General features: G+C 73.6%; 41 protein-coding genes. 29 read left to right on the top strand and 12 right to left on the bottom strand.

Translation table 11 applies throughout. The annotated features are described in order from the left end of the window. Positions 1-136: 136 nt before the first annotated feature. Complete coding sequence (locus ACFIF2_RS30565; RefSeq protein WP_395576496.1) at positions 137-868, bottom strand: PepSY domain-containing protein; 732 nt, start codon at positions 866-868, stop codon at positions 137-139. A gap of 149 nt (positions 869-1,017) precedes the next feature. Here ACFIF2_RS30565 and ACFIF2_RS30560 point away from each other — a divergent pair, with 149 nt between their 5' ends. Next, positions 1,018-1,278 carry a hypothetical protein gene (locus tag ACFIF2_RS30560; protein WP_395576495.1) on the top strand — a complete coding sequence of 87 codons (261 nt, stop codon included), beginning with the start codon at positions 1,018-1,020 and terminating at the stop codon, positions 1,276-1,278. A gap of 12 nt (positions 1,279-1,290) precedes the next feature. Here ACFIF2_RS30560 and ACFIF2_RS30555 read toward each other — a convergent pair whose 3' ends face one another. Further along, positions 1,291-1,974 carry an adenosylcobinamide amidohydrolase gene (locus ACFIF2_RS30555; RefSeq protein ID WP_395576494.1) on the bottom strand — a complete coding sequence of 228 codons (684 nt, stop codon included), beginning with the start codon at positions 1,972-1,974 and terminating at the stop codon, positions 1,291-1,293. A 204-nt stretch (positions 1,975-2,178) separates the two neighbouring features. Here ACFIF2_RS30555 and ACFIF2_RS30550 point away from each other — a divergent pair, with 204 nt between their 5' ends. Continuing rightward, positions 2,179-2,529, top strand: a complete 351-nt coding sequence (locus tag ACFIF2_RS30550; RefSeq protein ID WP_395576493.1) for a hypothetical protein — start codon at positions 2,179-2,181, stop codon at positions 2,527-2,529. Between the two features lie 32 nt (positions 2,530-2,561). Here the strand turns inward: ACFIF2_RS30550 and ACFIF2_RS30545 are convergent, their stop codons facing one another. Together ACFIF2_RS30545 and nsrR are read right to left on the bottom strand one after the other, a co-directional pair. After that, complete coding sequence (locus ACFIF2_RS30545) at positions 2,562-3,758, bottom strand: globin domain-containing protein (RefSeq protein ID WP_395576492.1); 1,197 nt, start codon at positions 3,756-3,758, stop codon at positions 2,562-2,564. Positions 3,759-3,831: 73 nt separating this feature from the next. Beyond that, positions 3,832-4,278 carry a nitric oxide-sensing transcriptional repressor NsrR gene (gene nsrR / locus ACFIF2_RS30540; protein ID WP_395576491.1) on the bottom strand — a complete coding sequence of 149 codons (447 nt, stop codon included), beginning with the start codon at positions 4,276-4,278 and terminating at the stop codon, positions 3,832-3,834. Between the two features lie 99 nt (positions 4,279-4,377). On the opposite strand from nsrR, the gene ACFIF2_RS30535 reads away from it, so the two are divergent. The 11 genes from ACFIF2_RS30535 to ACFIF2_RS30485 all read left to right on the top strand — a co-directional run bounded on the left by ACFIF2_RS30535 (position 4,378) and on the right by ACFIF2_RS30485 (position 14,538). Next, positions 4,378-4,809, top strand: a complete 432-nt coding sequence (locus ACFIF2_RS30535; protein WP_395576490.1) for a hypothetical protein — start codon at positions 4,378-4,380, stop codon at positions 4,807-4,809. A 221-nt stretch (positions 4,810-5,030) separates the two neighbouring features. Then, entirely contained in the window at positions 5,031-5,723 is a 693-nt protein-coding gene (locus ACFIF2_RS30530; RefSeq protein ID WP_395576489.1) for a GAF and ANTAR domain-containing protein, read from the top strand. A 90-nt stretch (positions 5,724-5,813) separates the two neighbouring features. Continuing rightward, positions 5,814-7,127 carry a cation:proton antiporter gene (locus ACFIF2_RS30525; RefSeq protein WP_395576488.1) on the top strand — a complete coding sequence of 438 codons (1,314 nt, stop codon included), beginning with the start codon at positions 5,814-5,816 and terminating at the stop codon, positions 7,125-7,127. 183 nt (positions 7,128-7,310) lie between these two features. Further along, positions 7,311-9,194, top strand: coding sequence for an ATP-binding protein (locus tag ACFIF2_RS30520; protein ID WP_395576487.1), 1,884 nt, complete (start codon positions 7,311-7,313; stop codon positions 9,192-9,194). Continuing rightward, positions 9,191-9,598 (top strand): roadblock/LC7 domain-containing protein, encoded by a 408-nt coding sequence (locus ACFIF2_RS30515; RefSeq protein WP_395576486.1) that lies wholly within the window; start codon positions 9,191-9,193, stop codon positions 9,596-9,598. The genes ACFIF2_RS30520 and ACFIF2_RS30515 overlap by 4 nt, the downstream gene beginning before the upstream one ends. Then, positions 9,595-9,942 (top strand): DUF742 domain-containing protein, encoded by a 348-nt coding sequence (locus ACFIF2_RS30510; RefSeq protein WP_395576485.1) that lies wholly within the window; start codon positions 9,595-9,597, stop codon positions 9,940-9,942. Before ACFIF2_RS30515 ends, ACFIF2_RS30510 begins: the two co-directional genes overlap by 4 nt. Further along, the gene (locus ACFIF2_RS30505; protein ID WP_395576484.1) at positions 9,923-10,543 is read left to right on the top strand and encodes a GTP-binding protein; all 621 of its coding nucleotides are present in this window, start codon (positions 9,923-9,925) and stop codon (positions 10,541-10,543) included. Before ACFIF2_RS30510 ends, ACFIF2_RS30505 begins: the two co-directional genes overlap by 20 nt. Then, positions 10,540-11,772 carry a cytochrome P450 gene (locus ACFIF2_RS30500; protein ID WP_395576483.1) on the top strand — a complete coding sequence of 411 codons (1,233 nt, stop codon included), beginning with the start codon at positions 10,540-10,542 and terminating at the stop codon, positions 11,770-11,772. The genes ACFIF2_RS30505 and ACFIF2_RS30500 overlap by 4 nt, the downstream gene beginning before the upstream one ends. Then, a complete protein-coding gene (locus tag ACFIF2_RS30495; protein WP_395576482.1) occupies positions 11,769-12,989 on the top strand; it encodes a cytochrome P450 in 1,221 nt (406 codons plus the stop codon). Before ACFIF2_RS30500 ends, ACFIF2_RS30495 begins: the two co-directional genes overlap by 4 nt. Positions 12,990-13,182: 193 nt before the next feature. Beyond that, on the top strand, positions 13,183-13,584 hold the full coding sequence (locus tag ACFIF2_RS30490; RefSeq protein WP_395576481.1) for a hypothetical protein: 402 nt from the start codon (positions 13,183-13,185) through the stop codon (positions 13,582-13,584). A gap of 147 nt (positions 13,585-13,731) precedes the next feature. Then, positions 13,732-14,538, top strand: a complete 807-nt coding sequence (locus tag ACFIF2_RS30485) for a ribonuclease BN (protein ID WP_395576480.1) — start codon at positions 13,732-13,734, stop codon at positions 14,536-14,538. Positions 14,539-14,611: 73 nt separating this feature from the next. On the opposite strand, the gene ACFIF2_RS30480 is transcribed toward ACFIF2_RS30485, so the two are convergent. After that, the gene (locus tag ACFIF2_RS30480) at positions 14,612-15,598 is read right to left on the bottom strand and encodes a LacI family DNA-binding transcriptional regulator (RefSeq protein WP_395576502.1); all 987 of its coding nucleotides are present in this window, start codon (positions 15,596-15,598) and stop codon (positions 14,612-14,614) included. A 313-nt stretch (positions 15,599-15,911) separates the two neighbouring features. On the opposite strand from ACFIF2_RS30480, the gene ACFIF2_RS30475 reads away from it, so the two are divergent. From ACFIF2_RS30475 to ACFIF2_RS30445, 7 genes are all read left to right on the top strand, one after another. Next, complete coding sequence (locus tag ACFIF2_RS30475; RefSeq protein ID WP_395576479.1) at positions 15,912-16,835, top strand: carbohydrate ABC transporter permease; 924 nt, start codon at positions 15,912-15,914, stop codon at positions 16,833-16,835. A gap of 6 nt (positions 16,836-16,841) precedes the next feature. After that, positions 16,842-17,792 (top strand): carbohydrate ABC transporter permease, encoded by a 951-nt coding sequence (locus tag ACFIF2_RS30470; protein WP_395576478.1) that lies wholly within the window; start codon positions 16,842-16,844, stop codon positions 17,790-17,792. A gap of 42 nt (positions 17,793-17,834) precedes the next feature. Next, on the top strand, positions 17,835-19,178 hold the full coding sequence (locus tag ACFIF2_RS30465) for an ABC transporter substrate-binding protein (RefSeq protein WP_395576477.1): 1,344 nt from the start codon (positions 17,835-17,837) through the stop codon (positions 19,176-19,178). Between the two features lie 95 nt (positions 19,179-19,273). Continuing rightward, positions 19,274-21,316 carry a beta-galactosidase gene (locus tag ACFIF2_RS30460; protein ID WP_395576476.1) on the top strand — a complete coding sequence of 681 codons (2,043 nt, stop codon included), beginning with the start codon at positions 19,274-19,276 and terminating at the stop codon, positions 21,314-21,316. A gap of 175 nt (positions 21,317-21,491) precedes the next feature. Further along, positions 21,492-23,528, top strand: a complete 2,037-nt coding sequence (locus ACFIF2_RS30455; protein ID WP_395576475.1) for a glycoside hydrolase — start codon at positions 21,492-21,494, stop codon at positions 23,526-23,528. 88 nt (positions 23,529-23,616) lie between these two features. Then, a complete protein-coding gene (locus ACFIF2_RS30450; RefSeq protein WP_395576474.1) occupies positions 23,617-24,258 on the top strand; it encodes a sugar O-acetyltransferase in 642 nt (213 codons plus the stop codon). Positions 24,259-24,306: 48 nt separating this feature from the next. Continuing rightward, on the top strand, positions 24,307-24,528 hold the full coding sequence (locus tag ACFIF2_RS30445) for an SAM-dependent methyltransferase (protein WP_395576501.1): 222 nt from the start codon (positions 24,307-24,309) through the stop codon (positions 24,526-24,528). A 22-nt stretch (positions 24,529-24,550) separates the two neighbouring features. On the opposite strand, the gene ACFIF2_RS30440 is transcribed toward ACFIF2_RS30445, so the two are convergent. Then, the gene (locus tag ACFIF2_RS30440) at positions 24,551-24,736 is read right to left on the bottom strand and encodes a hypothetical protein (protein WP_053126814.1); all 186 of its coding nucleotides are present in this window, start codon (positions 24,734-24,736) and stop codon (positions 24,551-24,553) included. 168 nt (positions 24,737-24,904) lie between these two features. Between ACFIF2_RS30440 and ACFIF2_RS30435 the strand changes: the two genes are divergently transcribed. From ACFIF2_RS30435 to ACFIF2_RS30410, 6 genes are all read left to right on the top strand, one after another. Then, positions 24,905-26,086 carry a spore photoproduct lyase family protein gene (locus ACFIF2_RS30435; protein ID WP_395576473.1) on the top strand — a complete coding sequence of 394 codons (1,182 nt, stop codon included), beginning with the start codon at positions 24,905-24,907 and terminating at the stop codon, positions 26,084-26,086. Between the two features lie 132 nt (positions 26,087-26,218). Further along, positions 26,219-26,782, top strand: coding sequence for an MSMEG_1061 family FMN-dependent PPOX-type flavoprotein (locus ACFIF2_RS30430; protein WP_395576472.1), 564 nt, complete (start codon positions 26,219-26,221; stop codon positions 26,780-26,782). Positions 26,783-26,885: 103 nt separating this feature from the next. Then, positions 26,886-27,749, top strand: coding sequence for an ABC transporter ATP-binding protein (locus ACFIF2_RS30425; protein ID WP_395576471.1), 864 nt, complete (start codon positions 26,886-26,888; stop codon positions 27,747-27,749). Then, positions 27,746-28,729, top strand: a complete 984-nt coding sequence (locus ACFIF2_RS30420) for an ABC transporter substrate-binding protein (RefSeq protein WP_395576470.1) — start codon at positions 27,746-27,748, stop codon at positions 28,727-28,729. The genes ACFIF2_RS30425 and ACFIF2_RS30420 overlap by 4 nt, the downstream gene beginning before the upstream one ends. A 7-nt stretch (positions 28,730-28,736) precedes the next feature. Continuing rightward, a complete protein-coding gene (locus ACFIF2_RS30415) occupies positions 28,737-30,806 on the top strand; it encodes an iron ABC transporter permease (RefSeq protein ID WP_395576469.1) in 2,070 nt (689 codons plus the stop codon). A 200-nt stretch (positions 30,807-31,006) separates the two neighbouring features. Beyond that, positions 31,007-32,341 (top strand): lipase family protein, encoded by a 1,335-nt coding sequence (locus ACFIF2_RS30410; protein WP_395576468.1) that lies wholly within the window; start codon positions 31,007-31,009, stop codon positions 32,339-32,341. Between the two features lie 42 nt (positions 32,342-32,383). Here ACFIF2_RS30410 and ACFIF2_RS30405 read toward each other — a convergent pair whose 3' ends face one another. After that, a complete protein-coding gene (locus ACFIF2_RS30405; protein ID WP_395576467.1) occupies positions 32,384-34,114 on the bottom strand; it encodes a hypothetical protein in 1,731 nt (576 codons plus the stop codon). A 470-nt stretch (positions 34,115-34,584) separates the two neighbouring features. Between ACFIF2_RS30405 and proP the strand changes: the two genes are divergently transcribed. Next, positions 34,585-36,072: a glycine betaine/L-proline transporter ProP gene (proP, locus tag ACFIF2_RS30400; RefSeq protein WP_395576500.1), complete on the top strand. Its 1,488-nt coding sequence runs from the start codon at positions 34,585-34,587 to the stop codon at positions 36,070-36,072. Here proP and ACFIF2_RS30395 read toward each other — a convergent pair. Then, positions 36,036-36,968: an EamA family transporter gene (locus ACFIF2_RS30395; protein WP_395576466.1), complete on the bottom strand. Its 933-nt coding sequence runs from the start codon at positions 36,966-36,968 to the stop codon at positions 36,036-36,038. The two genes, proP and ACFIF2_RS30395, sit on opposite strands and share 37 nt — an antisense overlap. A 232-nt stretch (positions 36,969-37,200) precedes the next feature. On the opposite strand from ACFIF2_RS30395, the gene ACFIF2_RS30390 reads away from it, so the two are divergent. After that, on the top strand, positions 37,201-37,950 hold the full coding sequence (locus ACFIF2_RS30390) for a hypothetical protein (protein ID WP_395576465.1): 750 nt from the start codon (positions 37,201-37,203) through the stop codon (positions 37,948-37,950). Between the two features lie 7 nt (positions 37,951-37,957). Here the strand turns inward: ACFIF2_RS30390 and ACFIF2_RS30385 are convergent, their stop codons facing one another. From ACFIF2_RS30385 to crtI, 4 genes are read right to left on the bottom strand one after another with little or no spacing between them, the layout of a single operon-like run. After that, a complete protein-coding gene (locus ACFIF2_RS30385; protein ID WP_395576464.1) occupies positions 37,958-38,449 on the bottom strand; it encodes an MSMEG_6728 family protein in 492 nt (163 codons plus the stop codon). 16 nt (positions 38,450-38,465) lie between these two features. Continuing rightward, on the bottom strand, positions 38,466-39,488 hold the full coding sequence (locus tag ACFIF2_RS30380; RefSeq protein ID WP_395576463.1) for a DUF5914 domain-containing protein: 1,023 nt from the start codon (positions 39,486-39,488) through the stop codon (positions 38,466-38,468). Next, entirely contained in the window at positions 39,485-40,513 is a 1,029-nt protein-coding gene (locus tag ACFIF2_RS30375; protein WP_395576462.1) for a phytoene/squalene synthase family protein, read from the bottom strand. The genes ACFIF2_RS30380 and ACFIF2_RS30375 overlap by 4 nt, the downstream gene beginning before the upstream one ends. Further along, a complete protein-coding gene (gene crtI / locus ACFIF2_RS30370) occupies positions 40,510-42,027 on the bottom strand; it encodes a phytoene desaturase family protein (RefSeq protein WP_395576461.1) in 1,518 nt (505 codons plus the stop codon). Before crtI ends, ACFIF2_RS30375 begins: the two co-directional genes overlap by 4 nt. A gap of 439 nt (positions 42,028-42,466) precedes the next feature. Between crtI and ACFIF2_RS30365 the strand changes: the two genes are divergently transcribed. Beyond that, on the top strand, positions 42,467-43,660 hold the full coding sequence (locus tag ACFIF2_RS30365; protein WP_395576499.1) for a lycopene cyclase family protein: 1,194 nt from the start codon (positions 42,467-42,469) through the stop codon (positions 43,658-43,660). Positions 43,661-43,684: the final 24 nt, after the last annotated feature.

The raw sequence follows: 43,684 nt of genomic DNA, 5'->3' as shown, positions 1-43,684 counted from the left end.
CGACTGAACGCGGCTCTCACGTACCGCGTGACGCCCCGGGCACGCGCGACGGGAGCGGAACGGGTGACGTCACCCGTTCCGCTCCCGTCGCGCCTGCGTGCTCACCGGCACGTCACGCGGTACGTGAGAGCCGCGTTCAGTCGGTGTCCACGTCCTGGCGCAGCACCTTGCCGTTGGTGGCGTCCACGTCCACGGTGGCCTTGTCCCAGTTGTCGGTCGACACGACGTCCACGGACCACATGACCTTCTGGTCGTCGCTCTCGTCGAGCTCGACGTGGGTCACGGTGCCCTTGGCCTTGCCGGTGGCCGCCTTGACGGCCTGCTCCGGCGTCTGGGTCGCCTTGCTCAGCCGGTCGGCGACCTGCTGCTTGTCGTCCGCGTCCTGGTCCTCGGCCTGAGTGCGGAAGACCTTCCCGGAGACCGCGTCGACGTCGATCCGGTGCACGGTGCCGTCGGGGGCGGCGACCTTGGCCTCCCACTCCGGGGCGCCCTGGCTGGGGGCCGGGTTGGGCATGCTCGGGCTGGGCGAGCCGGTCGACGCGGTGGCCTCGGCGGAGGTGCGCTTGAGTTCGAGGTCGACGAGCTTGCCCTCGGGGACCTCCTTGACGGCGGTGTCGGCCGCCTTGTCCCAGGTGACCTTCGCCATCGGGACCAGGGCCTTGCGCTCGGCCTGGTCCTCGTTCAGGGAGGGGGAGGGGGATGCGGTGTTGGTGGGGGATCCGGTGGGGGAAGTGGTCTGAGCCGCCTCGGCGACACTGGAGCGTGTCGTGTCGGCGTTCGTGCAGCCGGTCATCAGGAGGACGGAACTGCCCAGGGCGCAGATGGCGGCCATCGAACGAAGAGGCGGGAGACGTCGCACAGAGCTCATGCTGCTGTCCGTAACCGTATGACCTGCTTGTCATACGGGTTTGGGTGGAAAACCACCGCAATGGCGGACACGGTCGGCGCCCCGCTTGAACAACCTCCGCGCGGGTATCCGCAGTTCACTGTTCAGCGATCTTCCGGAAGGAGTCCGACGTGGACGAGCGGCAGGCGCCCGACGGGGGCGGTCCCGGTGACCTCGAACCGGGCACTCGGCAGCGCGCGCAGTTGCGCACCCGCCTTTCCGACATCGCGTGGACGGCGTTGTGCGTCGTGCTCGCCCTTTGGGCCGTGTGGGCCCTCGTCGGTGTCGCGCGGGGCGCGACCGCGTGGGCGTACTGCGTCGTGGCCTGGGTGCTCCTCGCCGCGGCCCTGGCGCTGCGGACGCTCGCGGCGCGGCGCAGGGTGTCCTTGTAGCGGACCCGCGGCTCACGCGCGGGCGGGGAGCGCCGCCCCCACGGCCCGGTGCACGGCCCGGGCCAGCCGGGCGCCCCACTCGGAGCGGGGACCGGCGAAGGAGTGGACCTCGGTGCCGGCCCGCGGGGCGCGGGCGGCGACGCACACGGCGTCCGTGGGGGTGCCGGAGCAGTCCAGGCCCGCTTCCAGCAGCGCCTGGACCTTGGCCTCGGTCGCCGTCGTCACGGCGTTGACCAGCGCGGCGTCGCTCAGCGCGACGGGCAGCGCCGCGACGATGTTGATCGTGCCCACGGCGGCGGCCCCGGCGGCGCCCTCCCCGGGCGAGGCCGCCCAGCCGCGCACCGAGACGCCCGCGGTGACGACGGCCTCCACGCCACCGTCCCGCGCGTGGCCGGCGGCCGAGACGTCGGCCGCGGTCATCAGACCCACCCCCGGCCCGCCGGCGCCGGCGGCGCGGGCCAGACCGGCCAGGTGCCGGGCCGGGTCGGTGCGCCGGTAGCCGTGCGACACCTGGGCGTTGAGCACCCATGCCCGCTCCGCGATCCCACCGCCCAGCACCGCGCTGCTGACCATCCGCCAGCCCGGTCCCGGCCGCCACAGCAGGGCGTGCAGCCGCTCACCGTCCTCCTCACGCGTCAGACGCTCCGGGTTCAGCAGCGGGGACCCGGTACGGGGCGGGGGCAGGAGGGCGGGCACGGGTCGGGACTCCTTGCGGCGACGAGGGAGGGGGAAACGGGAGCGCGGGGCGAGGACGGGGCGGGGAGCGGACCGGGCGATCGTACTCAGCGCGGGAGCGCACCGGACGGGCCGGCCGCCTCGGTCACGGGCGCGTTGCGGACCCGGGGCCGGGCACTTTCACTGAACACAACCTCGCCGCCAGGCGACCGATCGGAGGCCGCGATGCTGTCCCACACACTGGAGCGTGGGGTTTTGGTCATCACGGTGGACCAGGACCCGGGAATCGACGGGCGGGCCGCGCTGACCACGCACATCACCAACCTGGTGGACGCCCATCAGCCGACGCCGGTCGTCATCGTCCTCGCCGATCAGGCCGCCGGTCACGCCGCGGTCAGCGCCGTGCTCCGCGCCCACCAGTGGTGCGGCCGGCTGGGCGTCCTGATGTGCGTCGTCACGCACAGCGCGCCCGTCCGGCGACTGCTGGAGAACAACGCCGACAGCTCCGGTCCGCGCCTGGTCGTGCACGCCCGCGTCGACACCGCCATCACCACCGCGTTCACCGCAGCGGCCTAACGCCCGCGCGGATCTCGGCGGCCGCCCGCCCGCTAGAGCCGGGCGAGCCAGAGGTCCGGGCCGAAGACCTCGTAGTGGACGGCCTCGGCGGGCACCGAGCGGCGCAGCAGGTCGCCGCGGACGGCGCGCATGAAGGGCAGCGGTCCGCACAGGTAGGCGGTGAGCCCGGCGGGCAGGTCGAGGCCGGTGAGATCGGCGCGCCCGGCCGATGCGTGAGGCGCCTGGTCACCGGGCTCCTCGTACCAGAGGTGGAGCCGGGCGCCCGGCAGCGCGCGCACCAGGTCGAGGTGCTCCTGCCGGTGGGCGTGGTCGGCGGGGCTGCGGTCGGCGTGGACGACGGTCACCGGGCGGCTGTCGCCGGTGGTGGCCAGGTGGTCCAGCACGGACAGCATCGGGGTGACGCCGATCCCGGCTGAGGCCAGCAGCAGCGGGGAGTCGCCCCGCTCCAGGGCCAGGTCGCCGAACGGCTCGGACACGGTGAGCACGTCGCCCTCGCGTGCGTGCGCGTGCAGCCAGGAGGAGACCTCGCCGTCGGGCCGGCCGTCGCCCTGGACGCGTTTGACGGTGATGCGCCGGTCGGGCCGCCCGGGCGCGGCGGACAGGCTGTACTGGCGGATCTGCCGGGCGCCGTCCGGGAGTTCGCACCGGACGCCGACGTACTGGCCGGGACGGAAGGGCGTCACGGGACGGCCGTCGGCCGGCCGGAGCACGAAGGAGACCGCGTCGGTGCTCTGCCGGCGCCGCTCGACGATCTCCATGCGCCGCCAGACCGCACCCTCGGCGACCCCGGCCCGCTGGTAGAGGCGGGTCTCGATGGCCACGAGGGCGTTGGCCATCAGCCAGTAGACCTCGTCCCAGGCCGCGACGACCTCGGGGGTGACGGCGTCACCGAGGACCTCGGCGATCGCGGCGAACAGATGGCGGTGGACGACCTCGTACTGGTCCGAGGTGACGCCCAGCGAGGCGTGCTTGTGCGCGATCCGGGACAGGAGCACGTCCGGACGGGCCTCGGGGCGCTCCAACAGCAGGCCGGCGAACGCGGCTATGGAACCCGCCAGGGCCCGCTGCTGCTCGCCGCCGGCCTGGTTCCCGCGGTTGAACAGGTCCCGCAGCAGCTCGGGGTGGGCGTCGAACAGCTTCCGGTAGAACAGCGTGGTGATGTCACCGATGGCCGCGCCCACCGCCGGGAGGGTGGCCCGGACCACGGGGACTGACTGTTCGGAGAGCACAGCGACTCCTTAATCGGTGAGTGATATTCGCGTTTTGGGTCGCGGGTCGGCGCCTGGCAGACCGCCCCACCGGCTATCCGGTGGGGCGGTCTGTCAGGCCGAGCAGGACCGGACCGGTCGGCGAGGCCACCAGGTCCGCCACGGTCAGTGGATCGAGCGCGCCGTAGAACGCCTCCTGGGCGTCCCGGAGCGCACCGCGCAGCCGGCAGGCCGCCCGCAGCGGGCACGGCGCATCGCCGTCGCAGGCGACCACTTCCCCGTCGCCCTCCAGCTCGCGCACCAGCCAGCCGATCGAGGCGTGACGCCCCAGACCGGTGAGCACCAACCCGCCGCCGCGGCCGCGCCGCGCCTCCACGACGCCCAGGTGCTGGAGGCGGGTGACCGCCTTCGCCGCGTGCGTGTACGGCACGCTCATGACCTCGGCCACCTCGCGGGTGGTCAGCGGGTCGTCGCCGTCTCTCACGACCGCCAGGCGCATGACGGAACGCAGCGCCAGGTCGGTGAACTTCGTCAGCCGCACAGCCGGGACGCTATCAAATACGCATAATGGAGTCGTGTTTACTTACGGCGATGGCCCTGTGGAGTGCGTCACGCGACGCGGGACGGACGGTGACACCTGATGGCAGCGGAAGACGACGGCTCCCCCGCGCAGACGCCGCGCCCGCCCCACCCGCGCGTGCTGTGCGACACCGCGCGGCTCCCGTCCCCGGACGGCGGCGCCCGGGCGGGCGCGCTGTGGAAGCTCGCCGAACCGGGCCGGCAGCTGGACGCCAACGTCGTCCGTCTCCCGGCGGAGGGACGGGTCGGCACGCACACCGAACCGGACCTCGACGTCCTGCTGCTCGTCCTCGACGGCGAGGCTCTCCTCGTCGGCACCGACGGGGAGAGCCCCCTGCGCGCGGGCGTCCTGACCTGGCTGCCGCACGGCTCGACCCGGGCCGTCGTCGCCGGCCCGGACGGGGTGACGTACCTGACGGTGCACCGGCGGCGTCCGGGGATGCGGATCCGGCCGCCGGGCGACGCGGACCGCCTGCGGCCCGGCGGCGCCTGAGCCGGGGCGGCCGGACGGCCGGACGGGCGCGGTCCCGGCCGGCCGGGGAAGCCGTCGGGGCCGACCACGGGCGCCGTCGAGTCGCACCCGGCCCGTGTCCGCACCAAGCTGGACGTGGGCTTGCGCACCACCTCGGTCGACGCCGTCCTGGTCTCCTTGGGCGCCGGTCCGGTGCGCCCGCCGCCCTCGGGGCACTCGTGCCGGGAACGAGAGGAAACGGTATGGAGGACTGGCGCGGGTTCGCGCAGCAGATGGCGTCGCTGGCACGGGATCTGCTCGCCCAGGAATCGGTGAACGCGACGCTGGAGCGGATCACCGCTTCGGCCACGGAACTGGTGGAGGACTGCGACGCCGCCGGCATCCTCGTCCTGCGCGACAAGCAGGTGCGGTCGCTCGCGCCGACCCACCAGGTGGTCGTCGACAGCGACGAGCTCCAGGGACGTGTCGGCGAGGGCCCGTGCTTCGACGCGGCGCGCACCGCAGCGGGGCAGCGGCACTTCCGGATCGCCGACTTCACCCACGAGGCGCGGCGGTGGCCCAAGTACGTACCCGAGGCCCGCAAGCTGAACCTGGGCAGCATGATGGGCTTCCTGCTCTTCACCGAGGACGAGAACCTCGGGGCGCTGAACCTCTACTCCTTCCGGCCCGGCGCGTTCACCGAGTCCGACGAGACGGCGGGCTGGCTGCTCGCCTCGCACGCCGCGGTCGCCTTCTCCAGCGCCCGTACGCACGCCCAGTTGCAGGAGGCCATCGGCACCCGGCACACCATCGGCGAGGCCATGGGCATCCTCATGGGCCGGCACCGCCTCACCGAGGACCAGGCCTTCGCCACGCTCCGCCGGTACTCGCAGGACCGCAACGTGAAACTCCGCGAGGTCGCCCGCCGGGTCTGCGAGGAGGGCGGCCTCACCTGAACACCCCGCGGTGGCGGCCCCTCGGCCGGACGACCGGGCCCCGGCGGGGACTCGGGGCATGCGGCCGGGGGCAGCGGGCAGACGTCAGCGATGACCTTGGCCGACTTCCTCTTCGCCGTGCTCGGGGCGGGTGCGCTCGCCGCGGCCGTGCTGCCCCGGCTGGTGGCCGGGCGGCCGTTGTCCATGCCGCTGGTCTTCCTGGCCGGCGGGGTAGCGCTGCACCTGATGGCGGCGCCGCTGCCGGAGATCGACCTCGTACGCGACCGGGTGTGGGTGGAGCACCTCGCCGAGATCTGCGTGATCATCTCCCTGATGGGCGCCGGGCTCGCGCTGAACCGTCCCTTCGGGGCGCGCCGCTGGCAGGCCACCTGGCGGCTGATCGGCATCACCATGCCGCTGACCGTCGCCGTCACCGGGCTGCTGGCCTGGTGGCTGCTGGACTGGCCGCCCGCCGCCGCGCTGCTGCTCGCGGCCGTCCTCGCCCCCACCGACCCGGTGCTCGCCTCCGAGGTGCGGGTGGGCGCGCCCACCGACTCCGAGCACGACGAGGACGAGGCACGGTTCGCGCTCACCAGCGAGGCGGGGCTCAACGACGGCCTCGCCTTCCCCGTCGTCATGGCGGCGACCGCGCTGGCCGCGGCGGCGGGCACGGGCGTGTCCGGCGACTGGGTCGGGCACTGGCTGCTGGTCGACGTGCTGTACGGATGCGTGGTCGGCGTGCTGGCGGGCCTGGCGGTCGGCAAGCTGCTCGGCTGGCTGTTCTTCCGCGCCGGCCGGCGGTCGGTACGCCTGTCCGAGCACCGGGAGGGATTCGTCGCCCTCGGCGCCACCTTCCTCTCCTACGGCATCACCGAACTCGCCCACGGCTACGGCTTCCTGGCCGTCTTCGTCACCGCCTGCCGCATCCGTGCCGCCGAACGCGACCACGGCTACCACGCCGTGCTGCACGACTTCGTCGAGCAGATCGAACGGCTGCTGACCGCCGGGATCCTCTTCCTCCTCGGCGTGTGTGTCGCGCAGGGCGCCCTGTCCGACCTGACCTGGCGGGGCGCGGCCGTCGGTCTGCTGCTCCTGCTCGTCACCCGGCCGCTGACCGGCTGGGCCGCGCAGTTCGGTACGGCGGCAGGCCCCCGGGAGCGCCTCGTGACCGCCTTCTTCGGCATCCGTGGCATCGGCTCGCTGTTCTACCTCGCCCACGCGCTCGGCACGGAGGGCTTCCACGTGCCCGCCGGGGAGTTGTGGGCCGTGGTGGCCTTCACCGTGGTCACCTCCGTCGTCCTGCACGGCGTGACCGCCTCCCCGGCGATCTCCCGACTGGACCGGCTGCGGCTGCTGCGGGCCCGGGGCCGCGGGGATGCCGGGCGGGCGCCTGACGGGGCCGAGGTGGCCGGCGAGCGCCTGTGACGCCCCGCGCGGACAGAACTGACGCGAGTGGCTGGGGAATGGTCGCCAATTGAGCGCCAACCCCTCTCGTTTCGATCACGAACTCTCGTATAGTGATCGCCAGTTGTGTGCCGTGCGACAGCGCACACGCGCCCCCATGGACGACACGAGGGCCGCCCCGGTGGCCTGGCGAGGACCCGATTGATGACCGCGCCCGCCCGCCCCGGCGACCGATCCGCTTCCCGTGCTCTCGCCTCCGTGGCCCTGCCCTGCCTGGTGGTCTCGGCACTCGCCGTCGGCGGGGCCGTCGCCGCCGCGCCCGCCTCGGTACGGCTTCCGCTCGGCCTCGGCGGCAGTGCCGCGGCGATCCTGCTCTGCGTCGCCGTGACGGTGGCCGTGCACGCCGTGCGGCGGGAGCGGGCCACACGCCGTCTGCTCGACGCCGCCCGTGCGGATGCCGCCGGGCTCGCCCAGGACCGGGCACGGCTGGCCGAGGAGGCGAGGCGGGAACAGGACCGCCTGCGCGCGGAGGCGGAGCGCCAACGGGAGCGTCTGCGGGCCGAGGCGGCCGGCGAACGGGAGCGTCTGGCGGCGGAGTTCGGCCGGGAGCGCGAAGGGCTCACCGCCGGCTTCGAGCAGGAGCGGGCGCGACTCGCCGACCTGCGGGACCAGGAGGTCGCCCGGCTCACCGAGGACACCGCGCGGCTGCGGGCCCGGCTGGACCGGGCGACCGGTGAGCGCGCCGCCGCCGTCGCCGCGACCGCCAACGCGGCCGCCCGGATGCAGGCGCTGGCCACCGGCATGCTCGCCGACCTGCGCGCCATGGAGGAACGGCACGGCGACGAGGACGTCCTGGCGGACCTGCTGCACCTCGACCACCGCACCGCGCAGGCGGGCCGGCTCGCCGACTCCGTCGCCGTCCTCACCGGTGCCCGCTCCGGGCGGCGGTGGGCGCGGCCCATCCGCATGGAGTCCATCCTGCGCGGCGCGATGGGCCGCATCGCCGGCTACCAGCGGGTGCGCGTCCACTCGGCCAGCGGCGCCGCGGTCGCCGGGCACGCGGCCGAGGGCGTCATGCACGCGCTGGCCGAACTCCTCGACAACGCCGCGAACTTCTCCCCGCCGACCGCCGAGGTCCACGTGTACGTCGAGGAGGTGCCGGCCGGGGTCATCGTGTCCGTGGAGGACAGCGGACTGGTGATGGGCGAGGTGCAACTGCGCCGGGCCCAGCGGGCGGTGTCCGGCGAGACCGACGGGATCGGGGGTCTGACCGGCACCCGGCTGGGCCTCGCCGTGGTGGGCCGACTGTCGGCCAAGTACGGGCTGAAGGTGTCCTTCCGACCGTCCGCGCGTGGCGGTACGGGGGTGCTGATGCTCATCCCCCAGGACATCCTGAGCGGTCCGGCCGCGGCCGGCCGCCCGGCGGCGTCCCCGCCACTCGCTCTTCCCGCCGGCGCGCCGCACCCCGCCGAGCCCGCGTCCGGCACCGGCCGCGGGGGCACCGGGCCGACGCCGGCCGGCGATGGTGCCGGGGCCCACGAGCGGCTGCCCGCCACCGAGCCCGGGGCCCAGAGTTCACTGCCGGCCACCGAGCCCGGGGCCCAGGATTCCCTGCACGCCACCGGACCCCACGCCGGTGCCCCGCCGTCTGCCACCGAGCCCCACACCGACGGTTGGCTGCACGCCACCGACATCGAGGCTCACGAGCGGCTGCCGGACCACGCGCCGGCAGCCCCCGAGCCGTCGACCGCCCGCACCTCCGCGGGCCGCGCGCCGGACGCGGCGGGCGCCGCGGTCGGGCCCGTCGAGGCGGTCCCCGCGCTGCCCAAGCGCCGCCGTGGCCGTACCCTCGCGGCCGCCGAACACGCGCGGGCGGGCAGCCCGTCCGCCGAGCCGCGCCCCGCTCCGCCGGCCGGCGACGCGAAGGAGCGTGCCGCCCGCTTCAGCAGCTTCCGCCAGGCGGTCCGGGCCACCTCCCGACCCGACCGGCGGGACGACGCCCCGCAGACCGACCCCGCCCCGGCCGAGACGGCCCCCGACCACCCGTCCCACTCCCCCGCGCACCCGGAAGGCGACACCACTCCATGACCGGCTCGACCACCGCCGACGAGAAGCTCACCTGGCTCATCGAGGGCCTCCTGGAGCGCACGCCGGGCGCGCGGCACGCACTCGTCCTGTCCCGCGACGGCCTCAAACTGTGCCGTACCCCGGAGCTGTCCGTCGACCAGGCGGACCAGCTCGCCGCGATCGCCGCCGGCATCCAGTCGCTCTCCCACGGCGCGTCCGTGGAGTTCGGCGACGGCAGCGGCGGGGTCCGCTCGGCCATGACCGAGTTCTACGGTGGGATCCTGTTCATCGTGGAGGCGGGCGAGGGCGCGCACCTGGCCGTGGTCACCTCCGAGGACGCCGACGCGGGCCTGGTCGGGCACAACATGAGCGAGCTGGTCGAACAGCTCGGCGAGCACCTCACCGCGCCGCCCCGCACGTCATGAGCCGCCCCGGCAGGGACGACGCACCCGACCGTCTGTACACCGTCACCCAGGGACGCAGCCGGTCGGGCCCCGGCAACCCCTTCGACCTGGTCACCCTCGTCGTCGCCGAGTGCGAGCCGGCGCCCGGCATGCAGTCGGAGCACAGGGCGATCCTGGAGCTGACCGAGGCCCCCACCGCCGTGGTGGAGATCGCCGCCGAACTGCGGCTCCCGGTGAGCATCACCAAGATCCTGCTCTCCGACCTGCACGCCGCCGGCCGGGTGAGCGCACGCCACCCGCGCACGGCCGCCGTCCCCGATCCCGACATCCTGGAGCAGGTGCTCGTTGGACTCCGCAATCTCTGACGCCCGCACGCCAGCGCGTACACCGCTGGGTGCGTCCGCCGACAACGGCCTGAAGATCGTGATCGTGGGCGGGTTCGGCGTCGGCAAGACGACCCTGGTCCGCTCGGTCAGCGAGATACGCCCCCTCAACACCGAGGAGACGATGACGCGGGCCGGCGAGGCGGTCGACGACACCAGCGAGGTGCGCGGCAAGACCGCGACGACCGTGGCCTTCGACTTCGGGCGCATCAGCCTCGACGCCCGCAACGTGCTGTACCTGTTCGGCGCGCCCGGCCAGGAGCGGTTCTGGTTCCTGTGGGACCGGCTGTTCTCGGGCACGCTCGGCGCGGTGGTCCTGGTCGACACCCGCCGCATCGACGAGTCCTGGTACGCCATCGACCGCCTGGAGCACCACGGCACGCCCTTCATCGTGGCCTGCAACGACTTCGGCGGCCCCCCTCACCCGCCCGAGGCTGTGCGCGAGGCCCTCGACCTCGACCCGCGGGTGCCCCTCCTCTTCTGCGACGCCCGGTCCCGCGAGTCCGGCAAGCAGGTGCTGATCACGCTGGTCGAGCACCTCCAGGCGTGTTACGCCGCCCAGCCCCGACAGGAGTTCGTGTGAGCACCGACGCCACCGACGCCGTACCGCTCAGCGGCCCCCGCTTCCAGACCGAACCCGCCCTGCTGTACCGGCGGATGCGACGCGAGCACGGCGCCGTCACCCCGGTGCTGCTGGACGGGGACGTGCCCGCCTGGCTGGTGCTCGGTTACCGCGAACTGCACCAGGTGACCGGCGACCCGGTGCTCTTCAGCCGGGACTCCGACCTGTGGAACCAGTGGGAGAACATCCCCGACGACTGGCCTCTGCTGCCGATGATCGGCCGCAAGCAGCCGTCGATCCTCTACACGGTCGGCGAGCGGCACCGCGAACGCGCCGCCATGATCAGCGACGCGCTGGAGTCCGTCGACCCGCACGTCCTGCGCGGCCACGCCGAACGGTTCGCCGACGAACTCGTCGACCGGCTCTGCGCCAAGGGCGAGGCCGACCTCGTGGGCGACTACGCCATGCTGCTGCCCGTGCGGGTCCTGGCCCAGCTGTACGGCTTCTCCGACGAGCAGGGTCCGGCGCTCGTCACCGCCCTCAACGACATGATCGACGGCCGGGAGCGGGCCATCGCCGGCCAGACGCACCTGGCCACGTCGATGGCGGGCCTCCTCGCCGACCGGAAGGCGGCGCCCGCCGACGACGTCGCCTCCCGGATGCTGGCCGACGAGGGCGGCTTCAGCGAGGAGGAGGTCGCCCAGGACCTGATGGTGATGCTGGCCGCGGGCCACCAGCCGACCGCGGACTGGATCGGCAACTCGCTGCGTCTGATGCTGACCGACGAGCGCTTCGCCGCCTCGCTCTTCGGCGGCCGCAACAGCGTCGCGGAGGCGATGAACGAGGTGCTGTGGGAGGACACGCCCACGCAGAACGTGGCCGGACGCTGGGCGTCGCGCGACACGCGGCTCGGCGGACGCCGCATCCGCGCCGGCGACCTGGTGCTGCTCGGCCTCCAGGGCGCCAACTCCGACCCGCAGGTCCGCACCGACGGCTCCGCGCTCACCGGCGGCAACAACGCCCACTTCTCCTTCGGCCACGGCGAGCACCGCTGCCCCTTCCCCGCGCAGGAGGTCGCCGAGGTCATCGCGCGGACGGGTATCGAGGTCGTCCTCGACCGGCTGCCGGACATCGACCTGGCCGTACCGGCCGGGTCCCTCACCCGTCGCCCCTCGCCCTGGCTGCGGGGGCTGACCGAGTTGCCCGTGCGCTTCACCCCGACCACTGCCCTGGGAGGCACGTCAGCATGACGACCGGCACCGAAGAGGCCCGGATCCCGCTGGATCCGTTCGTCACCGACCTGGACGGCGAGAGCGCCCGGCTGCGCGCGGCGGGACCGCTCGCCGCCGTGGAGCTGCCGGGCGGCGTGCCCGTCTGGGCGGTCACCCACCACGCGGAGGCCAAGGCCCTGCTCACCGACCCGCGCCTGGTGAAGGACATCAACGTGTGGGGGGCGTGGCAGCGCGGCGAGATCCCCGCCGACTGGCCGCTGATCGGGCTGGCCAACCCGGGCCGGTCCATGCTGACCGTGGACGGCGCCGAGCACCGGCGGCTGCGTGCCCTGGTGGCGCAGGCGCTCACGGTGCGACGGGTGGAGCACATGCGCAAGCGGATCACGGAGCTGACCGACCGGCTGCTCGACGAGCTGCCCGCGGACGGCGTCGTCGACCTCAAGGCGGCCCTCGCCTATCCGCTGCCGATGTACGTCATCGCGGACCTGATGGGCATCGAGGAGGCGCGGCTGCCGCGGCTGAAGGAGCTGTTCGAGAAGTTCTTCTCGACGCAGACGCCGCCCGAGGAGGTCGTCGCGACCCTCACCGAGCTAGCCGGGATCATGGCCGACACGGTCGCCGCCAAGCGCGCCGAGCCCGGCGACGACCTCACCAGCGCGCTGATCCAGGCGTCCGAGGGCGGCGACCACCTCACCGACGCGGAGATCGTCTCCACGCTCCAGCTGATGGTGGCCGCCGGACACGAGACCACGATCTCGCTCATCGTGAACTCCGTGGTCAACCTGTCCACGCACCCCGAGCAGCGGGCCATGGTGCTCGCCGGGGAGGCGGACTGGTCGGCGGTGATCGAGGAGACGCTGCGCTTCTCGACCCCGACCTCGCACGTCCTGATCCGCTTCGCGACCGAGGACGTCCCGGTCGGCGACCGGGTGATACCGGCCGGGGACGCGCTGATCGTGTCGTACGGGGCGCTGGGGCGGGACGAGCGGGCGCACGGTCCGACGGCGGGGGCGTTCGACATCACCCGGACCTCGCCGAACCGGCACATCTCGTTCGGTCACGGGCCGCACGTCTGCCCCGGTGCCGCCCTGTCCCGGCTGGAGGCCGGCGTGGCGCTCCCCGCGCTCTACGCCCGCTTCCCGCGGCTGGACCTGGCGGTGCCGGCGTCGGAGCTGCGCAACAAGCCGGTGGTCACGCAGAACGACCTCTTCGAGCTGCCGGTCAGGCTGGCGTGACGGCGGCACGGCGTGACAGCGGCACCGCGTGACGGCGTAGCGGCGTGACGGCGTGACGGCGTAGGAGCCCGACAACGCCACGGCGCCGCGGCGTCCGAGCGGCCGGGACCACGGCGGTCCCGGCCGCTCGGGCGTTTGCTCCCGGCCCTGCGGGTAACTCCGGCATTCCGGACGCCGACCCCCGGGAGTCGCCATGTGGAAGCGCAAGGGCAGGAAGGGCCGCCGGACCGCCGAGCCGGTCCCCCTGGAGCTGTGCGACCTGTGCGCCAGGGTCTTCCCCGCGGACGAGTCCGTCGGCGGCTACGTGCCGGACTCCTCCGCGGCGCACGCCGCCGGCGAGCGGTTCGACGGGCTGCGGCTGATCACCGCGTGCTGCGACGACCACTTCGACGTCGTCAAGGACGGGTACGCCCACCGGCCCTTCGTCGAGGAGGAGCTGTGGGCCGCGAAGCTCACGCGGGCGCTGACCACCGGCCCGCCGGCCCTCTCCATGGAGCAGCTCGGCTGCCGCACCGGCCTCCAGGAGCCGCAGATACGCGCCGCCATCGCCTGGCACAACGCCCGCATGCGTGATCAGCAGCGCATGGATCCCTGAGCCGCTCCCCCGCGCCGTTCGGCCCATGCGGAGGACGTCGGGCGGTCCGGTGCGGGCGTCCGGGTGGCACCACGTTTGTCGGGCCCCGCGACGGGTCACTCAGTTCCGCGTCCGCGCCATCGAAGGGACCCGCCCGAGGAGCATCCCGTGAACCGCTTCCGGCAGCCGTTCCACCGTGTGTGGGACCGGTTGGCCGCGTCCGCCCTCGTGCGGCGCGGCCGGGACCTGGAGCTGATGCACCGGGCGATGGGCTTCGCCACGCTCGCGCTGGTCACGCTGGCCCCGCTGCTGATCGTGGTGGCCGCCTTCGACCCTCTGGGCCGGGGCGGTTTCGCGTCCTGGCTGGCCGACGGGATGGGGTTGTCCGGCCGGTCCGCCCGGGTGCTGACGGACATCATCAGCCCGCCGACGAAGATCGTCGGCACCACGAGTGTGTGGGGCGGCATCGCGCTCGCCGTGTTCGGCGTGTCCTTCGCGGCGAGCGTGCAGAACGGCTACGAGCGCATCTGGGAACTGCCCTCGGGGCCCTGGCACCGCGTCTGGCGCCAGCTGACCTGGGTGGTCATGCTGACCGTCTACCTCTACCAGGAGGTGCAGACGCGGACCGCCCTGCACGGCTCGGTACGGATCGCGCTGTCCACGGCCACCGGCATGCTGTTCTTCTGGTGGGGGCAGCACTTCCTGCTGGGGAGCCAGGTCCGCTGGCGGGACCTGGTGCCGGGGGCCGTCGCGACCATGGTGGGTCTGATCGGCCTGCGCGGTTTCTCCTACCTCGTCTTCACCCCGCTCATCCTCGACAACGCCATCAGCTACGGCACGGTCGGCATCGTGCTGGTGGTGGAGTCCTGGCTGATCGGGGTCGGGTTCGTCGTCTTCGGCGGCGCGATGGTCGGCCACTGGTTCTGCGAGCACCACTGGTGGACCCGGAACATCGACCGGGAGGGACGGGAGTGATCCCGCGCCGGGCTCGTCGTCGAAGGCACCGTGCGCGCCGTGGCCGGCGGGGTCGGCGGGGTCCGTCCCGCGCCTACCGCGGTGGCGCCGCCGTGCTCGCCCGGGGCACCAGGCGGGTCGGTACGAGCGTCGTGCCCCGCTCCGGGCCGTCCTGGCGCATCTTTCGCAGCACGGCCTCGACGCAGAGCCGTCCCACCTCCGCGAAGTCCTGGTGCACGGTGGTCAGCGGCGGCAGGAAGGAGCCGGACTCGGGGATGTCGTCGAAACCGATGACGCTGACGTCCTCGGGGACGCGCCGCCCGCGTTCGTGCAGGGCGCGCAGCAGGCCGAGGGCCATCTGGTCGTTGGCCGCGAAGACGGCCGTGCACTCCTCTCGGGCGGCGAGTTCCAGGCCGGCCCGGTGGCCGGACTCCGCCGACCAGTCGCCCCGCACCAGCGGCGGCGGGGTGCGGCCGGCCTCGGCGAGCGTGTCCCGCCAGGCGTCGGCGCGGCGCTGGGCGGCGAAGGAGCCCTCGGGTCCGCCCAGGTGCCACACGGTGTCGTGCCCGAGGTCCAGCAGGTGGCGCACGGCGGCGCGGGTCCCCCCGGCCTGGTCGGTGTCGACGACCGTGTAGTGGTCACCGGCGTCCGAGTCGACCACGACGACCTGGACGTGGGGCGGCAGTTTGAGCGTCGCCGCGTCCAGCAGGTGGACCTCCATGATGACGATCACCGCGTCGACGGCGAGTTCCTCCAGCCGGGAGAAGGCACCCCGCACCTCGTCCTGGGTGGGGACGGCGACCGGCAGCAGCGTGACCGCGTACCCCTCGTTCGCCGCCGAGGTCGCGATGGCCTCCAGCGTGCGCACGTTGCCCGTGGTGGCCAGCGAGAAGGTGATCACGCCGATGGTGCGGAACTCACCGCGCTTGAGGGCGCGCGCCGCGCTGTTGGGCCGGTAGCCCAGCTCCTTCATGGCCGCCAGCACCTGCTGCCGGGTCTCCTCGGTCACGCCCGCGTAGCCGTTGGAGACGCGGGAGACGGTCTGCGAGGAGACCCCCGCGAGGCGGGCCACGTCGGCCATGGACGCCGTCGGCACCCGGCCGCCCCGCCGGCGTCGCGCTCCCGCGTCCGCGACTTCCTCAGCCGTGTCCACTGCCGTCCGCCACCCCTCTGCCACTGTCCGGTTCCGGCCCTGAAGGACCCTTGACCGTCGTCCTCGGGGCAGTGTAGACATGCCGCCATCACATGTTTACGTAAACATAACACCACGCCGCTCAACGGAATCACTCAGGAACCACCATGCGCGACCGCGTGATGTTTGCGTAAACATCACGCGGTTCCAAGGCTCCAGGACGCTCCGGGACGCTTCGGGACAGGGACGAGCGAGGAACGACATGACGACGCTGCAACCACCGGCCGCCGCACCGCGGCCGGCCCCGCCCCCGGTGAGGCGGGACCGCCGTTCCTGGACGGGGTGGGGCTTCCTCGCCCCCTTCGTGGCCGTGTTCGCCCTGGTCTTCCTCGCTCCGATCGCGTACTCGGTCTACCTCAGCCTCTTCCGCGACCAGCTCATCGGCGGGACCACCTTCGTCGGCCTGGACAACTACGGGCAGGCACTCCAGGACGACCGCTTCTGGGCCTCGCTCGGCCGGGTCGCGCTCTTCCTCGCCGTCCAGGTGCCGGTCATGCTGGGCATTGCGCTGCTGGTGGCGCTGGCGCTGGACAGCGGACGCCTCTACGGCCGGGACTTCTTCCGCGTCTCGATCTTCCTGCCGTACGCCGTGCCCGCCGTGGTCGCCACCCTGATGTGGGGCTTCATGTACGGCTCCCGCTTCGGCCTGGTCGGCGACATCAACGGCGCGCTGGGCGTCTCACTGCCCGACCCGCTCTCCCCCGACCTGGTGCTGGCCTCCATCGGCAACATCGTGACCTGGGAGTTCGTCGGCTACAACATGCTGATCTTCTACTCGGCGCTGCGAGTCGTCCCGCACTCGCTGTACGAGGCCGCCCAGATCGACGGCGCCGGGCAGATCCGCGTGATCACCGCCATCAAGCTCCCGGCCATCCGCGGTGCCCTCGTGATCGCGACGATCTTCTCGATCATCGGCAGCTTCCAGCTCTTCAACGAACCCAGCATCCTCCAGCCGCTGGCGCCCAACGCGATCACCACCGACTACACGCCGAACTCCTACACGTACTCGCTGTCCTTCAACGGCCAGCAGCACAACTACTCCGCGACGGTCGCCATCGTCATGGGCCTGATCACGATGGTCATCGCCTACGTCGTCCAGCTGCGCGGCATGCGCAAGGGAGTGTGAGCAGCGATGACCAGTCCCGTCGTCACCGCCTCCGGCCGTACCGCGACCGCGCCGACCGGCGCCCCCGGCTCCGCGCCCCGGCTGCGCGCCCCCCGCCGCCGGCACTCGGCCGACAAGCCCCGCCGCAGCGTCCTGCTGACCCTGCTCACCTCACTGGTGCTCCTCTACAGCCTGGTCCCGCTGATCTGGCTGGCGGTCAGCGCCACCAAGACGCAGGAGGGGCTGTCGCGTTCCTTCGGTCTCTGGTTCGACCGCGACTTCGCGCTGTGGGAGAACCTGAGCCGGACGTTCACCTACGACGACGGCGTCTTCACCCGCTGGCTGCTGAACACCCTGCTGTACGTGGGGCTGGGCGCGGGGGGCGCCACCTTCCTCGCGGTGCTGGGCGGTTACGCGCTGGCCAAGTTCGACTTCCCCGGCCGGCGTGCCGTGTTCGCCGTCGTCATCGGCGCGGTGGCCGTGCCGGGTACGGCGCTGGCGGTGCCCACCTTCCTGATGTTCAGCGAGATGGGGCTGACCAACACACCCTGGGCGGTGATCGTCCCGTCCCTGATCTCGCCGTTCGGCCTGTACCTGATGTGGGTGTTCGCCACCGAGGCCGTCCCGGCCGAGCTGATGGAGGCCGCCCGCATCGACGGCGCCGGCGAGGTGCGCACGTTCTTCCAGGTCGCCCTGCCGCTGCTGGCGCCCGGCATCGTCACCGTCCTGCTCTTCTCCATGGTCGCGACCTGGAACAACTACTTCCTGCCGCTGGTCATGCTCAAGGACCCCGACTGGTATCCGCTGACCCTGGGGCTGAACAGCTGGAACGCCCAGGCCGCGACCGCCGGCGGCGAGCCCGTCTTCAACCTGGTCGTCACCGGGTCGCTGATCACCATCCTGCCGCTGATCGCCGCGTTCCTGCTGCTGCAGCGGTACTGGCAGTCCGGACTCGCCGCCGGAAGCGTCAAGGAATAGCCGCCCGCCAGCCCTTTCCCTCGAAGAAGTGGAAGCTCGCCCATGCACAAGCACTCGCGCCGCCTGCTGCGCGGCATCGGCCTCGTCTGCGCCCTCGTCCTGGGGGCGACCGCCTGCGGCGGCTCCGACGACGGGGGGCCGGACCGGAAGCCGGTCTCCCAGGACGACATCCAGGCGGCCCTGAAGAAGGGCGGCACCGTCACGGTCTGGGCGTGGGAGCCCACGCTGAAGCAGGTGGCGGCCGACTTCGAGAAGAAGCACCCCGGGGTCGAGGTGAACCTCGTCAACGCGGGCACCAACGCCGACCAGTACACCGCTCTGCAGAACGCGATCTCGGCGAAGAAGGGCGTCCCGGACGTCGCCCAGATCGAGTACTACGCGATGGGCCAGTACGCGCTGACGAAGCAGCTCACCGACCTCACGTCCTTCGGCGCCGACAAGCTCTCCGCCAAGTTCTCCCCCGGCCCGTGGAACGGGGTGAAGGCCGGCTCCGACGGCGTCTACGCGCTGCCGATGGACTCCGGCCCGATGGCGCTGTTCTACAACAAGAAGGTCTTCGACAAGTACGACATCGAGGTGCCGACCACCTGGGCCGAGTACCTGGACGCCGCGCGGGCCCTGCACAAGGCCGACCCGAAGGCGTACATCACCGCCGACACCGGCGACGCCGGGTTCGCCACCAGCCTGCTGTGGCAGGCCGGTTCACGCCCGTACAAGGTGGACGGCACCGAGGTGAGGATCGACTTCTCGGACCGGGGCGCGAAGGCGTTCACCGACGTCTGGCAGCAGCTCATCGACGAGAAGCTGCTCGCCCCCGTCACCAGTTGGACCGACGACTGGTACAAGGGCCTCGGCGACGGCACCATCGCCACCCTCGCCAGCGGCGCCTGGATGCCCGCCAACTTCGCCTCCGGCGTGAAGGACGCGGCGGGTGACTGGCGGGCCGCCCCGCTGCCGCAGTGGACGGCCGGCGCCAAGGCGAGCGCGGAGAACGGCGGCAGCGCGCTCGCCCTGCCGGAGCTGGGGAAGAACGAGGCGCTGGCCTACGCCTTCGTCGAGTACGCGAACGCGGGCGACGGCGTGCGGACCCGCCTGGAGAACGGCGCCTTCCCCGCGACCACGGCGGACCTGCGGTCCACCGCGTTCCAGGACACCGCGTTCCCCTATTTCGGCGGCCAGAAGGCCAACAAGGTCTTCGCCGAGTCGGCCGCGAACGTCGCCGACGACTGGTCGTACCTGCCCTACCAGGTGTACGCGAACTCGATCTTCAACGACACCGTCGGCAAGGCCTACGTCTCCGGCACCACGCTGACCGAGGGCCTGAAGTCCTGGCAGGAGGCGTCGGTCGAGTACGGCAACGACCAGGGCTTCACCGTCGGGAAGTAGCACAGGCAGCGCACGCTGCGGCGGCCCGCGGGGCCGGCGGCGCCCCTCACGCACCGCCGGCCCCGCGCCGCACGCACCACACCGGAAGGACCGCCATGATCTCCACCCTCCTGTCCCGCCTCCAGCACGGGCCGGACGGTGCCCCCCGCGCCCGTCTCCTCTACGGCGCCGACTACAACCCCGAGCAGTGGCCCCGGGAGGTGTGGGACGAGGACGTACGGCTGATGCGCGAGGCCGGCGTCAACATCGTCTCGCTGGCCATCTTCTCCTGGGCCCGCATCCAGCCGGGTCCCGACACCTGGGACTTCGCCTGGCTCGACGAGGTCATGGACCTCCTGCACCAGCACGGCATCGGGGTCGACCTGGCCACCGCCACCGCCTCCCCGCCGCCCTGGCTGACCACCGCCCACCCGGAGATCCTCCCGGTCACCGACCGGGGTGAGACCCTGTGGCCGGGGGCGCGCCAGCACTGGCGCCCGACCTCGCCCGTCTTCCGGGAGCACGCGCTGCGCCTGGTCCGCCGGATGGCGACCCGCTACGCCGGCCACCCGGCCCTGGTCGCCTGGCACGTCAACAACGAGCTGGGCTGCCACAACGTCTACGACTTCTCCGACGACGCGGCCCGCGCCTTCCGCGACTGGCTGCGCGCCCGGTACGGCACCCTGGACGCCCTCAACCACGCGTGGGGCACGGCCTTCTGGTCGCAGCGCTACAGCGACTGGGAGCAGATCCTGCCGCCGCGGCTGGCCGCCTCCCACCCCAACCCGACCCAGCAGCTGGACTTCAAGCGCTTCTCGTCGGACGCGCTCAAGGACCACCTGCGCGCGGAACGGGCGGTCCTGCGGGAGCTGACGCCCGACGTCCCCGTCACCACCAACTTCATGGTGATGCCCGGCACCAAGGGCATGAACTACGCGGACTGGGCCCACGAGGTGGACTTCGTCGCCAACGACCACTACGTCGTGCCCCGGCCCCAGGACCGCGACGAGCTGTCGTTCTCGGCGAACCTCACCAGCGGCATCGCGGGCGGCCGGCCCTGGTTCCTGATGGAGCACTCCACCAGCGCCGTGAACTGGCAGCCCGTCAACCAGCCCAAGCGGCCGGGCGAACTGGCCCGGGACTCGCTGACGCACGTGGCGCACGGTGCCGACGCGGTCTGCTTCTTCCAGTGGCGCCAGTCGGCGGCCGGCGCCGAGAAGTACCACTCGGCGATGGTCCCGCACGCCGGTGCCGACAGCGACCTGTTCCGCGCGGTCACCGCGCTCGGTGCCACGCTCGAGGCGCTGGCACCGGTGGCCGGCAGCGAGCGGGAGCCCGCCGAGGTCGGCATCCTCTTCGACTGGGAGTCGTGGTGGGCGAGCGAGCAGGACTCGCACCCCACCTCGCTGCTCGAATACCACCGGGAGGCGCTCGACTGGTACTCGGCACTGCTCGCCCTCGGCGTCCGCGCCGACGTCGTCACCACCGGCGCCGACCTGGGCCGCCACCGGGTGCTGATCGCGCCCGTACTGCACCTGGTCCCGGCGCCGCTCGCCAAGGACCTCACCCGGTACGCCGAGCAGGGCGGGCACCTGGTCACCACGTACTTCTCCGGTGTCGTGGACGAGAACGACCACGTCTGGCTCGGCGGCTACCCGGGCGCCCTGCGGGACCTGCTGGGCGTCCGCGTCGAGGAGTTCGGTCCGCTGCCGGCCGGGCGGACGGTGGAGCTGGACGACGGGAGCACCGGCGGCCTGTGGACCGACCACGTCACGGTCACCCCCGGCACCGAGGTCCTGGCCCGCTACCGCACCGGCACCCACGCGGGCCGCCCGGCCGTCACCCGGCGCCCGGCGGGCAGCGGCTCCGCCGCCTACGTCTCCACCCGGCTCGGCGCCGACGGGCTCGCGTCGCTGCTGCCGCGGCTGCTGGAGCCGGCCGGCGTGGCGAGCGAACTGCCCGCCGAGGTGCGCGGGTCGGTCGAGACCACCGTGCGGCGCGGTCCCGGGGGGCGGTTCCTGTTCCTGGTCAACCGGACCGACCGGACCGTCACCGTCCCGGGGCTCGGCGGCGAGGTCCTGGTGGGCGGCACCGGTGACGACGGCGCCGTGGTCCTCGCGCCCCGGGACGTCGCCGTACTGCGCACCTCCACCGCCTGAGCGCGCGCCGGCACGGTCCGAGCCCGCCCCGCATCGTCCCGCACCTCCCAGCACCATCCCGTACCACCCCGGTCTCCCCGGAGCGGCACCTGTCCGCTCCGGGGCCGTCCCCGCCCGCCCGTTTCCGGTCGGGCGGGACCACCGCAGCGACCACACCTTCAGTGGGGAGCACACGATGGCACGCCGAACCCGCAGCAGACGTCTCCTCGGGGCCGCGGCCTTGACCGCCCTGGCCACGGGGGCCGCCCTGATCAGCGTTCCCGCCCAGGCCGGACCCGCCGCGGCCGCCGCCTCGGTCACGGTGCGGCCCGACCCGTCGTACCAGCAGGAGCGGTTCCAGGGGTGGGGCACCAGCCTGGTCTGGTTCGCCAACGCCACCGGCGACTACCCGCCCGAGATCCGGGAGAAGCTGGCCCGGCTCCTGTTCGGCGACGACGGGCTGGGTCTGAACATCGCCCGCTACAACGTCGGCGGCGGCAACGCGCCCGACGTCAAGGACTACCTGCGGGCCGGCGGGGCGGTCGAGGGCTGGTGGAAGGCGCCCGAGGGCACCACCCGCGAGGACACCGACTGGTGGAGCGCCGACGACCCGGCCGACTGGAACGCGGACGCGGACGCCACCCAGCGCTGGTGGGTCGAGCGCATCAAGGACGACATCGACCACTGGGAGACGTTCAGCAACTCCCCGCCCTGGTTCATGACCGTCAGCGGCTACGTCTCGGGCGGCTTCGACTCCTCGGCCGACCAGCTGAAGAAGGAGTCGGTCGACGACTTCGCCGCCTACCTGGCCGGCGCGACCAGGCGGCTGGAGCAGGCCGAGGGCATCGAGGTCGACACCGTCGACCCGTTCAACGAACCCAACACTCCCTACTGGGGGACGCGGCTGGGCGCGGACGGCGAACCCGTCGGCGGCCGGCAGGAAGGGGCCCACATGGGTCCCGGGCTCCAGCGCGAGGTCCTCCAGGCCCTCGCCCCCGCGCTGAAGGAGGCGAAGACCGGGGCGGACATCTCGGCGATGGACGAGACCAACCCCGGCACCTTCGCCACGAACTGGAACGCCTACTCCCAGGCCGACCGCGACCTCGTCGGCCAGATGAACGTCCACACCTACGGCACCGGGCAGCGCACCACCGTGCGGGACCTGTCCAAGGCCGCGGACAAGCCGCTGTGGATGAGCGAGGTCGGCGGTGACTGGGGCGACGGCCAGGACTTCGAGGACATGCGGCCCGGCCTCGGGCTCGCCCAGCAGATCGTCGACGACCTGCGCGAACTGGAGCCCCGCGCCTGGGTGTTCTGGCAGCCCGTCGAGGACTACGACAACATGAGGCCCGGCGGCGAGTCCGCCGAGGGCGGCAACTGGGGCAGCATCCAGCTCCCGTTCAGCTGCACCGCCGAGGACACCCTGGAGACCTGCCCGATCCGCACCAACACCAAGTTCGACACCGCCCGCAACTTCACCCGTTTCATCAAGCCCGGCGACCGGCTGATCAGGACGGACGACACCTCCAGCGCCGCCGCCGTGACCCGCGACGGCAAGGGCGCCTCGCTCGTCCACGTCAACCGCACCACCGCGCCCCGCACGGTCACCGTCGACCTGTCCAAGTTCCGCGACGTGCGCCGCGGGGCCACCGTCACCCCGGTCGTCACCAGCGCCGACGGCAAGCTCGAACGCCGCGCCCCCATCAGGGTCGAGGACCGTGCGGCCACCTTCACCGTGCCGGCGCAGTCCGTGACCTCGTTCGCGATCAAGGGCGTCCACGGCGTCGCGCGGGACGCCGCGCTGCTCCGCGAGGGCCGCACCTACACGCTGACCGGTGTGCAGAGCGGCAAGAACGTCACCGTCGCGGACGGCGGCGGGAACCTGGTCCTCGGCACCGGGACGAGCGCCGCCCAGCGGTGGCGGCTGAGCGCGGTGCGCCACGACGACGGCGTCCGCGACCGCCACGTCTTCACCCGCCCCGAGGACGGCACCCGGCTCGCCGAACGGGACGGCGTCCCGGTCGCCGAGCCCGACACCGGCAGGCGGGACGAGGCCGCCGAGTGGCTCATGTCGACCACCGGCGACGGCACCTGGACGCTGGTCAACGCGGCCACCGGCCGCCTGCTCGAGGTCGGCGGCCAGGCCACGCACGACGGCGCGGCCGTCACCACGTGGCAGCCCAACTCCGGTGCCAACCAGCGCTGGACGGTGACGGACGTGTCCGCACGCTGACCACGGCACGACCGACCGGCTCCGTCGGCACCGCTCCCCGGACGGTGCCGACGGAGCCGCCCCCACCCCACCGGCCGAAGGAGACCGCATGACGACCGACCCGCGCGAGAGGGAGGTCCGCCGCAGGATGGCGGCGCACGAGCTGTACACGGACGGCGCGCCGGGCCTGGAGGGCCTGGCCCAGGAGCGCCTGAGGGGCAAGGAGCTGGCCGACGCCTACAACCGGACCGGGCCGCGGGACGAGGAGGGCCGCCGAAAGCTCCTGGAGGAGATGCTCGCCTCGGTGGGCACCGGTGCGTGGATCGAGCCGCCCCTGCACGTCGCCTACGGCACCCGCGTGCACCTGGGCGACGACGTCTACGCCAACTTCGGCCTCACCCTCGTCGACGACGTGGAGGTGGTGGTGGGGAACCGGGTGATGTTCGCCCCGCACGTGACCGTCAGCACCACCGGACACCCCGTCCACCCGGATCTGCGCCGGGACGGCACGCAGTTCTCGGCGCCGGTGCGCATCGAGGACGACGTGTGGATCGGGGCCGGCGCGCTGATCATGCCCGGGATCACCATCGGCCGGGGCTCGGTGGTCGGCGCGGGCAGCGTGGTGACGGCCCACGTGCCGCCCATGGTGGTCGTCGCCGGGACCCCGGCGCGGGTGCTGCGCGAGATCACCGACGCCGACCGCGAGTGGAGCTACCGTCCGCCCCGCACCCTGGCTCCGGACGCCGGGTGAGTCCCGTCCACGACTGGCTGCCGGGCGGCGAGGACGACCACCCCGTCGATCGACCTGTTCCCCGGGCCGGCGGAGCAGGTGATCGCCCGGTACGCCGAGGGCGGCATCCGGCTCGGCTTCCGCACCCGGGCCGAGGTGGCACGGTTCTTCGACGGACCGGAGCCGGTGCCGCCCGGCCCGGTCACGGCCGCCGAGGGGTACGGCACGGGCCAGGAACCGCCCGCGCGGCAGGAGAGCGGTGTCTGCGCGGGCGTGGCGCGCGTGCCGTGACGGGGAGGCGTCCGGCGGCGGCTCAGCGGCGGCGTCCGCGCGCCGCCCAGCCGCTGCCGATCCCGGCGACGTGGAGGGCCAGCAGGGCGAGGCCCACGAGCATGACGTTGGTCGAGGTGAAGACGTCGTTGGTCGAGACCTCGGCCGCGTTGATCAGCCAGGCGATGAGGAACAGAACCGCCGCGATGATGGCGAGCACGGTGTACATCCCTTCGATACGGGGGCACCGGGCCGGTGCCGTGTCACGCGTATGCCCCCGACCGGGGAGGTGACACGACGCGGGGCACGGCGCGCTTCGTACAGTGGGGGGACGGGGATCGTCGGCGGCGCGGCACGGCCGGGCGGTCCGTCCCGGCACCGACGCACCGGAGCACCCATGCACGACCCCTCCCTCCCGCCCGACGACGGCTCCGGCACCCTCTTCGGCCTCGACGCCCTGGCACCCGGACCGCCCGCCGCCCCGCCCGCCGCGGGGCCCCTCTTCCGGGACTCCGCCGCCGCCCGCCGTCTGCTGCCGGTGCGCGAGATCCACGCCGAGCCGGCGGCGGCCGCCTCCGAACGCGGCCGGCAGGTGATCGCCCGGTTCCCCGAGGCCCGCGTGGTCGAGGTGGACTCCCACTGGCGCATCCCCGGCCTGCACGGCAACGAGGGCAACGTGGAGCGCTGGGTGCGGGTCAAGGGCGAGACGCTCGTGCTCGGTGAGCGGAAGACCCTCACCACCCGGCCCAACGGCCGCTCCGCGGACTGGATCGCCCCCGGCGCCTCCAACGGCTGCGCGATGGCCTGCGCCTACTGCTACGTGCCGCGCCGCAAGGGGTACGCCAACCCCGTCACCGTCTTCACCAACATGGACCGGATCATCGCCCACCTCGGCCGGCACATCGCCCGGCAGGGTCCCAAGCCAGAGCCGAACCAGTGCGACCCCGACGCCTGGGTCTACGACGTCGGCGAGAACGGCGACTGCTCGGTGGACGCCCTGATCTGCGACAACACCGCGGACCTGGTGCACGCCTTCGGGCAGTGGCCGACGGCCAAGGCGTCCTTCGCCACCAAGTTCGTCAACCCCGACCTGCTCGCCCTCGACCCGCGCGGCCGGACCCGGATCCGCTTCTCCGTGATGCCCCCGGACGACTCCCGGCTGCTGGACGTGCGCACCTCGCCGGTCGCCGAGCGCATCGCCGCGGCCGCCGACTTCCTGGACGCCGGGTACGAGGTGCACTTCAACCTCTCCCCCGTGGTGCTGCGGCCGGGCTGGGAGGAGGACTGGGGGGACCTGCTGCGGCACCTCGACGACGTCCTGCCGGAGCGGGTCAAGCGGCAGGCCGCCGCCGAGGTGATCATGCTGACGCACAACCGGGAGCTGCACGAGGTCAACCTGGGCTGGCACCCGCGCGCCGAGGAGGTGCTGTGGCGACCGGACCTGCAGCAGGCCAAGCGTTCGGAGAACGGCGCGCTGAACGTGCGCTACCGCGGTGGCGTCAAGGCGGACGCGGTCGCCCGGCTCCGTGCGCTGGTCGCCGCCCGCGCGCCCTGGCTGCGCGTCCGGTACGCGTTCTGAGGGGCGCGCCGCCCGCGCGTACCGCTCCCCGCGACGCACCGGGTGGGGCGAATCCCAGGTCGGATAGTGTGCGGGACGACCACCCGCCGCGAGCCCGCGCTCGCGGCACGCGGACACCTGGGGAGCCCGGCCTTGCCACACACGATCGACGCGCCCGGAGACCTGCCGGACGCCGTCAGCGACGAGGGCTGGGTCGAAGTCGGCTCGCGCGAGGAACTGCGGGAGCTGCTGGGCGAACCCTGGCCCCTGGTCATCGACAAGGTCCACGACCGGCTCACGGACGAGGACCGGGACATCCTGGCCCGCGCCCCCTTCTGCCTGCTGGCCACCTCCGGACCCGAGGGCGACTGCGACGTCTCGCCGCGCGGCGACGCCCCGGGCTTCACGCACGTCCTCGGCCCCGGCACCCTCGCGCTGCCGGACCGGCCGGGGAACAGGCGGGGTGACAGCTTCCACAACATCCTCGGCAATCCGCACGCCGGACTGCTCTACCTGATCCCCGGCGGCAAGGAGGTGCTGCGGATCAACGGACGGGCCCGGATCCTCACCGACGCGCCGTTCTTCGACGCGATGGCACGCGACGGCCGCCGTCCGGACCTCGCCCTCCTCCTGGAGATCGACGAGATCTATCTGCACTGCCCGCAGTCCCTGAACCGGGCGGGACTGTGGAAACCCCAGTCGTGGCAGGCGAGTTGAGGCCGCCGTCCGGTCCGGGGCGAGCGGAGCGGTCCACGGCGCCCCGAACCAGTGTGACCCCCGCCTCTACCAGCCCTTTTTAGGTTAGGCTAACCTTCGCCACGTGAGATCAGGTGAAGACGCAGCCGGCACCTCCCGCCTGCGCGGGCACGAACTGTCGGCGACCGGTGTGACCGTGGCGTACGACGGTGTCGATGTCGTGCACGAGGCGGAGGTCCGGCTCAGGCCCGGTGAAGTGACCGTCCTGGTGGGCCCGAACGGCAGCGGGAAGTCGACGCTGCTGCGCAGCATCGCGCGGCTCCAGCGTGCCCGCAGCGCCACACTCAGGATCGACGGGGACACCGACGGCCTGGCGCTGACGTCCCGTGAGTTCTCGCGGTACGTGGCCCTGCTGACACAGGGACGTCCGACGCCCGGCGGGCTGACCGTGCGGGACGTCGTCGAGTTCGGCCGCTACCCGTACCGGGGCCGCTGGGGGCGGCCGGATCCGGACGGTCCGGCGGCCGTCGACCGGGCGCTCGCCCTCACCGGCGTCGACTCTCTCGCCGACCGCGGCGCGGACCACCTGTCCGGCGGGCAGTTGCAGCGGGTGTGGCTCGCGAGCTGCCTCGCCCAGGAGACCGGCGTACTGCTCCTGGACGAGCCGACGACCTATCTCGACCTGCGCTACCAGGTCGAACTCCTCGACCTCGTCCGCGACCTGGCGGACGACCACGGGATCGCCGTCGGTGTCGTGCTGCACGACCTCGACCAGGCGGCGGCCGTCGCCGACCGGATCACGCTGCTCGAAGCGGGCCGGGTCGTCGCCGACGGACTCCCCGAGGACGTGCTCACCCCGGAACGCCTGACCGCCGTCTACGGCATCCGGATCGACGTCGACACCGACCCCCTCACCGGCCGGCTGCGCACCCGCCCGATCGGCCGCCACCACATACGAACCCCCGAAAGGCTCGGCACCACCTCATGAGACGCCTTCTGCTCACCGCGGCGGCCACCACCGCCGCGGCGCTCACCCTCGCCGCCTGCGGCACCACCGAACCCGCCGCCGACACGTCCGAGAAGAAGGCCTCCGAGGCCATCACGCTCAAGGACGGCAAGGGCACCGAGGTGAAGCTCGACGGACCGGCCGAGAAGGTCGTCGCCACCGAGTGGAACGTCGTCGAGAGCCTCGTCTCGCTGGGTGTCGACCCGGTCGGTGTCGCCGACCCCAAGGGCTACACGACGTGGGACAAGGCCGCCCCGCTGAAGAACGAGCCCAAGGACATCGGCACGCGCGGCGAGCCGAGCATGGACACGGTCGCCGCCCTGGCCCCCGACCTCATCGTCGCCACCACCGACCTGCCGCCCGCCGCCGTGAAGCAGCTGCGCGAGGTGGCGCCGGTGCTGGAGGTCAAGTCCGCCGACGGCACCGACCAGATCGGGCAGATGCTCGACAACGTCGACCTCATCGCCAAGGCCACCGGCACCACGGACAAGGCCGCCACGATCCGCGAGACCTTCGAGGCCAAGGTCGCCGAGGGCAAGAAGGCCCTGACCGACGCCGGGATGAACGACAAGCAGATCGCCTTCGCCGACGGCTACGTCAGCTCCAACCAGGTCTCCGTCCGCCCCTACACCGCGACCTCGCTCATCGGTGAGGTCAACGAGGCGATCGGCCTGAAGAACGCCTGGAAGGTGAAGGGCGACGCGGCCTACGGACTGGGCGCCACGGACGTCGAGGGCCTGACCGCCCTGCCCGAGGGCGTCCAGTTCGCCTACATCGGCAACGACGAGGACCCGAACGCCACCCCGTTCACCGGTGCGCTGGCCAAGAACTCGGTGTGGAAGTCCCTGCCGTTCGTGAAGGCCGGCGACGTGCACCGGCTGGACGACGGCATCTGGATGTTCGGTGGCCCGAAGTCGATGGAGTCGTACATCGACTCCGTCGTCGGCGCGCTGACGAAGTAGCGGGGTCATGGCCGTCACCGCAACCGAAACCGCCGCCCGTCCGTCGACGGCTCCCTCGTCCCGGTCGGGTGCGGCCGCGGTGACGGCCGGGCTCGTCCTGCTCGTCGCCGTCCTGGCCGTCGTCGACATCACCCAGGGCACCGCCGCCGTCGGGCCCTCCCAGGTCCTCAAGGCCCTGACCGGACAGGCCGACCCCGGCGACGCGTCCGTCGTCGTCGCCTCCCGGCTGCCCCGGATGACCGCGGGCCTCCTGGTCGGCGCCGCCCTCGGCATGGCCGGCGCCGTGCTCCAGGCGGTCAGCCGCAACGTGCTGGCCTCCCCCGACACCCTGGCCGTGAACGCGGGGTCCTACCTGGCGCTCGGCCTGGTCGGCGCCACCGGTGTCTCGCTCCCGATGATCGCCTCCTCCGGCGTCGCCTTCGCGGGCGGCCTCGCGGCGGCGGCCGTCGTGCTCGGCCTGTCCGGTCTCGGCACGGGCACCGTCCGGCTGGTGCTGGCCGGCACCGCGCTGATGCTGGGCCTGACCTCCATGACGGAGGGGCTGCTTCTGCTCTTCCCCGAGCAGACGGAGGGCCTCTACGCGTGGAACCAGGGCAGCATCGCCCAGAACGGCTTCGACGGTGTCCTGCAGATGCTGCCCGTCGCCGTCGTCGGAACGGCCGGGCTGCTGCTGACCGCCCGCCGGGTGGACGCGCTCGCGCTCGGCGACGACGCCGCGCGCGGACTGGGCGTCCCGGTCCGGGCCACCCGCGTCACGGTCGTCGTGCTGGCGGCCCTGCTGTCGGCCGCGGCGGTGACCCTGGCCGGGCCGATCGGCTTCGTCGGCCTGTGCGCCCCCGCCCTCGTGCGCCCGCTGGCCCGCCGCTTCCGCGGCTTCGCCCGCTCCCGTACGGCCATGCCCGCGGCGGCGCTCACCGGCGCGGCCCTGGTCCTCGGTTCGGACGTGCTGCTGCGCACCCTGGTGCGCGACGACCTGTCGGTGGCCGTGCCCACGGGCGTCGTCACCAGCCTGGTCGGCGCCGTCTTCCTGGTCGTCATGGCGCTGCGGCTGAAGGACACCGCCGGGGCCGGCGCGCCGGACCGGCTGCGCATCCCGAGCCGGACGGTGTTCCTGGCCACCGTGGCCGCGCTGGCCGCCGTGCTGGTCGGCCTCGTCGTCGCCGCCGTACTCACGGGCGACAGCAAGCTGCTGCTGGGGGACGTGGTCAACTGGGCGCAGGGCCGGGCCGGGCGGGCCGTGACCTTCGTCCTGGACACGCGCGTGCCCCGGGTGCTCGCCGCGCTCTGCGCCGGCGCGGCGCTCGCCCTGGCCGGCACACTCGTGCAGGCCGTGACCCGCAACCCCCTCGCGGAGCCCAGCGTCCTGGGCGTCTCCGGCGGAGGCGCGCTGGGGGCCGTCGTCCTGGTGACGACCGCGCCGGTCGCCGGGACGTGGGGCGTCGCCGGTGCGGCGTTCGCGGGGTCGGCGATCACCGCGGTCCTCGTCTTCGGGCTCGCCGCCCGGGGCGGCTTCCGGCAGAACCGGCTGGTCCTCGTCGGCATCGGCGTCGCCTCCGCGACGACGGCGCTGATCAGCCTGTTGATCGTGCTCACCGACCCGTTCAACGCGACGAAGGCGCTGACCTGGCTGTCGGGTTCCACCTACGGGCGGACCATGCCGGACGTGGTGCCGGTCGCGCTGGCGCTGCTCGTCGGCATCGGCGTGGCGGTGGCCCGGCGCACCGAACTGGACCTGATCTCGCTGGACGAGGACACACCGCGGCTGCTCGGCCTGCGGCTGGGGCCGGGGCGGCTCGGGTTCCTGGTGCTGAGCGTGGTGCTCAGCTCGACGGCCGTCGCCTGTGCGGGCACCATCGGCTTCGTCGGGCTGGTGGCCCCGCACGCCGCACGCGCCCTGGTGGGCCGGCGGCACGTACGGGTGGTGCCGGTCGCGCTCCTCCTCGGCGCCGCCCTGGTCTGCGCGGCCGACCTGATCGGCCGCACGGTGATCGCCCCGGCGCAGCTCGGCGCGGGGCTGATGACGGCGGTCATCGGTACGCCGTACTTCCTGTACCTCCTGGTGCGGAGCCGCGGCTAGGCGCCGCCCGGCTCGGTGAGCGAGGCCGCCGGGTCCCTGTTAGACGGGCCGTCAAGTTACTGAACCGTAATGAGCATGGCGCTACCGCCGGTAACACCTGTGGGGTTACGGTCCCGTAACCCCACAGGAGCAGCGCGACCACGGCCCTGACCCCTCCGGACCGCGGACGACGATTCCGGCCCTTCCCCAGGAGGTTCGCCATGCCCCCACGCCCCCGCACGCTCGCCGCGGCGGTCACCGTCGCCCTCGCCCTCGGTGCCCAGGCCGCGCCGGCCGCCGCGGCCGGCCCGGCCGGCGCCTCGGCCACCGAGGTCTCCCGAGGCATCGAGATCCCCGCCTTCTACACCCCGCCGTCCACGCTGCCCGACGCCGACGGGGCGCTGGTCCGCAGCGAACCGCTCCGGCTGGCGCTGAGCCTGCCCAGTCTCGGCGGCCCCCTCCCGGGACGGGCCACCCGGCTGATGTACAAGTCCACCGACGCGAACGGCGAACCGGTCGCCGTGACCGGCGCCTACATCGAGCCGACCGCCGCGTGGCGCGGCGACGGACCGCGCCCCCTGGTCGCCGTCGCGCCCGGCACCATGGGACAGGGCGACCAGTGCGCCGCCTCCATGGCCCTGGAACACCCGCTGCGGCTCAACGGCGAGACGGTCTCGGTCGGCTACGAGGACCTGTCGGTCTACCGGCTGCTGCTGCGCGGCGTCGCGGTCGTCGTCACCGACTACGTGGGCCTCGGCACCACCGACCGGCTGCACACCTACGTGAACCGCGTCGACGGGGCCCACGCCGTCCTGGACGCGGTGCGCGCCGCGCGTTCCCTCGACTCGGCCTCGGTCACCCCCGAGTCGCGGGTCGGCCTGTTCGGGTACAGCCAGGGCGGCGGGGCGACGGCCGCGGCGGCCGAACTCCAGCCGTCGTACGCCCCGGACGTCGAGCTGGCGGGCACCTACTCCGGCGCTCCGCCCGCCGACCTGGCCGAGGTCACCGAGGCGATCGACGGCGGCGACCTGGCGGGCGCGCTGGGCTGGTCGCTCAACGGCTTCCTGCAGACCGAGCCGGCCCTGCGGCCCATCGCCGACCGGTACATCAACGCGGCGGGCGAGGAGGCGCTCAAGGACCTGTCGACCATGTGCGTCGGCGACGCGCTCTTCGGGTACGGCGGCGCCGACAGCACGGACTGGACGAAGACCGGGCAGTCGCTCGGCGACGTCATCCGGGCCGAGCCGACCCTCCAGGCCTTCCTCGCCGAGCAGCGCATAGGCAGGCTGACGCCCGCCGGCCCGGTCCGGGTGGCCACGGGTGTCAGCGACGACCTGGTGCCCCACGCGCAGTCCCGGCAACTGGCCGTCGACTGGTGCCGCAAGGGTGCGAAGGTCACCTACGACCCGGTCGTGCTGCCCGGGGTCGGCAGCGGGCTGCTCAACCACTTCGCCCCGCTCCTCGCCGACCAGGGCAAGGCCATCTCGTGGCTCACCGACCGGCTCTCCGGAAAGCCGGCCGGCTCCAACTGCTGGAGCATGCCCGCACAGCCCTGACCGGACGCGGCCGGTGTGCGGCGGCGCCCGCCGCACACCGGCTCAGGCCGTGATCGGCCGGGTGCCGGTGCAGTTGGTGAACGGCTTCCACGGGCGGCTGCCGTCGCCCGAGGGCGCTCCCGCGTAGGCCGGGTTGCCGGTGATGGTCTGGGTGCGCTCCTCGTGGGTGACGTCGATGCCGAACAGCTTGAAGCCGGCGGTGAGCGAGCCGGCCGAGACGCCGAAACCGATGCCGAGCGAGGCGTTCCACCAGTCGGTGTTCACGTCGTAGTCGAGGCTGGTGATCTGGGCCTTGTCGTGCAGCAGCCTGTCGATCGGGCCGGCGTCGGGCGGCAGCGGGCCGACCAGGGCGGAAGGCGAGGGGACGCCCTGCCCGGCCGGGTTGCCGCCGCGTCCGCGGATCCAGTCCTCGACCGCCTCGCGGTCCCCGTCCTCGCCGAGCGTGATCTCCGCGACCTCGGTGTGCAGGCGGGTCTGGGTGCGGCCGCCGCCGGCCCCGACGTCGATGGTGACCGGGCCCGTGTTGACCCCGGCGCCGGCGTTGACGCCGGGGCCGCCGCCGCTCTCCTCGCTCGTGGTGATCTTCAGCTTCTCGGGGCGGTGGGGCAGCCCCTCCTCGGTCTCCCGGTCGTAGGCCTCGGCGTCGTAGGTGACGGCGATCTGCTGCATGCGGGTGCCGCCCGTCTGATCGCCCGCGCCGGACCTGCCGCTCATCTCGAAGGTGTAGACGAAGGTGATCTTGCCGGCGTCGGGACCGGTCTTGGCTCGCATCACCACGACGTCCTGGCTCATGGTGCCGGACAGTCCCTGGAGGGAGCCGTTGCCCATGTCCTTGGTGTCCGGTGCCGAGCCGATCACCGTCTCCTGGGCCTTCTTGATCTTCTCCTCCAGTTCCTTCGGGGAGGCCTTCGGGTTGTTCCTGCGGATCTCGGCGGCGATGTCGTCCTTGAGGGACTGCACCTTCTTGTCGTCCTTGGCGTACTTGCCGCCGAAGTTCACCTCCCCGGCGATCTCCGTGGTGGTCTTCGTGATGTCGACGTCCGGGGCCTTGTCCGGGTCGACGTCCGGCTTCTTGTCGTCCGCCGCGGCGCCGCAGATCATGCCGAGTTCGGTGGAGCGGGCTCCCGGGGGGCGGCTGCGGCACTTGTGCGCGGCCTTGAGGTACTCGGCGAACTGCTCGGCGTCGGCGAGGTTGGCCTCCAGGTCCTTCTGCGGATCGTCGGAGTCGTGCGCGTCGAACAGCCACCGGCCGCCGCTGCCGCTGCTCCTGACGTAGCTGCCGCCCAGGGAGGCGCCGCCGCCCCAGTTCTTCAGGCCCGGGATGTCCGCGCCGATGCTCGCGGTCACGCCCCCGCCGGTGCTGGTGACCCGTTCGAGCATGACGGACCCGTCGGACCACTGCATCACCTTGACCTGCTCGGTACTGGAGATCTTGATGAACAGGACCTGTACGACGACGGTGTCCTTGGTCTCCTCCGAGGACAGCAGGCACTTGGCGGGCTGGAAGGGGTCGGCGCCCGGCGGCGCGCCGTCCGGCGGGAGCGTGTCGCCGGGACCGGGCGCGCCCTCGGTGTCGTGCGGGCCGCACACGGTGGTGCCGACCACCCGCCGCACCTGGCACAGGATCTCCTCGTCGACCTCCGTGCCGAGTGCGGTACCCGCGATGGCCAGGACGACGGCGCCGGCCACCGCGACCATGCCCAGGTACTCGACGGCGCCCTGGCCGGTGTCCCGCCCCGCGCTCCCGTTCCGTGCTCCGCCGAACAGCAGCAACTCGCCGCCCTCCCTCGCTCGTCGCCCTCGCCTCCGCGTCCCGGCGCTGTGACGGTAGGCGGTGCGCCGGGCCCAGCGGCAGGGCCCACGAGCCCATCCCGGCGCGGCCGGCGGGCCCAGTGCGCAGGGCCCGCCGACCGCCCGTTCGGGCCGCCCGAGCCGCTCGGCCCGCCCTCTTCGGGCACCACCGGCACCCGGTCCGCGACCCCGCGCCCGTGACCTCGGCCGTTCACGGCGGCGGCGGGCGGCGATCGGTCGGGGCACACCCCCTGCCCGGGGGCCCAGACACGTGCCCGGCCGGGGTGATCCGGGTACGTCCGGGCAGCGGCTCGGCATGCGCCGGGCGATCACCGCGGCACAGAATTCGCTCAGGCGGAACATGTCCAGGCGCAGAGGCGAGGCGACAGAGAGGCAGCAGCGTGAGGAACGCGAAGCCCGACGACGGGTCCGGCCCCCGGGGCAAGGTGCGGATGCCGAGCACCGTCGCGACGATGCCGCGGCAGGTCCGCGAGGAACTGACCCGCCGGCTCCGCCGCAACAAGGGTGCCTTCCGCGAGGAGGACGTCCAGGTCGTCGAGGGGCCGCTGCTCAAGCGCGCGGTCGGCGCCTCGGCGCTCGGCAACTGCATGGAGTGGTTCGACTTCGGCGTCTACAGCTACCTGGCCGCCACCATCGGCAAGGTCTTCTTCCCGGACGCCTCACCGACCGCCCAGGTCATCTCGTCCTTCGCCACCTTCGCCGCCGCCTTCGTCGTACGCCCGCTCGGCGGGCTCGTCTTCGGCCCGCTCGGGGACCGGGTCGGCCGGCAGAAGGTCCTCGCCACCACCATGATCCTGATGGCGGTCGGCACCTTCTCCATCGGCCTCATCCCGAGCTACGCGAGCATCGGCATCGCCGCCCCCGTCCTGCTGCTGCTCGCCCGCATGCTCCAGGGCTTTTCCACCGGCGGCGAGTACGGCGGCGCCACCACCTTCGTCGCCGAGTACTCACCCGACCGGCGGCGCGGCTTCCTCTCCAGCTGGCTCGACTTCGGCACCTTCGTCGGCTACGCGCTCGGTTCCGCGCTGGTCACGGTGCTGAACCTGGCGCTGACCGATGCTCAGATGCTCGACTGGGGCTGGCGGGTCCCGTTCCTCATCGCCGGCCCGCTGGGGCTCATCGGCCTGTACATGCGGCTCAAGCTGGAGGAGTCGCCCGCCTTCCAGCAGCAGCTCGACGAGCACGAGAAGAGCCTCGCCCAGGAGTCGGCGGGCAGCGAGTTCAAGACGATCGTCCGCAAGCACTGGCGTCCGCTGCTGATCTGCATGGGCCTGGTGCTGCTGTACAACGTCACCAACTACATGGTCACCGGCTATCTGCCCACCTACCAGACGGAGACCCTGGGCCGCTCCAGCGGCTTCGCGGACGTGCTGGTGCTGATCGGCATGGTGTGGATCGTGCTGTTGATCACCTTCCTCGGCCGGCTCAGCGACTACGTCGGCCGCCGCCCCCTGTACGCCGTCGGCGCCGTCGCGATGATCGTCCTGGCGGTACCGGCCTTCCTGCTCCTGAGGGCCGACGGCACCTGGCTGCCGGTCGCCGGGGTGCTGCTCCTGGCCACCCTGCTGGCCTGCTTCGCCGCGCCGAGTGCCGCGACCCTGCCGGCGCTGTTCCCGACCGCCGTGCGCTACGCGGCCATGGGCATCGGCTTCAACTTCGCCGTCGCGGCGTTCGGCGGCACCACGCCGTTGCTCACCGAGGCGCTGGTGAGCGTCACCGGCAACGATCTGATGCCGGCCTACTACCTGATGGTGGCCGGTGCGATCGGACTGGTCACCGTGCGGTTCATGCCGGAGAGCGCGCAGGTGCCGCTGAACGGTTCGCAGCCCATGGTGGGCTCCCGCCGGGAGCGGCGGGAGCTGATCACCACCTCGCGGGACCTCTACAGCTTCTCCAAGGAGCGCTCCGGCACCCGGTGAAACCCCTGGACGCGCCGACGCGCGACGCGGCGTGAGGCGCCCGACCCGAGGGCGACGCCGGCGCAGACCAGGGCACTGCCCACGGCCTGCGCGGTGCCGTAGGAGCCGGTGCCGACCAGCGGTGCCGTGCAGGCGGCGGCGACCGGGATCAGGCCGGAGAACAGGGTGGCGCGCTCGGCCCCGATCCGCTGCATGCCCATGTACCAGCACACGAACCCGACGACGGTGACCACCGCCGCCTGCCACAGCAGCGCCCCGGCCTCCACCGCGTCCGGGCGCGGCAGCCACCCGGAGCCGTCGGCCAGGACGCCGACCAGGGCGGACTCGACGGCCGCGACCCCGCACACCACCGTGGACAGCAGTCGGGGCCCCAGGGGCCGCAGTACGGGCACGGCCAGCACGGCGAAACCGACCTCCCCGGCCAGGGCGCACACCGAGAAGGCGATGCCCGCGCCGTCGGTGCGCCCCCAGCCCTGGACGGTGAAGGCCCCGACGGCGACCAGCGACGCCCCGTACAGCACGACGCGGCGGGGCCGGCGTCCGTCCAGGAGCGGCACGAGGACGGCGACGACCACGGGCGCGCAGCCCACGAGGACACCGGGGACCGCCGGTTCCGCCGTGCGCTCCGCGGCGAGGACGGCCAGGTTGAAGCCGACCATGCCGACGGCGGCGAGCAGCGCCAGGCGCAGCCACGCGCGGGCGCCGAGCGCGCGCAGCCGGGTGACGGCGCCGGAGCCCGCGAACGGCAGGAGCAGCAGGAAGGCCAGGCCGTAGCGCAGGAACTGGCCGCCCGCGTACGGGTAGTCGCCGAGCAGGCTGTTGGCGGTGAAGGACCCTCCGACCAGGAGGCAGGCGAACGCGGCGAGCAGTGCCCCGCGCGTGGTGGTGGCGTTCATGGACACGACGTTAGGAAGCGGAACGGTCCGCCACGGGGTCCACTTCGGGGACGTCATCGGGGACCGGTCGACGGTCACGGCCCGCACACGGTCCTCACGACTTCTCCCTCCCGTGCATGTCGCGGGAATACGGGGTAGTCGGAACGTCCCGGTGCCAACACATCGGCAAAGCAGGGGATTTGGCGGTCATGAACGGATTGAGGTCATGAACGGACTCGGGAAGGGACTTCCAGTGCGGAACAGCAAAGTGGCGATCGCCGTGGCGACCGCGAGCGTCTCGGTCGCACTCCTGGCCGGCTGCGGCGGTGGTTCCGGTGGCGGGAGCGAGCCGTTCGAGGGACAGAGCGCCGACGACATCGCCGCGAAGGCGGTCGAGGCCACCCGGAAGGCCGAGTCCATGCACGTGAAGGGCGACAACCGGCTGAAGGACGGCAGCACGGTCACCATAGACGTCTCGGTCGACCAGAGGAAGAACTGCCAGGGCACCATCGGTGCCGGCGAGACCACGGCGGAGGTGCGGCACACCGAGGCGACCCTCTACCTGCGCGGCGACGAGCAGTACTGGGAGAACGCCCTGAAGCAGCAGCCCGGCGCCGCGCGGAAGATGGCACCGAAGCTCCAGGACAAGTGGGTGAGGATGCCGGCGAACGACGCCACGACCACCGGGGTCTGCGACAAGCAGGGCTTCGTCGCCGCCATGGACGAGGACAAGTCCGAACGCCAGGGCATGAAGCGCGGCGACACGACGGAGGTGGACGGCGAGGAGGCCCTGAAGCTCACGAAGAAGAACTCCGCCGGCGAGACCCTCGCCCTGTACGTCGCCACCAAGGGCGAGCCGTACATCCTGAAGACCACGACCGAGGGCGGCGAGAACCCGGGCAGTGTCACCTTCAGCGACTACGACAAGCCCGTCGAGCCCGAACAGCCGCCGGCCGGCCAGACCGTCGACCTGAAGGAAGTGGCCGGCGGACAGCAGACCTGACCCCGCCCTACGGGGCGCCGCTCCCCCTCTCCCCGCCCGCCCGGTCCGAGGCCGGCCACACGTACGGCAGGTCGTCCGGCACCCCGGGGAACAACTCCGCGTACACCTCCGGTTCCTTGCGCACCAGCGCCGACCGGTGGCTGCGGTGGAAGGCGGCGTCCCCGAGCCAGGGCGGCAGTTCCCCGGCGTCGGCCAGCTCCGGCTGGTCCCGCACCGGCGCGTGCGGGCGGCTCGCGGCGAGCCCGGCGACGAGGGAGGCGGCGCAGCTGTCCTGGTGGCCCTGCTCGCGCCAGACCCGGCAGACCTCCAGCCCGTACCGGACGAGTGCCTCCTCGTAGCCCGTCCACATCCGCACCGCCGGATGCCGGCGCCAGCCGTAGCCGGGCACGGTCAGGCCGCGCAGCACCTGGAGCGCCTCGACGCGCTGCTTGCCCAGCCGGCGGCGGTCCAGGGCGAGCGCCGACTCCCGGAAGTCCGGGTGGGGGAGGAAGGTCTGCATACCGGTCCCGCTCCGTTCAGCCGGGGAACTGGCCGCGTCCACGCAGGTGGGCGCGGCGTTCGGCGTAGGCGAGGTCGTCGCGCCACAGGCGGCCGGCGGCGGCCCGCATCAGCGGCCGCAGGGCGGGCGCCAGGCGCCGGGCCACGGGGAAACCGGGCCGGTCGGAGGTGGCCAGCACCGCCTCGACGACCGCGGTGCGCGGCCGGCCCGTCCCGTCGGGGCCGAGCGGCGTGGCGTGGCTCTCCACGACGGACCCGGTGCCCTCGCCGTCGGTGATGCGCATGACGACGGTGCGGGGCTCCGGCGCGGTGAACTCGGCCCGCACCGGCACGACGAGCCGCCCCGCGAGCCGGAAGGACACGTCGACGACGAACCGGTCGTCGTCCTCTCCGGCGTCCGGGGACTCCCCCGGCGTCCCGACGACGGTGAGGTCCACGAAGGAGTACGGGTGGAACCAGGCGCCGTGCCAGGGGTCGAGGCGGTTGGCGACGACGTCCTCGGGTTCGCAGACCCCGATCCCGCGCCACACGGACGTCAGGGCCGTGCCCCGCGCCGGCCTGGCGGGTACGACGGGCGCCGGCGTCGGGGTCTCCTCCCCCACCGTGTCCAGCCGCACCCACACCAGTACGCCGTCGTCGTGGACCGGCAGGGGTTCCCAGCCGGCGAACGGGGTGCCGTTCAGGGCGAGTCCGTGCCAGTGGCACACGAGCGTGCCGCACCGCACCGGGCTGTCGGCGAGGGGAGCGCCGAGATGGGGGCAGGCGCCGGGCCCGCCCACCAGACGGCCCCGCGCGTCGCGCCAGACGACGATCTCGACGCCGGCCACCGTGCCGGCCAGCGGCCGGGTGGCCCGTACGTCCGTGCTCGCGCCGAGGACGTACCAGTTGCCCGAGGGGCGGGCCAGGGCGCGTTCGAGGGCGCTCGCGATGAGGGCGGGGCGTGCCTCGCGCCAGGTGGGCCGCTGGTGCTGCCAGGGGACGGGGCGCCGGCGCAGCCGCAGCGGGTAACGGCCCCTGCGGGGGCCGGTGTTCCGGGTCATCCGGCCTCCTTCGCGCAGTGGGCTTCGTCCTGCGGGCAGAGGGTTTCCTCGCGGCACGGGACCGGTGGTGGCCGGCGGGCGGTGGCCGCGGCGGCGCCCAGCCGGGCGGTCAGCACCCGGGCGAGCCCGTCGGCGGCGACCACCGCGCGCCGGCGGCGGGGCACCACGGCACGCCGGTGCAGTACCGCGTATCCGTCGGCCGCGACGGCGTCGAGGATGTTCCGGTAGAGCACGTACGCGGTGCGGATGCAGGGGCGGGCGACCGGGTCCAGCATCGCGAGGCCGGGGGCGGCCTCGCGGTAGACGGCGCGGGTGAGGTCCTCGGCGGCCCGCAGCGCGGCGGTGATCCGCCGGTCGCGGTGACCGGTGGCGCGGCTCCACACCAGCAGGTCCCGGTCGACGCCGTGCGCGGCCAGCAGGTCCGCCGGGAGGTAGACCCGGCCCCGGTCCAGGTCCTCGCCGACGTCCCGCAGGAAGTTGGTGAGCTGGAAGGCGACGCCCAGAGCGGCCGCGTGCGGCGCGGCCCGGGCGCGGGCGGTCACCGTGCCGAGCACCGGCAGCATCTGGAGGCCGATGACGGCGGCGGAGCCGTGCATGTAGGCGCGCAGGTCGTCGTAGGTGGCGTAGTCGGTGACCGTGAGGTCGCTGCGCATCGAGGCCATGAAGTCGGTGAAGTGCGCCGGGTCGATGGCGTACCGGGCGGCGGTGTCGGCCAGGGCGAGCACCACGGGTTCGCCGGGCTGCCGGGCGCCGCCGAGTGCCTGCCGCAGCCGCTCCTCGAGGCGGGCGAGGCCGGCCGCCCGCTCGGCCGGCGTCGTCCGGGCCCCCATGTCGTCGACGATGTCGTCCGCCCAGCGCGCGAACCCGTACAGGGCGTGCACGGCCGGCCTGCGGTCGGCGGGCAGGAGGCGGGTCGCCAGGAAGTAGGTGCGGCCGTGCCGGGCGTTGAGGAGCCGGCACCGGGTGTAGGCGTCGCGCAGCGCCGGGTCGGTGATGCCGGCGGCGTCCAGTTCGCGCCGGGTCATCGGCGCCCGCCCCGTGCCGCCCTACGCGGGGCCGGTGTTCCGGTGACGCGGGCGGCCGCCAGTTTCCCGGAGATCAGCACCGTCGGCACGCCGACCCCCGGCGTGGTCCCGCAGCCCGCGAGGACCGCGTTGTCCGTACCGCGCACCAGGTTGCGGGGGCGGAAGGGCCCCGTCTGGGCGAAGGTGTGGGCGACGGAGAAGGGCGTGCCCGCGGCATGCCCCTGGGCGGTCCAGTCGGCGGGTGTCACCAGGCACTCCTCCTCGATGGCGGCGGCGACGCCGGACATTCCCCGGCGTTCCAGGGTGGCGAGCAGACGGTCCCGGTAGCGGGGCGCGAGGTCGGACCAGTCCCGCGCGCCCGGGCCGATGTCGGTGTTGGGGCAGGGCGCGAGGACGTAGTGGAGGTGGCGGCCCTCGGGCGCCAGGGAGGGGTCGGCGGCGGTGGGCCGGGTGATCAGCAGGGACGGGTCGGTCATCAGGGTGCCGGTCCTGGTGAGTTCGTCGAAGGTCCGGCGCCACGCGGCACCGAAGGAGAGGGTGTGGTGGGCGAGGTGCGGCCAGGTCCGGGTGGTGCCCGCGTGCAGGACGACGGCGGAGGGCGCGTGGCGCAGGGCGACCGGGCGGCGCGGACGGCGGCCCAGCAGCCGGTGGACGACGGGCAGGTCGGGGGTGAGGACGACGGCGTCGCACGGGATGCGTTCGTGGGCGGTGACGACGGCCGTGACGCGCGTGCCGGACCGTTCCAGGCGGGTGACGTCCTGTCCGAGACGCAGGTCGGCCCCGGCGTCCGCGGCGGCGTCCGCCATGGCGCGGGGCAGGGCGTGCATGCCGCCGCGCGGGAAGTACACACCGGCCACGGTGTCCATGTAGGCGATGACGGCGTAGGCGGCCAGCGCCCGGGCCGGTGCGACACCGGCGTACAGGGCCTGGAAGGAGAAGACCCGCTTGAGCCGCTCGTCCGTCAGGAACCGCCCGATGCGCGCGTCCAGCCGGTTGAACCCGCCGAGGGCGGCGAGTCGGGCCAGGTCGGGGGTGAGCAGGCCGAGCGGCGAGTCGAAGTTGGCGTCGATGAACCGGCGCATCTGCACCGCGTACAGCCGTCCCAGCCAGGCGCGCAGCCGCCGGTACCCGGCCGCCTCGCGGGCCCCGGCGAACCGTTCGACCTCCGCCTCCATCGCGGCGGCGTCGGTGTGCACGTCCAGGGTGCCGCCGTCGGCGAAGCACGCCCGGTAGGCCGGGTGCAGGGGCAGCAGCTCCACCCGGTCGGCCAGCCGGTCCCCGACGGCGGCGAACGCCTCGTCGGCCAGGTGGGGCATCGTCAGGACGGTCGGGCCCGTGTCGAGCCGGTAGCCGCCCAGTTCGCGCCGGCCGGCCCGGCCGCCGGGCAGCGGGTCGCGTTCCACGACCGTCACCCGCCGTCCGGCGCCCAGCAGGTGCAGGGCGGCCGACAGGCCCGCGAGCCCCGCCCCGACGACCACGACGTGGTCGGTGCGGCCGGTCACGGTCCGCGTCATCGCTGGCCCCGGGTCAGGGGCGGCCGGTCACGCGGCTGTTCCCTGCCGTCGTCGGCCGTGGTGGCGCGCATCGCGGGTCCTCTCGTCGTCTGCCGTGGCGGTGGTGCCGCGTCGGTACGTCGGCCGCCGTGGTTCCTTCGGCCGGACGGCGTGCCGTGGATGCACCGTCCGGCTTCGGCCATCGGCCGCCGGGGGCCGGCCCGGCGTCATGCCTTCCCCCTTCGCCGCCGGGACGACGCCGTCCGGGCCCTTTCCCGCCCGGCAGTCACCCGCCCGGCGGGCATCCGCCCCGGGCGGTCCAGCGCGCCGTGCATCCGCGGGCGGCGCGGGAACGGAATACTCCGCCGGAACCGTGCCGCCCCACGCTCGCCGCGCGCGACGGCACGCGACGGCACGGCTGAAGGACGAGTTCGGAGCGAGGACGGAAGGAGGCGGCGCCCTGGTGGACGCGGACATCGTCGTGGTGGGTGCCGGGGCGGCGGGACTCTCGCTGGTGCACCGGCTGCCCGCGGACGCACCGCACCGTGCGGCCCCCTCCGTGGTCCTGATCGATCCGCCGCCCGGCCCCCTTCGGGCACCGCGCCGTACCTGGTGCTTCTGGGAGTCGGGACCCGGCCGCTTCGACGCGGCGACGACGGCGTCGTGGGAGTGGCTGCGGGTGCGGAGCCGGGACGGGGCGGCGGTCCTGCGGCACATCGCGCCGGCCCGCTACAAGATGATCCGTTCGGACGACTTCGAGGCACTGGTCGAGCGCGACCTGAAGGACCGGCCGGGACTGCGGCGGCTGGAGGCCACCGCCGGAGCGGTGAGCGCGCTGCCGGACGGGTCCGTGGGCGTCCGGGCCACGGACGCCGCGGGGACCCGGCTCGACCTGCGCGCCCGCTGGGTGTTCGACTCCCGCCCGCCGGACCGCCCGCCGCCCGCCCGCACCCGTCTCCTCCAGCACTTCCGGGGCTGGTTCGTCCGCAGCCGCCGGCCGGTCTTCGACCCGGCGGTGGTGGACCTGATGGACTTCCGCACCAGGCAGCCCGAACGCGGCCTGTCCTTCGGGTACGTGCTGCCGACCGGCCGGCACACCGCGCTGGTCGAGTACACCGAGTTCGGGCCGGCGCCCCTGCCGTCCGACGCGTACGACGCCGCCCTGGAGGACTACACGCGCCGCGTACTGCGCACCGGCGACCTCGAGATCCTGTCGACGGAGCAGGGGGTGATCCCGATGACCGACGCCGTCTTCGAGCGGCGGGCCCCGGGCTCCGGCGCCGTCTTCCGGATCGGGGCCGGGGGCGGGGCGACGCGCGCCTCCACCGGGTACACCTTCGCCGCCGTGCAGCGGCAGTGCGACGCCGTCGCCGGTGCCGTCCGCGCGGGCCGCCGCCCGGCGCCGCCGGCCCCGCACCCGGCGCGGGCCCGGCTGATGGACGCGGTGCTGCTGCGCGCGCTGGACACCGGCCGGGTGGACGGCCCCGACCTGTTCTTCCGGCTGTTCGACCGCGTGCCCGCCGGGCGGTTGCTGCGTTTCCTCGACGGCCGGTCCCGGCTGTACGAGGACCTCGCGGTCGGCGTGCGCACCCCCGTCCTGCCCATGCTCCGCACGGCGGCCGAACTGCCACTGCTGCCGCGCCGCCACTTCTGAGCCCGTCGAGCCCCCCTCTGAGCC

Source organism: Streptomyces sp. BK79 (genome assembly GCF_044142145.1).
Classification (GTDB): domain Bacteria; phylum Actinomycetota; class Actinomycetes; order Streptomycetales; family Streptomycetaceae; genus Streptomyces.
This window is presented reverse-complemented; position numbering and strand designations above follow the sequence as displayed.

What these genes read in the sequence shown, in the direction of transcription:
- ACFIF2_RS30565 (WP_395576496.1), bottom strand. Translation starts at nt 868, where the DNA reads ATGAGCTCTGTGCGACGTCTCCCGCCTCTTCGTTCGATGGCCGCCATC.
- ACFIF2_RS30550 (WP_395576493.1), top strand. Translation starts at nt 2,179, where the DNA reads ATGCTGTCCCACACACTGGAGCGTGGGGTTTTGGTCATCACGGTGGAC.
- ACFIF2_RS30535 (WP_395576490.1), top strand. Translation starts at nt 4,378, where the DNA reads ATGGCAGCGGAAGACGACGGCTCCCCCGCGCAGACGCCGCGCCCGCCC.
- ACFIF2_RS30530 (WP_395576489.1), top strand. Translation starts at nt 5,031, where the DNA reads ATGGAGGACTGGCGCGGGTTCGCGCAGCAGATGGCGTCGCTGGCACGG.
- ACFIF2_RS30525 (WP_395576488.1), top strand. Translation starts at nt 5,814, where the DNA reads ATGACCTTGGCCGACTTCCTCTTCGCCGTGCTCGGGGCGGGTGCGCTC.
- ACFIF2_RS30520 (WP_395576487.1), top strand. Translation starts at nt 7,311, where the DNA reads ATGACCGCGCCCGCCCGCCCCGGCGACCGATCCGCTTCCCGTGCTCTC.
- ACFIF2_RS30515 (WP_395576486.1), top strand. Translation starts at nt 9,191, where the DNA reads ATGACCGGCTCGACCACCGCCGACGAGAAGCTCACCTGGCTCATCGAG.
- ACFIF2_RS30510 (WP_395576485.1), top strand. Translation starts at nt 9,595, where the DNA reads ATGAGCCGCCCCGGCAGGGACGACGCACCCGACCGTCTGTACACCGTC.
- ACFIF2_RS30495 (WP_395576482.1), top strand. Translation starts at nt 11,769, where the DNA reads ATGACGACCGGCACCGAAGAGGCCCGGATCCCGCTGGATCCGTTCGTC.
- ACFIF2_RS30490 (WP_395576481.1), top strand. Translation starts at nt 13,183, where the DNA reads ATGTGGAAGCGCAAGGGCAGGAAGGGCCGCCGGACCGCCGAGCCGGTC.
- ACFIF2_RS30480 (WP_395576502.1), bottom strand. Translation starts at nt 15,598, where the DNA reads ATGGCCGACGTGGCCCGCCTCGCGGGGGTCTCCTCGCAGACCGTCTCC.
- ACFIF2_RS30475 (WP_395576479.1), top strand. Translation starts at nt 15,912, where the DNA reads ATGACGACGCTGCAACCACCGGCCGCCGCACCGCGGCCGGCCCCGCCC.
- ACFIF2_RS30470 (WP_395576478.1), top strand. Translation starts at nt 16,842, where the DNA reads ATGACCAGTCCCGTCGTCACCGCCTCCGGCCGTACCGCGACCGCGCCG.
- ACFIF2_RS30465 (WP_395576477.1), top strand. Translation starts at nt 17,835, where the DNA reads ATGCACAAGCACTCGCGCCGCCTGCTGCGCGGCATCGGCCTCGTCTGC.
- ACFIF2_RS30460 (WP_395576476.1), top strand. Translation starts at nt 19,274, where the DNA reads ATGATCTCCACCCTCCTGTCCCGCCTCCAGCACGGGCCGGACGGTGCC.
- ACFIF2_RS30455 (WP_395576475.1), top strand. Translation starts at nt 21,492, where the DNA reads ATGGCACGCCGAACCCGCAGCAGACGTCTCCTCGGGGCCGCGGCCTTG.
- ACFIF2_RS30450 (WP_395576474.1), top strand. Translation starts at nt 23,617, where the DNA reads ATGACGACCGACCCGCGCGAGAGGGAGGTCCGCCGCAGGATGGCGGCG.
- ACFIF2_RS30440 (WP_053126814.1), bottom strand. Translation starts at nt 24,736, where the DNA reads ATGTACACCGTGCTCGCCATCATCGCGGCGGTTCTGTTCCTCATCGCC.
- ACFIF2_RS30435 (WP_395576473.1), top strand. Translation starts at nt 24,905, where the DNA reads ATGCACGACCCCTCCCTCCCGCCCGACGACGGCTCCGGCACCCTCTTC.
- ACFIF2_RS30420 (WP_395576470.1), top strand. Translation starts at nt 27,746, where the DNA reads ATGAGACGCCTTCTGCTCACCGCGGCGGCCACCACCGCCGCGGCGCTC.
- ACFIF2_RS30415 (WP_395576469.1), top strand. Translation starts at nt 28,737, where the DNA reads ATGGCCGTCACCGCAACCGAAACCGCCGCCCGTCCGTCGACGGCTCCC.
- ACFIF2_RS30410 (WP_395576468.1), top strand. Translation starts at nt 31,007, where the DNA reads ATGCCCCCACGCCCCCGCACGCTCGCCGCGGCGGTCACCGTCGCCCTC.
- proP (WP_395576500.1), top strand. Translation starts at nt 34,585, where the DNA reads ATGCCGAGCACCGTCGCGACGATGCCGCGGCAGGTCCGCGAGGAACTG.
- ACFIF2_RS30395 (WP_395576466.1), bottom strand. Translation starts at nt 36,968, where the DNA reads ATGAACGCCACCACCACGCGCGGGGCACTGCTCGCCGCGTTCGCCTGC.
- ACFIF2_RS30385 (WP_395576464.1), bottom strand. Translation starts at nt 38,449, where the DNA reads ATGCAGACCTTCCTCCCCCACCCGGACTTCCGGGAGTCGGCGCTCGCC.
- ACFIF2_RS30380 (WP_395576463.1), bottom strand. Translation starts at nt 39,488, where the DNA reads ATGACCCGGAACACCGGCCCCCGCAGGGGCCGTTACCCGCTGCGGCTG.
- ACFIF2_RS30375 (WP_395576462.1), bottom strand. Translation starts at nt 40,513, where the DNA reads ATGACCCGGCGCGAACTGGACGCCGCCGGCATCACCGACCCGGCGCTG.
- crtI (WP_395576461.1), bottom strand. Translation starts at nt 42,027, where the DNA reads ATGACGCGGACCGTGACCGGCCGCACCGACCACGTCGTGGTCGTCGGG.